This is a genomic window from Blautia sp. HA9023, assembly GCF_056504095.1.
Genome location: NZ_JBWLUR010000008.1, coordinates 488,015 through 545,685, shown reverse-complemented (window position 1 = coordinate 545,685; position 57,671 = coordinate 488,015). Strand labels below are relative to the sequence as shown.

At 45.6% G+C, this 57,671-nt stretch carries 49 protein-coding genes and 2 pseudogenes (2 of these 51 running past the window's edge); 5 read left to right on the top strand and 46 right to left on the bottom strand.

What is annotated here, in order from left to right; all coding sequences use genetic code 11:
- Positions 1–1,321 carry the 3' portion of a sensor histidine kinase gene (locus AC04Q6_RS12490; RefSeq protein ID WP_118070953.1) on the top strand. 503 nt of this gene lie to the left of the window's left edge, so only the last 1,321 of its 1,824 coding nucleotides appear in the window; its start codon lies off the left edge, out of view; its stop codon occupies positions 1,319–1,321.
- A 21-nt stretch (positions 1,322–1,342) separates the two neighbouring features.
- On the top strand, positions 1,343–1,726 hold the full coding sequence (locus AC04Q6_RS12485; RefSeq protein WP_118061943.1) for a DUF3783 domain-containing protein: 384 nt from the start codon (positions 1,343–1,345) through the stop codon (positions 1,724–1,726).
- Between the two features lie 105 nt (positions 1,727–1,831).
- On the opposite strand, the gene AC04Q6_RS12480 is transcribed toward AC04Q6_RS12485, so the two are convergent.
- From AC04Q6_RS12480 to AC04Q6_RS12410, 15 genes are all read right to left on the bottom strand, one after another.
- Complete coding sequence (locus AC04Q6_RS12480; protein WP_118061944.1) at positions 1,832–3,250, bottom strand: arabinose isomerase; 1,419 nt, start codon at positions 3,248–3,250, stop codon at positions 1,832–1,834.
- A 24-nt stretch (positions 3,251–3,274) separates the two neighbouring features.
- A complete protein-coding gene (rhaB, locus tag AC04Q6_RS12475; protein ID WP_015527297.1) occupies positions 3,275–4,678 on the bottom strand; it encodes a rhamnulokinase in 1,404 nt (467 codons plus the stop codon).
- A gap of 271 nt (positions 4,679–4,949) precedes the next feature.
- On the bottom strand, positions 4,950–6,119 hold the full coding sequence (locus AC04Q6_RS12470) for a substrate-binding domain-containing protein (RefSeq protein WP_119247784.1): 1,170 nt from the start codon (positions 6,117–6,119) through the stop codon (positions 4,950–4,952).
- A gap of 147 nt (positions 6,120–6,266) precedes the next feature.
- On the bottom strand, positions 6,267–7,244 hold the full coding sequence (locus tag AC04Q6_RS12465; RefSeq protein ID WP_022427195.1) for an ABC transporter permease: 978 nt from the start codon (positions 7,242–7,244) through the stop codon (positions 6,267–6,269).
- A gap of 11 nt (positions 7,245–7,255) precedes the next feature.
- Entirely contained in the window at positions 7,256–8,767 is a 1,512-nt protein-coding gene (locus AC04Q6_RS12460) for a sugar ABC transporter ATP-binding protein (RefSeq protein ID WP_195274255.1), read from the bottom strand.
- A 21-nt stretch (positions 8,768–8,788) separates the two neighbouring features.
- Positions 8,789–9,763 carry an ABC transporter permease gene (locus AC04Q6_RS12455; protein WP_021652142.1) on the bottom strand — a complete coding sequence of 325 codons (975 nt, stop codon included), beginning with the start codon at positions 9,761–9,763 and terminating at the stop codon, positions 8,789–8,791.
- A gap of 157 nt (positions 9,764–9,920) precedes the next feature.
- Positions 9,921–10,928, bottom strand: a complete 1,008-nt coding sequence (locus AC04Q6_RS12450) for a substrate-binding domain-containing protein (RefSeq protein WP_119247783.1) — start codon at positions 10,926–10,928, stop codon at positions 9,921–9,923.
- Positions 10,925–12,712 carry a cache domain-containing sensor histidine kinase gene (locus AC04Q6_RS12445; protein WP_119247782.1) on the bottom strand — a complete coding sequence of 596 codons (1,788 nt, stop codon included), beginning with the start codon at positions 12,710–12,712 and terminating at the stop codon, positions 10,925–10,927. The genes AC04Q6_RS12450 and AC04Q6_RS12445 overlap by 4 nt, the downstream gene beginning before the upstream one ends.
- Positions 12,709–14,325 carry a response regulator gene (locus tag AC04Q6_RS12440; RefSeq protein ID WP_021977846.1) on the bottom strand — a complete coding sequence of 539 codons (1,617 nt, stop codon included), beginning with the start codon at positions 14,323–14,325 and terminating at the stop codon, positions 12,709–12,711. The genes AC04Q6_RS12445 and AC04Q6_RS12440 overlap by 4 nt, the downstream gene beginning before the upstream one ends.
- 277 nt (positions 14,326–14,602) lie before the next feature.
- Positions 14,603–15,604 carry an aldo/keto reductase gene (locus AC04Q6_RS12435; protein WP_118061951.1) on the bottom strand — a complete coding sequence of 334 codons (1,002 nt, stop codon included), beginning with the start codon at positions 15,602–15,604 and terminating at the stop codon, positions 14,603–14,605.
- Positions 15,605–15,662: 58 nt separating this feature from the next.
- The gene (gene pfkB, locus AC04Q6_RS12430) at positions 15,663–16,592 is read right to left on the bottom strand and encodes a 1-phosphofructokinase (protein ID WP_119247781.1); all 930 of its coding nucleotides are present in this window, start codon (positions 16,590–16,592) and stop codon (positions 15,663–15,665) included.
- Position 16,593: 1 nt separating this feature from the next.
- On the bottom strand, positions 16,594–17,646 hold the full coding sequence (locus AC04Q6_RS12425; protein ID WP_476389707.1) for an alcohol dehydrogenase catalytic domain-containing protein: 1,053 nt from the start codon (positions 17,644–17,646) through the stop codon (positions 16,594–16,596).
- A 2-nt stretch (positions 17,647–17,648) separates the two neighbouring features.
- Positions 17,649–19,166, bottom strand: a complete 1,518-nt coding sequence (gene xylB / locus AC04Q6_RS12420) for a xylulokinase (RefSeq protein WP_119247780.1) — start codon at positions 19,164–19,166, stop codon at positions 17,649–17,651.
- Positions 19,166–20,191, bottom strand: coding sequence for a LacI family DNA-binding transcriptional regulator (locus tag AC04Q6_RS12415; protein ID WP_021977841.1), 1,026 nt, complete (start codon positions 20,189–20,191; stop codon positions 19,166–19,168). Before AC04Q6_RS12415 ends, xylB begins: the two co-directional genes overlap by 1 nt.
- 36 nt (positions 20,192–20,227) lie before the next feature.
- Positions 20,228–21,079, bottom strand: coding sequence for a class II fructose-bisphosphate aldolase (locus AC04Q6_RS12410; RefSeq protein ID WP_118061953.1), 852 nt, complete (start codon positions 21,077–21,079; stop codon positions 20,228–20,230).
- Between the two features lie 345 nt (positions 21,080–21,424).
- Here AC04Q6_RS12410 and AC04Q6_RS12405 point away from each other — a divergent pair, with 345 nt between their 5' ends.
- Positions 21,425–21,871: an RbsD/FucU family protein gene (locus tag AC04Q6_RS12405; RefSeq protein WP_021977839.1), complete on the top strand. Its 447-nt coding sequence runs from the start codon at positions 21,425–21,427 to the stop codon at positions 21,869–21,871.
- A gap of 111 nt (positions 21,872–21,982) precedes the next feature.
- On the opposite strand, the gene AC04Q6_RS12400 is transcribed toward AC04Q6_RS12405, so the two are convergent.
- From AC04Q6_RS12400 to AC04Q6_RS12320, 17 genes and pseudogenes are all read right to left on the bottom strand, one after another.
- Positions 21,983–24,943 carry a C1 family peptidase gene (locus AC04Q6_RS12400; RefSeq protein WP_119247779.1) on the bottom strand — a complete coding sequence of 987 codons (2,961 nt, stop codon included), beginning with the start codon at positions 24,941–24,943 and terminating at the stop codon, positions 21,983–21,985.
- Positions 24,944–24,974: 31 nt separating this feature from the next.
- Positions 24,975–25,712, bottom strand: a complete 738-nt coding sequence (locus AC04Q6_RS12395) for a hypothetical protein (protein WP_021977837.1) — start codon at positions 25,710–25,712, stop codon at positions 24,975–24,977.
- A gap of 139 nt (positions 25,713–25,851) precedes the next feature.
- The gene (gene glf / locus AC04Q6_RS12390) at positions 25,852–26,967 is read right to left on the bottom strand and encodes a UDP-galactopyranose mutase (protein WP_119247778.1); all 1,116 of its coding nucleotides are present in this window, start codon (positions 26,965–26,967) and stop codon (positions 25,852–25,854) included.
- Between the two features lie 83 nt (positions 26,968–27,050).
- Positions 27,051–27,236 carry a hypothetical protein gene (locus tag AC04Q6_RS12385; protein ID WP_021977835.1) on the bottom strand — a complete coding sequence of 62 codons (186 nt, stop codon included), beginning with the start codon at positions 27,234–27,236 and terminating at the stop codon, positions 27,051–27,053.
- A 103-nt stretch (positions 27,237–27,339) separates the two neighbouring features.
- Positions 27,340–27,624: a helix-turn-helix domain-containing protein gene (locus AC04Q6_RS12380; RefSeq protein ID WP_021977834.1), complete on the bottom strand. Its 285-nt coding sequence runs from the start codon at positions 27,622–27,624 to the stop codon at positions 27,340–27,342.
- A 208-nt stretch (positions 27,625–27,832) separates the two neighbouring features.
- Complete coding sequence (locus AC04Q6_RS12375; RefSeq protein ID WP_118061956.1) at positions 27,833–28,180, bottom strand: hypothetical protein; 348 nt, start codon at positions 28,178–28,180, stop codon at positions 27,833–27,835.
- A gap of 252 nt (positions 28,181–28,432) precedes the next feature.
- Positions 28,433–28,549, bottom strand: coding sequence for a transposase (locus tag AC04Q6_RS12370; protein ID WP_244096011.1), 117 nt, complete (start codon positions 28,547–28,549; stop codon positions 28,433–28,435).
- 221 nt (positions 28,550–28,770) lie between these two features.
- Positions 28,771–29,121, bottom strand: a pseudogene (locus AC04Q6_RS12365) (tyrosine-type recombinase/integrase); the annotation flags it as partial.
- A 330-nt stretch (positions 29,122–29,451) separates the two neighbouring features.
- Positions 29,452–30,468: a UDP-glucose 4-epimerase GalE gene (gene galE / locus AC04Q6_RS12360; protein ID WP_118061961.1), complete on the bottom strand. Its 1,017-nt coding sequence runs from the start codon at positions 30,466–30,468 to the stop codon at positions 29,452–29,454.
- Positions 30,469–30,603: 135 nt separating this feature from the next.
- The gene (locus tag AC04Q6_RS12355) at positions 30,604–31,527 is read right to left on the bottom strand and encodes a sugar phosphate nucleotidyltransferase (RefSeq protein WP_118070961.1); all 924 of its coding nucleotides are present in this window, start codon (positions 31,525–31,527) and stop codon (positions 30,604–30,606) included.
- Between the two features lie 144 nt (positions 31,528–31,671).
- The gene (locus tag AC04Q6_RS12350) at positions 31,672–33,027 is read right to left on the bottom strand and encodes a sensor histidine kinase (RefSeq protein WP_118070962.1); all 1,356 of its coding nucleotides are present in this window, start codon (positions 33,025–33,027) and stop codon (positions 31,672–31,674) included.
- Positions 33,024–33,698, bottom strand: a complete 675-nt coding sequence (locus AC04Q6_RS12345) for a winged helix-turn-helix domain-containing protein (protein ID WP_021977828.1) — start codon at positions 33,696–33,698, stop codon at positions 33,024–33,026. Before AC04Q6_RS12345 ends, AC04Q6_RS12350 begins: the two co-directional genes overlap by 4 nt.
- A 178-nt stretch (positions 33,699–33,876) precedes the next feature.
- Entirely contained in the window at positions 33,877–35,697 is a 1,821-nt protein-coding gene (locus AC04Q6_RS12340) for a Na/Pi cotransporter family protein (RefSeq protein WP_118070963.1), read from the bottom strand.
- Positions 35,698–35,949: 252 nt separating this feature from the next.
- Positions 35,950–36,450, bottom strand: coding sequence for a transcription elongation factor GreA (gene greA / locus AC04Q6_RS12335; protein WP_021977826.1), 501 nt, complete (start codon positions 36,448–36,450; stop codon positions 35,950–35,952).
- Positions 36,451–36,586: 136 nt separating this feature from the next.
- On the bottom strand, positions 36,587–37,117 hold the full coding sequence (locus tag AC04Q6_RS12330; protein WP_021977825.1) for a CarD family transcriptional regulator: 531 nt from the start codon (positions 37,115–37,117) through the stop codon (positions 36,587–36,589).
- A 344-nt stretch (positions 37,118–37,461) separates the two neighbouring features.
- Positions 37,462–40,497 (bottom strand): translation factor GTPase family protein, encoded by a 3,036-nt coding sequence (locus AC04Q6_RS12325; RefSeq protein ID WP_118070964.1) that lies wholly within the window; start codon positions 40,495–40,497, stop codon positions 37,462–37,464.
- 35 nt (positions 40,498–40,532) lie between these two features.
- Positions 40,533–42,089, bottom strand: a complete 1,557-nt coding sequence (locus tag AC04Q6_RS12320) for an ABC-F family ATP-binding cassette domain-containing protein (protein WP_021977823.1) — start codon at positions 42,087–42,089, stop codon at positions 40,533–40,535.
- 338 nt (positions 42,090–42,427) lie between these two features.
- On the opposite strand from AC04Q6_RS12320, the gene AC04Q6_RS12315 reads away from it, so the two are divergent.
- Complete coding sequence (locus AC04Q6_RS12315) at positions 42,428–42,769, top strand: VOC family protein (RefSeq protein ID WP_021977822.1); 342 nt, start codon at positions 42,428–42,430, stop codon at positions 42,767–42,769.
- A 145-nt stretch (positions 42,770–42,914) separates the two neighbouring features.
- Here the strand turns inward: AC04Q6_RS12315 and AC04Q6_RS12310 are convergent, their stop codons facing one another.
- The 14 genes and pseudogenes from AC04Q6_RS12310 to AC04Q6_RS12245 form a co-directional block, all read right to left on the bottom strand.
- Positions 42,915–44,303 carry a sodium-dependent transporter gene (locus tag AC04Q6_RS12310; RefSeq protein ID WP_118070965.1) on the bottom strand — a complete coding sequence of 463 codons (1,389 nt, stop codon included), beginning with the start codon at positions 44,301–44,303 and terminating at the stop codon, positions 42,915–42,917.
- Positions 44,304–44,500: 197 nt separating this feature from the next.
- On the bottom strand, positions 44,501–44,893 hold the full coding sequence (rpsI, locus tag AC04Q6_RS12305; RefSeq protein WP_021977820.1) for a 30S ribosomal protein S9: 393 nt from the start codon (positions 44,891–44,893) through the stop codon (positions 44,501–44,503).
- Positions 44,894–44,909: 16 nt separating this feature from the next.
- On the bottom strand, positions 44,910–45,338 hold the full coding sequence (gene rplM / locus AC04Q6_RS12300; protein WP_021650595.1) for a 50S ribosomal protein L13: 429 nt from the start codon (positions 45,336–45,338) through the stop codon (positions 44,910–44,912).
- A 225-nt stretch (positions 45,339–45,563) separates the two neighbouring features.
- Positions 45,564–46,898 (bottom strand): MATE family efflux transporter, encoded by a 1,335-nt coding sequence (locus AC04Q6_RS12295; protein WP_118061980.1) that lies wholly within the window; start codon positions 46,896–46,898, stop codon positions 45,564–45,566.
- Between the two features lie 26 nt (positions 46,899–46,924).
- Positions 46,925–47,662 (bottom strand): tRNA pseudouridine(38-40) synthase TruA, encoded by a 738-nt coding sequence (truA, locus tag AC04Q6_RS12290; protein ID WP_118061981.1) that lies wholly within the window; start codon positions 47,660–47,662, stop codon positions 46,925–46,927.
- Between the two features lie 90 nt (positions 47,663–47,752).
- On the bottom strand, positions 47,753–48,556 hold the full coding sequence (locus AC04Q6_RS12285; protein ID WP_021977817.1) for an energy-coupling factor transporter transmembrane component T family protein: 804 nt from the start codon (positions 48,554–48,556) through the stop codon (positions 47,753–47,755).
- The gene (locus AC04Q6_RS12280; RefSeq protein ID WP_118070967.1) at positions 48,553–49,440 is read right to left on the bottom strand and encodes an energy-coupling factor transporter ATPase; all 888 of its coding nucleotides are present in this window, start codon (positions 49,438–49,440) and stop codon (positions 48,553–48,555) included. The genes AC04Q6_RS12285 and AC04Q6_RS12280 overlap by 4 nt, the downstream gene beginning before the upstream one ends.
- A pseudogene (locus AC04Q6_RS12275) lies at positions 49,425–50,277 on the bottom strand (energy-coupling factor transporter ATPase). The gene AC04Q6_RS12280 and the pseudogene AC04Q6_RS12275 overlap by 16 nt, the downstream one beginning before the upstream one ends.
- Before the next feature lie 13 nt (positions 50,278–50,290).
- A complete protein-coding gene (yihA, locus tag AC04Q6_RS12270; protein WP_021977814.1) occupies positions 50,291–50,902 on the bottom strand; it encodes a ribosome biogenesis GTP-binding protein YihA/YsxC in 612 nt (203 codons plus the stop codon).
- Between the two features lie 69 nt (positions 50,903–50,971).
- Entirely contained in the window at positions 50,972–53,284 is a 2,313-nt protein-coding gene (gene lon / locus AC04Q6_RS12265; RefSeq protein ID WP_118070968.1) for an endopeptidase La, read from the bottom strand.
- Between the two features lie 17 nt (positions 53,285–53,301).
- The gene (gene clpX, locus AC04Q6_RS12260; RefSeq protein WP_118062065.1) at positions 53,302–54,615 is read right to left on the bottom strand and encodes an ATP-dependent Clp protease ATP-binding subunit ClpX; all 1,314 of its coding nucleotides are present in this window, start codon (positions 54,613–54,615) and stop codon (positions 53,302–53,304) included.
- Positions 54,616–54,726: 111 nt separating this feature from the next.
- A complete protein-coding gene (gene clpP / locus AC04Q6_RS12255) occupies positions 54,727–55,308 on the bottom strand; it encodes an ATP-dependent Clp endopeptidase proteolytic subunit ClpP (RefSeq protein ID WP_021977811.1) in 582 nt (193 codons plus the stop codon).
- A 24-nt stretch (positions 55,309–55,332) separates the two neighbouring features.
- Positions 55,333–56,619 carry a trigger factor gene (gene tig / locus AC04Q6_RS12250; RefSeq protein ID WP_021977810.1) on the bottom strand — a complete coding sequence of 429 codons (1,287 nt, stop codon included), beginning with the start codon at positions 56,617–56,619 and terminating at the stop codon, positions 55,333–55,335.
- Positions 56,620–56,860: 241 nt separating this feature from the next.
- The gene (locus AC04Q6_RS12245; RefSeq protein ID WP_118061984.1) at positions 56,861–57,427 is read right to left on the bottom strand and encodes a DJ-1 family glyoxalase III; all 567 of its coding nucleotides are present in this window, start codon (positions 57,425–57,427) and stop codon (positions 56,861–56,863) included.
- A 173-nt stretch (positions 57,428–57,600) separates the two neighbouring features.
- Here AC04Q6_RS12245 and AC04Q6_RS12240 point away from each other — a divergent pair, with 173 nt between their 5' ends.
- Positions 57,601–57,671: the 5' end (the start) of a CYTH domain-containing protein gene (locus AC04Q6_RS12240; RefSeq protein WP_021977808.1), read on the top strand. The gene runs 382 nt beyond the window's last position; the window shows 71 of its 453 coding nt (coding positions 1–71); it begins with the start codon at positions 57,601–57,603; the stop codon falls past the right edge of the window.

The following is a 57,671-nucleotide window of genomic DNA, read 5'->3' as shown; positions in this document are numbered from 1 at the left end:
CCGGGAGCCGCAGGAAATGTTCTGCCCTTCCTTCTATCTCGGTTCTCAGGAAAAACAGAATTACGGAGATATGGCATATATCTGTCCCCTGAGCCTTTACTACCACAGTACCGCCTACAAAGCTTATCTGGCTGTTTACTTTTCCGATGATAAGCTGAACAATATTTTATCCGACAATCTTTCTCTGGAGGGAAGCGTGTCCTATATTGTAAATGAACGTGATGCCATCGTTGCAACTTCTGATCAATCACTGTCCGGAATCTACCGGCTGGATTACGACACCATCAAAGATTCCTTCATGTCATCCAACAACTTTATTGAGCGAAACATTCTGGACACTAAGGTTTATGCCGGCTTTTACAGTATTTCCAATACAGACTGGTTTATGGTTACAATTCTTCCTGCCCCGCCGCTGATCCACGAAAGCAATCATCTGATGCTTCAGATTGCACTGCTCTACGCAGGTTTTCTTGTTCTGGCCCTTATTTTTGCCAATATACTGGCACACTCCATCACCGGAAGACTTTCTTCTGTGATCCGGCAGATGCAGACCGTACGCCACGGACCACCAACTCCCATGGAAAGCCCGGAAGCCCACGATGAGATCGGTGATCTGATTGATACCTACAATTATATGACCCGAAAAATGGATGAACTGATGAAAAAGCAGGCAAAATCTGCAGAAGATCTCCGGATTGCGGAGTTTAATTCCCTCCAGGCACAGATCAATCCCCATTTTCTTTATAATACCATGGATATGATCAACTGGATGGCACTGCAGGGACAGACGGAAGAAATCAGCCATGCGGTACAGAGTCTTTCCCGTTTTTACAAACTGACGTTAAGCCGGAAAAAAGGAATCTCTACCATTGCAAGGGAACTGGAACATGTGACGATTTATGTACAGCTCCAGAATATGCGCTATCATGACAGCATCGAACTGATCACGGATATTCCGGATGAGCTGTCGGAATATCAGATTCCGAAACTGACTCTTCAGCCGGTTGTGGAAAATTCCATTCTCCACGGAATCCTGGAAAAAGAGTCAAAATCCGGAACCATTGTCATTACCGGATGGATGGAAAACAAAGACATCGTTCTTCTGATTTCCGATGACGGTGTGGGGATTTCCCCTGAAATCCTTTCAACAATTCTCTCCGGAAGTGGAAACAGCCAGTCCGGCGGTACCAACATTGCCGTTTACAATACACACCGGCGCCTTCAGATCCTTTATGGAAAAGATTATGGTCTTACCTATTCCAGCAATCCCGGAAAGGGAACGGAAGTTGAAATCCGTTTCCCTGCACACAGAGAAGAGTAATCTACAGGAGGTATATCATTTATGAACACACAATCATCCGTACTTTTATATAATTTCAATGATCCGGACCGGCTCCGGATGATCCGCCGCTATCTGAACCGTCAGAAAGTAAAAGTCCGGATCGTCACCACACCGGAATTTCTGCATCCTCTGGGATATCTTTTTGAACTTCCGGGATTTCAGCCCTGTGCACAGTTTAATCTGGGCAAAAATTTCAGTGAGGAAATGATGGTACTGAACAATTTTTCCAGTGAACAGATGGATGCGTTCCTGGCGTTTTTCCGGGAAGAAGCGATTCCTTCGGTTTCGTTAAAAGCCATGCTCACCCCTGTGACCCAGCACTGGTCTTCCATTCAGCTCCATGACGAACTTACAAAAGAGCATACAATGATGCATAAAAAATAAGAATTTTTCCATCAAAAAAGGAGACCGCATTTGCAGTCTCCTTTTTTCGAATATGTTTTCGGTTGGTTATAAGAAAGAATTTATCGTTTTTTGTGATACTGATAATTATCTTGTTACGATATCTACCGGTACGTTGAAGATTTTTGCAACTTTCAGGATTGTGTCGATGTGTCTTCCTGTAGCAGCTGCCATGTGATGTGTCGGGCCAGCCTCGCTCCAGCGATTTACAAATTCTCTTGCTCCACATGTGAAACGTGTTCTCATGTTTGTATCACCGAAGGAAAGGATCGGTCCTTCCTCGTTTACACCCTCAGCTACAACGAACTTGAAGTTTCCGTCTTTATCCTGAGTGATTGCAAGGTAGGTTACAGGGCCTGTGTATGGATAGAACTGTGTCAGGTATCCGCCGCCTGTTTTGCCGTGGAATACCGGCACGATTTTCATGGTTGGTTTCTTGTCGGAGATGTCAGCGTCACCGCTTCCGGAATGTCCGATGATGCAGATGTCATCGTTGAAATCGATGGAGTACATCTCAGAAAGCTGGCCTGTACCGGAAATTGTCTTTAAGATACTCATTGCCATGGCAACTTTCATATCGCCCTCTACGGCACATGCAGTACCCTGTTTGATCAGCATGGAGAAAGCCGGGATCAGCATACTGTCAAGGACTCCTGCTTTACCCTGTGCAAATCCGTCGTAATGAGAAGCGATCATTCCAAGATGTTCGTCCTTTACCCATTTTTCAAAAGCAACAACGTATTTGGCCATATCCCATACTTTCTCAATGGTGCCGCCGCCCTCGATATCGAAGGTGTCAAGGATATCCTGTGCTTTTGCACGGATTGCTTCCTCGTCTGTGATATCGTCAGCGATTGCCCACATTTTCTCCCAGTCAAACTGTTTGGTGTAGAGGAACATTCTGTTATAGAGGTTGGTCTCATCGATGTAAAGATCCATCATACCCGGGTATGGTCTTCCGATCTGAGCAATGTTAGTTTCACGGAATCTTCTTCTTACCTGAGCAGCTTTGCACCAGTCTTCGATCTCAGCCTGAACTGCAGGATCTCCGCCTTCTACAACGCCTGTGATAACCGCATGTCTCTTGCCTGCTCTCTCAAGGTCAGCAACTGCCTCGCCTACAGCACCGCATGCATAGCCTTCACCCAGCCAGGAGGCAATGTCAGTGTGCTCATAATCCAGCGCTTTGATCTTCTGAACGTTTACAAGAACAACCGGAACATCCAGATCACGGATCGCCGGAAGCATGTTGTAGGATGTTGCGTATGTCAGCATCTGAAGAAATACAAGGTCAACATCTGCTGCACGGAACTTATCTCCTGCCACCATTGCCTGCTCTTTTGTTGTCACCATTCCGCCGTCAACGATCTCTACTGTATCCGGGATCGTTTTCTTGAATGCGTCGTACTGTGCCTCAAATTCCGGCACCAGTGACGGGAACTGCGGAAGATATGCGCCTAAAGCAATTGAAAATACACCAACTTTTGCCTTTGTGTTAACTAACATAATAAAACCTCCAGTTATTTTTATTTATGCTTTGTATACTTTGATACCGAAGGACTCATGGATGGTTGTACGAGCCTCCTCGATCGTTTTAAACTCCTCGGCCTTCAGCATCTGTGCTGTGATATTACCGATTGCAGTAGCCTCACCAGGGCCTGCATGGATTTCTTTCTTTGTAGCTTTTGCAGTCAGCTCATTTAAGTATCCTGCATTGGAACCACCGCCTACGATATGGATACGGCTGTAGGTTCTTCCTGTCATCTCCTCGATTTCTTTTGCGATCTTAGCGTAGCAATCTGCAAGGCTTGTATAGATAACGGTTGCAATCTCGCCAAGAGTTTCCGGAACCTGCTGTCCTGTTCTGCGGCAGTAGTCCTGAACCTCTTTTGTCATGTTCTCAGGAGAAAGGAAGCACTCATCGTTTGCGTTTACTCTTGACGGGAAGTCTTTTGCCTCCTCAGCCATCTCGCAGATCTGTGCAAAGCTGTACGCATCATCAAACTCATGACGTACAGACTGGATCATCCAGAGACCCATGATGTTCTTCAGATAACGGAAACGTCCTGCATATCCACCCTCGTTTGTGAAGTTCATCTCACAGCTCTTCTCAGAGCAGTCTGCTTCTTTTCTCTCGATTCCCATCAGAGACCATGTTCCGGAACTGATATAAATGAAATCGTCATCATTTGCAGGCACAGCCAGAACTGCAGACCCTGTATCATGTGTAGCCGGTGCTACAACCTCAAGATCAAAGCCAACTGCTTCCTTCACTGCGTCTGTTAAATGTCCGATGCTTGTGCTAGGCATGATCAGCTTCTGGAATATCTTTCTTGGATATCCCAGCATATCGATCAGCTCATAATCCCAGTCCTTGGTTGTCGGGCATACAAGCTGTCCTGTGGTTGCCTCTGTGTACTCGCAAGTTTTTTCGCCTGTAAGAAGAAAATGGAAGTAGTCCGGTACATGAAGAAGTGTCTCAGCCTGCTCCAGATACTCAGGATGTTTCTTCTTCACTGCCATCAGCTGATATACTGTATTGTAGATTGCTTTCTGGATACCGGTTCTTGCATACAGATCCTTCAGGGAAATTGTCTTATAAACTTCCTCGTCCATTCCCTCTGTACGATGATCACGGTAGCCTACGGTATTACCAAGAACCTTGTCATCTTTGTCAAGAAGTACGAAATCAACGCCCCAGGTATCTACGCCCATGCTTACCGGAATCTTGCCGATCTCTTTGCATTTCTTAAGGCCGTTTACAATCTCGTTGAAAAGGCGGTCAAACTCCCAGCAGAGCTCTCCATCCTTCTTAACCATGCCGTTCTCAAAACGATAGATTTCTTCCAGGATCATTTTTCCGTTTTCCATATGTCCCAGAATGTGACGTCCACTGGATGCTCCGATATCTACTGCTAAATAATATGTTGCCATTTTTAAATCCTCCTCAATATGTAAGCTTCTGATCACTTTCATATCTGATGTTGTATTTATCATACATCAGGATCCTTCCGGTGATAAGAACCTCTTTTGTCAAAAAAAGTGTCTTTATTTGCCAATAATACAGCGATTATTTATGAACTACTACATTATTTGTTTAAAAAATCCGCTGACTGAATCAGCCAGCGGATCTCTTATTTCATACGTCCGTGAACGCAATCCGCGTTCATTATAACTTCACGATCTTATCAATTATATGATTTGATTAGTCATAAAGGTTAGGTGCGATATTCTCGTCTTCCATATTTGTTGCATCATACCAGTAACCCTCTGTAGGAACATCCTCAAGCTTCTGGCCGTTTGCTGCTGCTGTCAGAGCGTAGATTGCATAGTATCCCATCATAAGAGGAGACTGTGTAACAGCACCAATGAATGTGCCATCTTTAACAGCTGCTTTGATGATAGAACCAGCATCGAAACCAACACCAACTACATCACCGTTTGCCGGGTCAGAACCAAGAACGTTAAGGTTAGCATTTGCTGCAAGAACACCCTCTGCAGAAACCTGGTTGGAACCGAATACTGCGATACAGTTCTCCTGGGAAAGGATTGCCTGAGCCTCTGTGGAGCAAAGCTCTACAGTTGTCTGTGCCGGAACAGCTACCTGGATAACAACGTCTGCGTCTTTAGCATCAGCATCAGCACCCTCTGCTGCGTTAACATAGAACTCGTTACCGCTTACTGCTACAGTCTTGCCATCAGCCTGAAGAAGCTCGATCATCTTGTTGATGAATCCAGTACCACGCTGCTGAATGTTCTGAGCTGTTGCATCCTGGTTAACCTCACCGATGATAACCTGTCCGTCAGCATCTTTAACAACGTCTTTAATGGAGTTGTACATATTCTCAGCTGCTACTGCACCAGCCTGTGCGTTGTCTGTACAAACCTCGCATACTACAGATCCTTCCGGAGCATCAGCGATACCTGTATCGAAAGTTACAACCGGGATACCTTTTTCTGCACATGTCTTAAGAGCATCCTGAACAGAAGATGTATCGCAAGCTGCAAGTCCTAATCCAACAGGATTGGAGCCGATAGCTGTGTTGATCATGTTAACCTGGTCAGCGATATCGGACTCACTGTTCGGTCCCTGTGCTTTATAAGTAACGCCCAGCTCCTCAGATGCTTTCTTCATACCTTCCTGAGCTGCATCCCAGTATGTAGACTGGAAAGATTTAACCATCATCGGGAACTCATAAGCTTCGTTTGCTTTCAGTCCGTCGAACTGTGCGGTAGGATCCTCAGCTGCTGTGGAATCTGCGGATTCCTCTGTTGCTGCATCTTCTTTCTCCTCAGCTGCAAAAGCTGCTGTTGCGCTCATGCTTGTTACCATTGCTGCACAGAGCATTAATGCCATAACCTTTTTTGCTTTCATATAATATTTCCTCCTTAAAATATATTATATAGTTTTTTATGTTCATACGCCGTTGCTACCCCTTGGCGTTTCACATCTTTGATTATCGGGTGCTGTTCACATTTCTCTGTAAACAGCACCCTTACTTATTATACACACTTCTTAATATCAGTGTGCTGCTTTTTTCTCTTTCAGGATATCGATCAGAACGGCTACGATCAGAACGATACCAGTGATGATCTGCTGCCAGTTTGCCTGCAGGCCGATATATGGAAGACCTGTTTTCAGAAGCATGATGACGAAGATACCAACGAATGTACCGATCACGGAACCATATCCACCGGTAGCTGCTACACCACCAACGAATACACCACCGATAGCATCCATCTCAAGTCCGGCACCAGTACCAGGCTGTACAGTAGGTGTTACTGCTGCGTATGCGATTGCTGCAAGACCTGTAAACAGACCGCAGACAACGTATACCATTACGTGATAGAACTTTGTATTGATTCCAGAAAGGGCTGCTGCCTCTTTGTTGGAACCGATTGCAATTGTGTAACGACCGAATTTGGTGTGGTTCAGGATGTACTCCATAAGAAGAACCAGAATGATCATCCACAGGAAACCGAGCGGATAACGTGAAGCACTTCTTCCTGTACCAACGGTTACCTTGAAGATGCTGTGGAACCATCCACCCGGCTGTGTAAGTCCCGGCCAAGGTGTTGCACTGCAAAGAGATCCGGCACCACGGGTAATCATACATGTACAAAGCGTTGCAAGGAATGGCGGCAGGTTCATAACACCAATAAGTACACCGTTTAATGCACCAACTGCGATACCAAGTACGATACAGATGATCATAGCAAGTGCTACCGGGCAGTTGTTGTTTCTGATCAGTGTTCCTGCGATCAGTGCGTAAGCTACCATACCAGTTCCGATTGACAGGTCAACACCACCAGTGATAAGCGGGAATGTAACTCCGATCGCCATAAGAAGATCGTAATATGAGAAATCCAGCATACTCAGGATCGTGGTGTACTGTCTGAATTCTTTACTCAAGCCTGAGAATATCGCACACAGGACAATGATAACGAGCAAAACAATAAATCTCTGATCACTTAAAATACTTTTTTTCTTCTTAGTCATGACTTTCCTCCTTAATCGATATTCCGTGTGGCCTTGTCCATGATGTTTTCCTGGGTTGCCTCGGAGATATCAATACATCCGGTAACTTTACCCTCACACATGATGATGATACGGTCACTCATTCGGAGAACTTCCGTCATCTCAGAAGAAATCATGATAATGGATTTTCCTTCTGCTGCCAGTCTGTTCATTAATTTGTAGATTTCGTTCTTAGCACCAACATCGATACCTCTGGTAGGCTCATCGAAAATAAGGATGTCACTGTCTCGTGTCAGCCATTTTGCGATAACTACCTTCTGCTGGTTACCACCGGAAAGGTTAACTACCAGCTGGTCTGTAGTAGGTGTCTTAGTTGCAAGTTCGTTTACATATTTCTCAGCAACTTTTTTCTCTTTTGCTTTGTTGATAAAGATACCATTGGTAAACTCTTCCATTGTTGCCAGTGTTGTATTCTCTGTTACAGATTTCTGTACAACACAGCCGTATCTTCTTCTGTCCTCTGACAGATAACCGATACCACATTTAACAGCATCCTGCGGGCTGTTGATGGTCACCTCATGAAGCTGACCGTCTTTACCCATAATGGAGATCTTACCACTCTGCTTCGGATCTGCTCCGAACAGTGCTCTGGCTGTCTCGGTACGTCCTGCGCCCATCAGTCCTGAGAAACCAAGGATCTCGCCTTTTCTCAGCTCAAAGCTTACATCCTGAACCATCTTGCCTGCGTTCAGATGCTCAACCTTAAGAACTACCGGTGCATCTGCCGGAACTGCACTCTCCTGCTTCGGATCCTCATAAATAACACGGCCAACCATCATGTTGATGATATCTTCTTTTGTACTGTCTTTTGTGATGAGGGTTCCTACGTAACCACCATCTCGCATGACTGTTACACGGTCTGTGATCGTTTTGATCTCATCCATACGATGTGAGATATACACGATACCGAGATTTTTCTTACGAAGGTCACGGATGATCTCAAACAGATCTGCGATTTCCTTCTCGGTAAGTGCTGCGGAAGGCTCATCGAAGATGATGACCTCAGCTTTATGAGAAATTGCTTTTGCGATCTCACACATCTGCTGTTTTCCGACTGTCAGATTCTTCATCTTTTCCTTCGGATTGATCTCAATGTTCAGATCCTGGAAAAGCTTCTTTGAATCCTCGATCATTTTTTTGTCATCGATACGGAAGCCCTTCTTCGGTTCACGTCCGATGAAGATGTTCTGAGCAACGGTAAGATCACCTACCATGTTCAGCTCCTGATGTACGATTACAACGCCGGCATCCTGTGCCTCACGTGTATTGTGGAATTCTGTTTCCTGTCCTTTGTAAACGATGGAACCTGAATCCTTCTGATAAATACCGGTAAGAACCTTCATCAGTGTTGATTTACCGGCACCGTTTTCTCCCATAAGTGCATGTACTTCGCCGCGTTTTACTTCGAAATTAACGTGATCCAGAGCATGAACTCCAGGAAAGGACTTATCAATGTCCTTCATAGTTAAAATAACTTCACCCATTGTCGCATCCTCCCTCTAAGATCAGTTCTTTCTGCGTCTTGCAGAAACGTCGATATAAACTGCAACGATAACGATGATACCTGTGATGATCATCTGCTGTCCTTTACCAAGGCCAAATGCCATGATGCCCTGCTGAAGAAGAGAGATGATGAATACGCCGATTACAGTACCGCCGATGGAAGCAAGTCCACCAACCATGGATGTACCACCCATAACGCAGCCTGCAATAGCCTCGTTGTTGTACTGATCGCCATAGCCAGGCTGAACAGTTGTGTATGTAGCTACAAAGAAGAGTGCTCCAATACCTACCAGGAATCCGCAGATCACATAAGCAAGCATTTCCCATTTCTTTGTGTTAACACCGGAAAGGCGGACAGCCTCTTTGTTGGAACCAAGGCAGAGGATGTAACGTCCCGGTTTTGTGTTGTAAAGAACGATACCGCAGATAACTGCCATTCCCAGGAAAATAATAATTCCTACAGGGAAGCCGTTTACGGAAACGATATTACGGAACCAGCCGTTTGCATCGCTGGCTGCCGGCCAGCTTACAGACTGTGTTTTTGTGAATACAGAAGCAATACCTTTTGCAATGTTCATGGATGCCATGGAAATAATGAATGGTGGCACTGACATGTAAGAAACCATCCAGCCATTGAAAATACCAAAGCAGAGACCGATCAGAATGCAAAGGATCATGGCAACTGCACAGGGAACCTTGTAAGATGTCATGCAGTAACCGGATACCAGTGCACAGCAGAACATTACAGGTCCGATGGAGAAATCAATTCCTCCTGTAGCGATTACGAATGTAACGCCAAGTGACAAGAAGCCCAGGAAGTACACATAGTTCAAAGTAGACTTGATACTATCAACAGCCGGAAACTTGTTTCCAAGAACTACTTTAAAAACCAGGAACATAAGAATCAGAACACAGACAAGAAGTATTCTGTTCAATCCGAGCTTCTTAACGATTGGATTTTGTTTTAAGTTTTCCAATTTTTACCCTCCTCACGTTTTGCACGTATCTTGTGTTTTCTTGGTTATTATAATACCGTCAAAAATCAATAATTGTAATAGAATATCTTTCAAAAAAAGGTTAAATATTTACTGTATGGTAAATATTTAACCCTTTTCTTTGTGCATTTATGACTATTTACGGTGTAAGATCACCATATGTTTTTAACGTATTAAACGGGAAAAGCAGTTTTTCGATCTCACTGGTATACATATTGTCAGGTGTCACCAGCTGGCACCCGGAATTAATATTCTTCTTATAGTCTTCTCCACGCAGCATCTTAACAGTTTCCCGAACACCCACATACCCCATTTTAAATGCCTTCTGTACAACGATTCCCTGGAAGATTCCGTGTTCCATCAGCTGGACGGCCTCCTGTGAGCTGTCTACTCCCACCACCCTGATCCGATTCTCTGCTTTTGCTGCCTTTACTGCTCTTGCAGCACCTACAGAGGAATATTCATTCATTCCCGCGATCATCTTGAGATCCGGATATTTTTTCATCAGCTCTTTTGTAAGCTCATAGGACTTGTCATACTGAGAATCACAGTATACCACATCTACGATATTATCCTTCAGACTGCCAAGTCCTGTCCGGAAACCTTTTTCTCTTTCAACTGCCGTAGATACACCCTTTACATGTGAAACGATCGCAATCTGATCATCCGTTCCCACAAGATCCTTCGCAAACCTGCCAAGGATCTGTCCCGCTTCCAGATTATCGGTCGCAACGGTAAGATCCTGGACCTCTTCCTGTGTGTAGGAATCAATAAATGCGATATGTATTCCCTGTTCCTTTGCCTTCTTCAAAAGTTGGTCGGATTCAGTGAAGCTGGACGGCGAGATCAGGATCGCGTCCGGTTTTTCTTCTGTTGCCCTTTCGATCAGCTTGTTCTGCCCATCCACATCATTCTCTTCCTCAGGTGCCCATACGCGGATATCTGCATTATATTCCTTTGCAGCCATCTCCGCCCCCTGGATCAGTGATGTCCAGAAATCGTTGGTACCGTCCACAACCTTCGGAATATAGATCAGCGATAGTTTTCTCTCTTCTTCTACCTGTTTATAATAGACTATTCCGGCTACAAGCCCCGCCACAAGGCAGATGACCACTCCTAAAGTCAGGAGTTTTCTATGTTTTTTCATATTGATTCCTCCTGTATTCCCGGAATGGTGATCGTGGCAGTGGTTCCGACATCTTTTTCACTTTCATAGGTGATCCCGTAATTTTCTCCATAATAAAGCTTCAGACGTTTCTGTACATTGTAAACACCCACACCATTGGAATGATAATTCACCTTATGCTTATCATAAATATGTGACAATGTTTCCTCATCCATACCTACACCGTTGTCGATCACCTGAAGAACTGCATTTCCGTCCTTCATAAAGCCTTTTACCTGCAAAAGTCCCTTACTCTCTTTATATTTCAGTCCATGATAGATGGCATTTTCAATGATCGGCTGAAGAACCAGCTTGATCAGAGGGATATTTAATATAGAAGGTTCTACATCGATCTCGAATTCCAGCTTGTCCTTGTAACGCATCTTCTGGATCGTAAGATAACCCTTGGCATACTCCACTTCCCTTGCAAGAGGAACCACTTCATCTTCATTACTGATGCTCTGACGAAGAAGACGCGCCAGGGATGCTGTCATCAAAACAACCTCTTCGTACTTTCTGCCCTCTGCCATCCAGATGATCGAATCCAGGGTATTGTAGAGAAAATGAGGATTGATCTGGGACTGAAGGGCCTTAAGCTCACTTTTTCTCTTTGCTTCCTGTTCCTTCACGTTCTGCTCCATAAGATCCTGTATCCTATGTGTCATCATATTGAAGGATTTCGTCAGACTGCCGATCTCATTCTCCGAATCGATCTCCACATCTGCTCCGTCAAAATGTCCCTCCTGTACCCTGGACATGGAATCCCTGAGACGCTGAAGGGGATAGGTAAGACTCTTTGCCAGAAATCTGGAGAACACCAACGCTACGATCATCAGAAGTGCGGAAACAAGCACATAAATGCTCTGCGCCTGATTACTTTTGCGCAGAAGCTCGCTGACGCTCATACAGCCCACAACGGTCCATCCGGTTTTATTGGATCTGGAAATGGAATACAGCTTTCCTCTGTTTCCCTTTCCGGTACGCACCGTATCTTCTTTTGATTCCACGATCAGGTCGATATTCTCCGTCTGCAATTCATTGTAAAGCTGTTGCTGCTGGGGATGGTAAACGATATTTCCGCTTTCATCCAGAATGAATGCGTATCCTTTTTTTCCAATGGTATTCTGATCACAGAGTTCACTGATGGCACTGTAATTCAGGTCAATAAAAAAGACTCCCTCTTTCTCACCACTGTTGGAAAAATTACGGATCCCCCTGCTTAAAGTGATCACCCACGGACGCTCTCCGCTGATGATGTGCTGTACATGGGAAGATGTAAGAAGAGGACCTTCCGGCTTCTGCAAAGCATCCAGGTACCACTCCTGGGTGGAAAGTTTCAGATCCGGATTCACAGACTGTTTGCCGTCGTTGATCAGTTTCCGCCCATTAATTCCAATGATTCCCAGATTTCGGATATCACTTCGCCCGTCCAGAATTGTCTTGAACTGGTTGATCAGACGTTCTCTTGTGTCATCATCCACATTTTCGCCGAAAAGATATTGCTGCACATCCTCGTTGCTGGAGATCATATAAGCAATATTTTCCATGTAGTCAATATAAGAATCTATATTCTGATTCATCTGCTGCACGATATTCTGGGTGTAGACAGAGGAATTTTCAAAAATAGAATTGCGGGTATATCTCATAGAAACACCGGTTATAACCAGCACCGCACTTAAAAGCAGCACCGTCACCACCGCAAAGATCGCGCTCTGGATACTTTTGAATTTTCCTATGATCTTTGCCGCAAACCGGATATCTCTCATTTACGTTTCTCCCTTGCATATTCTGTCGGGGTGCAGCCTGTCATTTTTTTGAAGGAGATTCCAAAGTAATGCGGGTCTGCAAATCCGACTTTTTCGGCAATTTCATAATTCTTCATGGTTGTATTTTCCAGAAGCTCCTTCGCTTTCTCCATTCGGGTACGTATCAGAACTTCTGTAAATGTTTCTCCTGTAAGATCTTTAAAAATCGTACTAAAATAACTGGTACTGATATTCAGATAGGAGCAGATACTGTTCAGGCTTAAATCCGGGTCCATATAATTCTTCTGAATATAGTCCAGGGCAAGTCTTGCCTGGCGCTGTCCGCTGGAACTGTTGGCATCGGAAAGCGTCTGAAAAATTTCTCCCACATGAGATTTTACCAGTTCAAATGCACTGTCAAAAGAATTCTGCTCTGTGACCTGCTGCAGAAGTGCTTCTCTTTTGGAAAAAAGCTTACTGTCCGGAACCATATCCTCGCAGGTTTCGTCTGCTGCACGGATGATCTGCTGCAGATAAACACAGGCCCTGCTCTTATCCACGCGTGCCGCTTTGATGTCGGATGAAATTTTTTCTAAAATATGATCCGCATTTTCTTTCCTGCCTGTTTTCAGTGCGGTTACCAGAGCCTCTACGACATTCTTTATGGAAAGCGTATTCTCCTCCGGCTGTTCCTCCATATCAATCAGAAGCCTTCCACCAAGAAGATATCTGTATTCGATTCCCTTTTCTGCCAGCTCATGAGACACCAGAAGCTCCTGCTGTGTCCTTGCCCAGCTTCCCACACTGATTGAAACATCCAGAGCCATCAGCTCTTTAAGCTTGGACTGGATCATCTGACAGATTTCCATAATTTTTTCGCCAAATTCTCTGGTCCGGTTTCCCATAAACAATACGCAGACCTTATTGTTTCCTTCCTGATAGGCAACACCTGCCTTCTCCCTGCTTACAATCTCATCACTGACATTAAAAAGGACAAAGGACATCAGTGCACTCTCCTGCCTTTTCTCTGCGGTGATCTGTGTTCCGTCCGAATACAGATCCAGATCAAACGCCGCCACGCGATAGCAGGCAGCTTCCAGACTGATTCCAAGCCCGGAAAGTTCCTCAAGGCTTTCTTCTCTTGTTTTAATGTTTTCCACAAAAGCCTGCAGTGCTCTGGACCGGATCACAATCGCATTCTTCTGATAGTTCTCCGATGTCTGCGTCAGGCGCTCGATTTTCTGTTTTTCTTCTCTTCGCTGATCCACTTTTTTCTTCATTTTTTCGATGACTGCACGGAGTTCCATGGCAGTTACAGGCTTCAGCATGTATTCACTGACGTCATACTGGATCGCCTTCTTGGCATATTCAAACTCACCGAATCCACTGAAGATCACAATTACAATATCCGGATAGTTATCATGGAGAAAATGGCTCAGTTCCATACCATCCATATATGGCATAAGAATATCTGTAAGTACAATGTCTACCGGATGGGTCTGCACAAATTCCGCTGCTGCCTTCCCGTTGTCACAGTCTCCTACCAGCTCGCAGTCCATGGCTTTCCAGTCAATATTCTCCCGGATCGCATCGCGAACAAGTATCTCATCGTCTACCAGTAAAATACGATACATAATTTCTGTCGTCCCCCTCTGTTCAGTTTCTGTTGCTTTTTTGTACATCCCCCTGGCAGATACCTCCCACTATATCTGCCATTTACATTGTTAAAAATTACTGTTTTCTATGTAAACAATAACTGTTAATTCTTTCTACATGGTAACATGTTTGTTGATAATTTACAACGGAGTTTCTTAGTCCACTTTACAGGCAGTACTGTGCAAAAAATCCCATGTCCAATATATTGGACACGGGATTTCATCGTATACAATATTACGCTGGCTGTTCCGCGATTTATTTTACAATAACGCCATCTTCATCCCAGAGGTCATGCCAGTCGTTTGCACCATGCCACAGGAATACCTGTCCTTTTACAAGACGGTTGCCTTTTTCCAGGGTTGCGATGGTTGCCATTTCCTCATCTGTAAGAGGATCCTCGGTGACACATTTCAGGTTGCTTGCATAGTTATGGACAGAGAACGGAATGGAGATCTCACCTCTCTGATGTGCCCATTTCAGAGCGATCAGAGCCGGATGAACACCATGTGCTTTTGCGATTGCCTGCATTTCCGGAACTTCCAGATCCGCAACATCCTCCGGACAGATATCTCTCTCAGGTCTGCGTGGGGAACCGATCGGCATGTAACCTACCGGCTGGATGTTATGTGCTACCAGATAATCATAAAGCTCCTGCTGCTGGAAGCATACATGCAGCTCAAGCTCGCAGGTTGCAGGTTTGATCTTCATAAGTGGAAGAACTGCCTCAAGTTTCGGAATGGTCATGTTGGAAATACCGATGTAACGGATCTTTCCTTTTTCTACCAGAGCCTCGCACTGACGGTATGTATCCATGAACTCCTCAACACTGAACGGCTTGGAATCCGGATTTCTGGAATCTACATCACATCCCGGTGCATGATAGTTCGGGAATGGCCAGTGGATATAATACATATCCACATAGTCACACTGAAGGTCTTTGATGCTCTTGTCACAGGCTTCCTCTACTCTTCTGTGCATGTCGTTCCATACTTTTGTCATGATGAAGAGATCCTTACGCTCTACAACGCCTTCGTCGAACGCATCCTTAAATACCTGGCCGATCTCATGCTCGTTTCCGTAGCATGCGGCACAGTCGAACATACGGTAACCACTGCGGATCGCGCCTGCAACAGCTGCAGATACATCCTCGGCGGATACACGGTCGGAACCGAAGGTTCCCATTCCGACGCATGGAACCTGTTCGCCGGAAGGAAGTGTCACTTTCGGCACGATTGCCGGATTGATAACTTCTGCCATCTTTACATCTCCTTTTTTATGAAAAAATTTTTCTTATTATAAACTTGTTTTACAGCCTCTATAATTTTTTGATTTCAATCTGTGGAAGAAGTTTCTCCATATCTTCCATCACAAAGAAACCGGTCTCCTCACGCATGGCTGCTGCCGCTGAGATCGCGCTGGCCCTGCGCAGGGTCTCTTCCAGGGAAAGTCCCTCGCTTAATCCAAGGGCAAAACCTGCGATCATGGAATCTCCACAGCCTACAGTATTTACTGCATCGATCTTCGGAACTATCGCACGGAAAATCCCCTCCTCGCCAACTGCCAAGGAGCCATCTGCTCCAAGAGAAACCGCTACGATCTCCACGCCACCGGCATGGATGGCTTTTGCCGCTTCGATGATATCGTTGATGTCATCACAGTGCTTTCCCGTAAGCATTCGGATCTCGTCGATATTGGGCTTGATCAGTGTTGGTGCTGCCTTGATTCCCTCTTCCAGAAGCTTTCCGCTGGTATCCAGGATCACCGGTTTTCCTGCGTCTTTGACAATCTTCACAAGACGCTGATAGGCAGTTCCGTCAAGTCCTTTGGGCACGCTGCCGGACATTGCAACAACAGAAGCGTCTTTTACAAGCTCGCGGAATTTTTTCTCAAATCCCTCAAAGTCTGCCTCTGTGAGAGTAAATCCCGGCTCCAGGAATTCGGTCTGCACGTGATTCACTTCATCCCAGATATTGATGCAGGAACGGCTCTCCGAGTCCACATGGTAAAAAGCGCTCTTGATGCCAAAAGGTTTCAGGGCATCTTCAATATAATTGCCTGCGTGGCCGCCCACAAAACCTGTGGCAACCACTTCGGCACCGTAAATGGACGCCGGCTTGGAGACATTCAGTCCCTTTCCGCCGGGAACATAGGTACATTCCCGTACCCGGTTCACTTCGCCCACTTTAAAATCATCTACTACATAACGCTTGTCAATGGCAGCGTTTAACGTTACAGTCAGGATCATATCAGTCTTCCTCATTGGAAAGAAGGATCTTTCCTTTTACAAGGCCCGGGGTCTTGAACAGCTGGAATGCTTCCTGTGCCTGGCTCATCGGGATCTTCTTGTAGATGAAGCCCGGATCAAATTTCAGCTGGCCGGTTGCAAAGTAATGCGCGGTCAGATCCCACTCACGTCCCGGATATGGTGCACTGTAGGACATCCAGGAACCGGTAAGTTTGAACTCTTTACGGTTCATATTCTCCCACTGTTTCGGTGTGAAAGTAAGGTTCTCATGAGGAGTACCGATAAAGCATACATGGGCTTTGTTTGCAGCAAGCTCAAATGCCATGTGCATAGTAGGAACTTGTCCGGCTGTCTCGAATACAAAGCCGTATCCTTTGCCGCCTGTGATGGCCATGGTCTTCTCCATGTAGCCTTCTTCTTTTGTGTTGATGACTTCATCTGCGCCGAGACGTTTTGCAAGGGCAAGTCTCTCATCGCTGATATCAAAAACTACGACTTTCTTGGAGCCGAAGATCTTTGTCCACTGCATGGTAAACATACCAACGGTACCGCCGCCCAGGATTGCCACATACTCACCGCCGTGGTAATCATTCTGGAATACACCGTGGATGGCTACGGTTGCAGGCTCAAACATAGCGCCCTGCTCATATGGAACATTGTCTGCAAACGGTACGGCATTTTTCTCAGGAACTACTACATAGTCCGCATTTGCTCCCTGCTCTCTAGAACCGATGAAGCTGTAATGTTTGCAGAGGGAGTAATTACCTTTCTGGCAGTCGTCACATTTCATACATGGAAGAAGCGGTGCACCGGATACACGGTCGCCGACTTTTACCTTGGTAACGCCTTCTCCGACTTCCACTACATCACCGGAAAACTCATGTCCAAGTACGATCGGATAAAAATGTACGCCGTGGTTTAATACACGAGGGATATCAGATCCACAAATTCCGGAATATCTTACTTTGATCTTTACGTGACCCGGAGTTACCTGTGGTTCTTCCACTTCCTGGTACTGGACATCTTCATTTGCTACTACTACTGCTGCTTTCATGATTATTTTTCCTCCTCATTTCTCATCATAGGTTCAAGAGATTTATAGAGATTTAAATAGGTTTTATAGGTTTTCTCATAAACGGCCCTGTTATCCGGGTTCGGTTCATGTCTTCTTGTTTCTTTTACGGTAAGGCGGATGGCTTCATCATAATCCTGATACATTCCAACGCCAATACCTGCCAGGATGGCTGCGCCAAGGGTTGTGGCTGTATCGGAGGACGGTACTACGATCGGTTTGCCGGTAATATCGGATTTGATCTGGGTCCAGAGAAGAGAGTTGGCGGATCCACCCATTGCGCGGAGAACTTCCACATCTGCTCCTGCCTCTTTTGCCACCTCAAGGTTGTGCTTCAGGGAAAGTGCCACGCCTTCCATGCAGGCACGTACCATATGAGCCTTGGTCTTGGCAAAATCCAGTCCATAGAATACACCTTTTGCGTTCGGGTTCCAGATTGGGGAACGCTCGCCGGACATATATGGAAGAAATACCACACCGTCACTGCCTGGAGCAATTTTTTCCGCGATCTCATTGAGCTGATCCAGGGAAGACCCTTTTTCCTCAGCTACAGAGCGCTCATAATCTGCAAACTCACGTTCAAACCAGCGCATTACACCACCGCCGCCGGTTGTGCCTCCCTGAAGGAGCCACTGTCCCGGAACTACGTGATATCCGAGGATCAGTCTGGGATCTGCCTTGTACTCGTCCATGCAGATACTCATTCCTCCGGCCTGTCCGCCCTGTTCCTGTGTCTCTCCCGGATGGATCACTCCGGCCCCCAGCGTTCCACATGCCGCATCCAGACCGCCGGCAACAACCGGTGTTCCCACAGCAAGGCCGGATTCTTCTGCTGCTTTCTCTGTAACCGTTCCCACAACATGGTCACAGTCGCAGATCTCAGGAAGAAATCCCATGGGGATTCCAAGTTTTTTGCACATTTCCTCATCCCAGGCTGCTTTTCTCATGTCAAAGCAGTGCAGGCCGTATCCCTGTGAAACATCCTGACTCATCACACCGGTCAGTTTGTAGGCAATGTAGCTGTTGGACTGCAGGATCTTGTCGATCTTTGCGTAAACTTCCGGGAGATTTTCTTTGTACCAGAGGATCTTTGCGGTTGTGTAGGATGGCTGAAGAGAATTACCGGATACTTCAAAAATCTTGTCCGCTCCGATTTCTTCGTTCAGTCTGTCGCAGATGGACTGTGCTCTGGTATCCATCCAGATCGGAGTGTTTGTAAGAACATTTCCGTCCTTGTCCATGGCAATGGCGGACCAGCTCTGGCCGTCAATGCCGATACCTGCGATCTCCTCCGGCTGGATTCCGGCTTTTTCGATCACTTTTTTTACTGCCTGACAGACAGCACTCCACCATTCTTCCGGATTCTGCTCTGCCCAGCCTTCTTTCGGATAATATACCGGATAATCACCATTGGCTGCTGCCACTACGGTTCCTGACTTTTCAAAAACCGCAACCTTGCAGGCACTGGTGCCGATATCAATACCAAGTAAATATGGTTTCATTATGAATTCTCCTTCTCCTTTAGCACACGCACGGATTTCCCCATAATAATTTCCGCGCCAAGCTTCTCTGTGATCGGCTCCGTTTCTTCGCTCTCTGCCTCTCCCAGCCGTTTCAGCATAATGCTCGCCACTTCCCTGGCAATGCCCGATGTAGGCTGTGCCACGATGGTAAGCTTGGGGCTGCAGGCTCTGGCAAACTGCAGATTATCAAAACCGATCATGGAAAGCTGTTCCGGAATTTTCAGATCCAGCTCATTCATTCCGATCACCGCCCCCATGGTCATCTCATAGTTGGTAACGAATACGGCTGTCATATCCGGATTGTCCGCCACAAGTTTCTCGATTCCTCTCACGCCACCCTGAATGGTATAGTCGCCGTGATAGATCAGCGATTCCCGTACCGGAAGATTTTCTTTTTCATATGCGCTTCGGTATCCCTGGAGACGTTCCTGCGCCGTGGAAATTTCCTCCGGGCCGCCGATAATCCCGATCTTACGGTGTCCTGCCTTAAAAAAAACTCTCATGGCATCCTCGGCCGCCTTCTCATTGTCCACAAGAACACTGTCGCAGGAAAGCTCCTGTATTCTTCGGTCAATGAGTACAATGGGCTTCCCGGTTTTCTGGAATTTTTTCAGATGATTGCCTTCAGCATCCACCGGCATGCTGATGATCCCATCCACACGTTTCCGGCTTAAAAATTCCACTGCGTCCCGCTCCAGTTTCTTATCGGTACGGCAGTCACAGACAATGGTAGCGTATCCGTGGCTTCGCAGCACATCCTCCATTCCTGTGATGATCTCCGCACAAAAGGTATTATTAAGCTCCGGGATCACTACCCCGATGGTCTTGGTGGCATTGGTCTTCAGGCCTCTTGCCACCTCATTGACCTCATAGTGCAGTTCCTCGATGGCTTCCTCGATCTTTACTCTGTTTTTTTCTCTTACGTTTCCGCCATTAAAATAAGAAGAAATCGTCGCAAGCCCAAGTCCCGTCCGCTTGGCAATATCTTTCATGGTTGCTGCCATACTGATCACTCCGTTTCTGCTTTTTACAGAAATTCCTTATTCTGCCTTTCCATCGCAGCCGCAGACTTTCATACGTGCCTCAACCAGCTCTTTCACTGCCTGGATGGCTTTCTTTCCGTATGCCTTCGGGTCGATGGTGTTCTCATTCTCTGCAAATGTCTCTTTTACTGCTTTGGAGTATGCTGCACGAAGCTCTGTTGCAAAATTTACTTTACAGATACCACGTTTTACACAATCACTGACATCCTCATCGCTGAGTCCGGATGCTCCGTGAAGAACAAGCGGGATATCTACAACTTCGCGGATCTCACTTAAGCGCTCTTTGTCAAGAACCGGTGTTCCTACATAGAAGCCATGTGCGGTTCCGATGGCAACTGCCAGAGAAGTAACACCTGTGCGCTCTACGAATTCTTTTGCTTCCTGCGGATCTGTGTTGGTGTCTGCCTCAGCCTCAAGGTCGTCCTCTTTACCGCCTACCTTACCAAGCTCAGCCTCACATGGAATGTTCAGGGCTGCTGCTACGTCCGCAACTCTCTTGGTCTCTTTGATATTGTCCTCAAAATCCAGTTTGGAACCGTCGATCATCACAGATGTGTAGCCTGCATGCATTGCCTGCATTGCAAGTTCAAAACTGCTGCCGTGGTCAAGATGAAGGCATACCGGAACAGAAGCCTTGGCTGCCTCTGCTGCCACGATTGCTGCGTAAGTCTCAACAGTACCATATTTGATCGTAGATGGTGTTGTCTGGATCATAACCGGTGCTTTCAGCTCCTCAGCTGCCTGGATGATCGCTTTCACCATTTCCATATTCTCTGCGTTGAAAGCTCCTACCGCATATCCGCCCTTCTGTGCTTTTAACAGCATTTCTTTAGATGTAACCAGTGGCATAATCTTTTCCTCCTTGGAATTATTGTGTTTATTTTTTATATTATTTCTTCATTTGATCCAGAAACCGAAACGTTTCTGTTTTAGTTCATCTTAACGCACCGAAACGTTTCTGTCAACTATAAAATTTTCATCATTTACAGGAAAATATTACCTTGAAAAGAAGACAAAATACCGTTAGATTAATAATTAAAAGTAATACAAACCTGTGGCCGGGCAGGTCCGTCTGATACTACCGGCAGCATAACAATTTCAGGAAGCGCTGTATCCCGTTCTGAATACCAGAAACGGATGCAGCATTTTCCGGAAATGTTATAAGTACACAATGATCTTAGGAGGATATGAACAATGTTAAAAGGAATTCCAGAAATCTTATCACCAGAATTACTGAAAGTTTTATGTGAGATGGGACACAGTGACCGTCTTGTAATCGCTGACGGAAACTTCCCGGTAGAATCCATGGGAAAAAATGCCATTACCATCCGCTGTGACGGACATGGTGTTCCGGAGATCCTGGATGCCATCCTGAAACTCTTCCCGCTGGATACCTATGTAGAACATCCGGTAAACCTGATGGAAGTAATGCCTGGTGATGACGTGGAGACACCGATCTGGGATACATATAAAGAGATCGTTTCCAAACATGACGAGCGTGGCGAGAAAGCCATCGGAAATATCGAGCGTTTCGCATTCTATGATGAAGCAAAAACTGCATACTGCATCATCTCCACAAGTGAGAAAGCACTTTATGCCAATGTAATGCTTCAGAAAGGTGTTGTGATCAACAACGACTGATCTTTCTTCTGAACTGCCTGATATATCATATATACACACATATTCAACCAGAAACTCCCGTTTCCATACTCTTTTCAGAGGAATGGAAACGGGAGTTTTGACTTTTTGTTTTTATCTTTTTCCTGATTTTGCAGCGTAACTTCCGCAGAGCGTTTTCCCTTCGGATGTTTTTACACCGGCACGGACCGCATAATAGTAGGTTGTCCCCTTCTTCGCCGTCTTATCCTCATAAGATACTGTAGTACTTCTGCCTGAGACAGTGCCTATTTTTTTCCAGGTGCTGTTTTTGGTCTTCCGGTAAACATCATAGAATGTTGCACGGCTCTGTGCCCTCCAGTAAAGTTTAAGTCCACTGGATGTTTTCTTCACAGCAGAAATTTTCTGGATATCCGGATAGGATAAAACAGCTCTGCTCTCCTTATAACTGCCAAAAACTTTCTTTCCGTCTACGTTACGGTATGCACGTACAGAATACGTATAAGACGTAATTCCCCGGATCTGGGAATCCTGATAGCTGGAAACATTACTTTTCACTTCAGCGATCCTCTCCCAGTCACTGTTCCCTGTTCTGCGATATACACGATAGCCGCTTGCTCCCGGAACTTTCCCCCAGGAAACTGTATTTTTCGGACCAGAAACCGCAGTCGCACTGGCTGCTGCTTTTGCAAGTTTTGTCTTTGCGGACACGGCAGTGGAAGCAGTTCCATAGAGCGTTGTTTTTCCTGTACATACATATGCTGCCCTGACACGGTAACTGTAGGTATTTCCTGTTTTTACAGTCGTATCACTCCAGCTTTGTATACTGGATTTCATACTCGTCAGTTTGCTTTCTTTTCCACCGTTTTCGCTTCGGTAGATCACATAATAGTTGCATCCCGTTACTGCTGACCAGGCCAGGTTGATCTTATTGTAGGCTTTGGAAGTAATCTTCAGCCCGGCAGGCTGTTTTAATTTCACGGTTACTTTACAGGATGCCTTGATTCCTTTCGCGTTATTTCCATAGCAGGAAATCGTCACTGTTCCGGGATGCTTCGCAGTTACCAGACCATTACTGCTGACTGTGGCAATATTCGTATCCGAACTCTCCCAGCTGATTCCGGACGTTGTCATCTCCGTTCTTGTTGCGGAAGCACTCAGAGATTTTTTCTCACCGGCATACATGGACAGAGATGTATTGGAAATCTGCATTTTTGCCGGGCTGTCCAGTGTTTTTGTATGGGCTTTGATCCGATAGGTAATTCCATAAATATCCCTCGTTTTGGTACTTAACACAAGATCCGCACCATCTTCCCATTCTTTCTGCGAATTCAGATAACGGAAACTCTGACCTGACAGAATCGAGGGTTCGAATTCGCACCAGCCATAAGAAACTTCTGCTTCCACATAATACTTAATAGTTGCATTTCCCGCATTCGTTACCACAATAGAGTAAGAACTTCCCTGGCTGATCAGTACCTCCGGGATCTGAAATGTCATAATTCCGGCCATCGGCTGTCTTAAAGTTACCGGTGTGGCATATGCCGGCGTTCCACTTGTGGGATCTTTTGCGTTTTTAAGGTTTGTATACACCTGCACTTTATAGGTATTGTTGGTCGTCAGAGCTGCAAGCGTCACTTCGCCAAGCTTCTCCGCCTTACCGTTTCCTGCAGAAGCACGGAAAACACTGGCAATCTTATCTCCGGCATACATCGCCAGGGCACTCAGCCCGCAGGTTCCGTCATAAAAATAATTATTGGTATACTTTGGCTGATTCGTTGCTGAAGCTGCCACCAGGTTGTTAATGGAACCATCCTGATAAGATAAGTAGAAATATCCATTTTTTCCCCAGTTTTCTCCCCAGCTGTTCTTGACGATCCATGCACCATCTGCAGTTACATTCGACGCTGTCTTAAAATTTTTTGCAGAATAATTGTCATCCCATCCCACTACTGTAACCAGATGGTTGATGCTTTTGGTACTGGACGGATAGGAGTATGCGGCTGTATCCGCATTGTAATATCGATTCTGTGCATTGTACATAAGGGTCACTGCATTATTCGCAAGCACCATTTTTTTCATTGCACTTACTGAATAATCGGAAAAATATGCATTCTTCAGATATGCCACCGCATCGTATTCCTTGGACGCATCCGGGATTACTCCGGTTTTCTTCGTATGTGTCTCATCTGTTGCCATCGGAACATCTTCTTCTGTTGTCATCCCTGACCAGGTGCTCAGAAAAAATGATGCGAGCATGTCATTTCCGGATTCATGATAATCCTGATTTCCATAGTCATCTGTTCCATAATGGTAATTAATATCACCGGCAGTATTTCCAAGAGGATCGTTATTCCGGTTTGCAAAAAAATACGCCAGATGTTCTTCAGAAAGATCATATGTTCCAAGGCCCTGTGAAAGGAGTGAAGTCTCCAGAAGTGATGCCATTCCAAATGCCCAGCACATTCCGTAGGGTTCCTGATTTTTCACAGAAGTTACGTATCCCAGATCCGCTGCATTATAGTAGGACGGATACGCCGCTGCCCGTGCCCCTGGAACATCCTCTGTATCATTTCCGATAGGCTCAACTGTCGTGTAACTGGTAAGGGAATCAAACGGAGCCAGCTGTTCTTTTTCTTCCTCTTCTGTCAGCGGACGCCCTTTGATATATTCTATTTGGGAGTCTTCCCCATCACCGGTTCCATCTCCAAATGTGTTCTCTGTAGAATCAGAAAAAACATTCTCCTCACTATCCGGCGAAGTCCAGTCTGTTCTGTCATCCTGATCCAGCTCCTCCGAAATATTGTCGTCACTTCCCTGCGAGATCTCTTCCGTTTCTGTATCTGAGGTTCCTGCCACAGATACTCCATCCGTATCGTTCTGCGTAGTTCCACCATCTTCAGCCCCTGCTTCAGATGATTCCCCGGTTTGACCCTGATTTCGTATGCTCTGACTTCTCTCTGTCTCATCCGCATCCGCTGACACGACTGCCGTATCACCGAAATCCGCAGCCATAACCGGCACCTGACTACCCGCGACAGCCACACTCAGAAATAATGGAAGCAATTTTTTCCTGAACAGTTTTGATCTTTTCACATGATTCTCCTCTTTTGCTTTAACTGTATGATTATCCTCTTTTTTTCAAATGATAACCGAAAATCCCGATCACTGCAAGCGCTGTCGCTGTCCCGATCCAGATAAAAGGATTCCTGTACCATACTTTTGTTTCTTTGAAGGATTTCGCAACGGAACCATTGACCGGTTTCGCATCTGTCTCTTCCTGTTCTTCTGTGGAAACCGGAGATATCTGTACTGCCGGACCATATACTTCCCCAGTTCCGCCGGAAGATACTTCTTTCTCTGTTCCGGAGACATCCGTACTGTCATCTGATTCCCGTGGCGTTCCTGATACGGCAATACCGTCATTCGGTTCCTGCCGGGTTTCGGATGATCCCGTCTGGTCATTCAGACCCTGTTCAATTCCGGTTCCTGCTGAATCTGCACCGGTTCCTTTCGTTATTCCGGCTGCTGCCAGCTCTTCATCCTTCGATGGTCGGAGTTCATCAAGAGGCACATATCCATGTCTTCCCTGATACTCGGTATAACCCCAGTTCTCGCCGTCTTTCTCCGTTTCCCCTTCAATATGCAGAACTGTTCCGTCTTTAATTTCAGTTCCGTTAAATTTTCCACTTTTTTTATCTGTTGACGGATAAATATCCACTCCGTCCTCACCGGAATCCACGGTCATATAATAATCCGTGCTGCTCTGCGGAAGTTCCACTTTCTCTGATCTGTCCGCATAAACCGGCATACTTACCGTCACTGTCAGCAAAGCCGCCAGCAGCACACCTTTTATTCTTTTCATTCTGTCTCCTCCATCCGTACCCGCATCTTCGTTTCCCGTATACGCAAAATCCTCTTATATTTCTCTTCTGCTCCGAAATATAAGAGGATCTTATCATTAGTAGTGGTACTGCCAGCGTTTCCTGTCTGGTGTATATGTTTTATGCCAGTTCTCTCTCGCACATATCCAGTGCAGACGCGATTACCGCATCCATATCATAATACTTGTACTCGCCAAGACGTCCGCCAAAGATTACCTTGGATTCCTTCTGTGCAAGTTCTTTATACTGTGCGTAAAGCTGTCCGTTCTTCTCATCATTAACCGGATAATATGGCTCATCGCCCGGTTTCCACTCAGAACTGTACTCACGGCTGATCACAGTCTTCGGAAGATCGTTGCCTTTCTCATCCTTGCCGAACTCAAACCATTTATGCTCAATGATACGTGTCCACGGTGTCTCAACATCTGTGTAGTTCACAGCTGCATTACCCTGGAAATTCGGCTTATCAAGAGTCTCATTCTCAAAACGGACAGAACGATACTCCAGTGTTCCAAGCTTATAATCAAAGTATGCGTCAATGGCACCTGTGTAGATAACCTTCTCAGCCATAGCATCATACTCAGCCTTCTTCTCAAGGTAATCCTCATTCAGACGAACCTCAATGCCGTCCAGGAGGTTCGCTACCATCTTCGTATATCCGCCAACCGGGATTCCCTGATAAAGAGCATTGAAATAGTTGTTATCAAAAGTCAGACGGACCGGAAGTCTCTTGATGATAAAGGAAGGAAGCTCTGTGCATGGACGTCCCCACTGCTTCTCTGTATAACCCTTGATCAGCTTCTCATAGATATCTGTACCAACCAGGCTGATTGCCTGCTCCTCAAGGTTCTTCGGTTCTGTGATACCAGCTGCCTTACGCTGCTCCTCGATTTTCTCAGCAGCCTCCTCCGGAGTCACAACCCCCCACATCTTATTGAAGGTATACATATTAAACGGAAGGCTGTACAGCTCACCATGATAATTGGCAACCGGGCTGTTTGTAAAACGGTTGAACTCCGCAAACTGTGTAATATAATTCCAGACCTTCTTATTATTGGTATGGAAAATATGTGCACCATACTTATGAACATTGATTCCCTCAATCTTCTCTGTGTACACGTTTCCTGCAATATTCGGGCGTTTGTCAATCACGAGAACAGATTTGCCCGCCTTCTTCGCCTCATGAGCAAAGACAGCACCGTAAAGACCGGCGCCTACGATAAGATAATCGTACATTCGTTTTTCTCCTTGTTGTTTGATGTGATTATTTTAACACCTGTGCTGCGGGTATGGCAAGTGTTCTTTTTTACCGACATATGTTATTTTCTTTTTGCATAAATGACTATTACATCACCATTGTATTCGTGTTCGGCGATCTTTTCATAGCCAAATCCAACCATTTCGTTCAACACATGTTTCATATCTCCTGATGCTTCTTTCTTATCAACGGCTATATAATATTTATTATTTTCTGAAATCAGTTCTTTTGCATTGTCATTATCCATAATAAGCTCCTTTCTTGCGGTTGTATGTCAAGCGGATATTCGCAATCCGCATTCGCTACGCAGTTCTACACCGAATAACTGCTTCGCAGATTCGGTTAAAACATTATTTGCAGTAATTTAATAACACCTCCAATAAATTAATTCCTATTCCATTACAATATTTCACAAAAGATTCTATTGATGGATTTCCATTATATGATTCAATTTTCGAAATCATCTGTTGTGTTAAACCTGTTCTCTGTGCAACATCTTTTTGCGTTAACTTTTTTTCTTTCCGGATTCTTTTCAGACATATAGCAATATTATAAATTTCCGTTTCTATCTCATATTGCTTTTTAAGTATCAAATCAGATGCTACTTCTTTTTTCAGCTCTTCTAATGCACCCATATTGCTATTTCCTTTTACAATAAACTAAATCAAAGACATCTTTATCCATTTTTATAACATTGAATATTTAAATATAATTTTGGATCTAGCATAACACTCATCACTCCTTTCTTTCATAAATTATATTTTTTCGAAACTATATAAACACTCTTAGGACTTCTGCCTGAGAGATCAATTCTCTCAGGCACTAATGCTCCAGTGGTATTTTCTATATATGTTCTCTGTGAATAAGCGGATTTTTTAACATTCGTTTTTCCCTGTCAACAGCGGTTTTCTTATCTGTCTTTTCCGTCTTATTTTTCTGTTTATGCTCCGTTATATATACAATATTTATAGTATTATCCAAACCCCTGTAATAAAATATACGCACATCTTTCTTCTTAATTTCGTAAAGTGTTGGCGTAATCTTTTTATCAATCGGTCTCGTAGTAAAGTTCTCTAGTCCATCCTTTAGTATTCCCTCCAGCACAGTTAATACTATCGGCTTTACTTCGTTTGAAAGATTACTTAAAATATTTTTACCACCGGAGGTCCTATACACGAAAATCTGTTCCATATAGTTCCTCCACAACAACTGTTGGTTGTATTTTTCTGTAGTTTATACCATATGTTCAAAATTGTCAAGCCTGTTGACAATAAAATCTATAAGCGCAAAATCCCGCATAGTGACATACTCCCACCACTTAAATCTTATAGATTTTGATGTGGGGGTTCCTGCTCAATTGCCCTTCAGAGCAAAGATAAAACAGGCTATCCCCGCGTGTCCCGCGGTTTTTATAAGTACGGATGCGAACTTTTTATTGTGTTATCATGCACATTCTATAAGGATCCGTTTTCCTTCGTTCATGATATTGAATGCCGCATTCACATCACGATCCATTCTGTTTCCACATTCACAGTAATAAATTCTTTCAGATAAAGACAAAATCTGGATGTGTCTGTACAAAGAACAGAAATTAATTTTGTGAGATTTTCCTGAGATATGATATTAAAAGAATGTTCTATTATTTTAGGATAACGAAATTCCAGCTGAGAAAGATGATTGATATATCCCTGCTTTTCTCCATATTGAAGGATACTGTGGAATAAAATAAGAATGTTTTTTATGGTGCGGGAAGAAAGCCCTTCTTTTTTCAGTTTTTCGGAAAATCTGTATATAGAATCTGATGAGATATATTTTACAGGAATGTCCCCAAATTCAGGAATAATATGTATGCTGATCAAAGTTTCATAACAGGTATAAGTACTGATCTTTACAGTGTATCGAACAGATGCCAGCCATTCCTGATTAAGGTTCCGAAAGAGGATTTTTCTTCCGATATTTGTCTGTGGCCTGTTTTTACATAAAATTGCCAGCTTTTTCTTTTTTACAGAATCATAAGTGTGAGCATATACATAGCCATACTGAATCCGGCCATTTTGGTCACGGGATTTTTCATAGCGCGCTTCCCATCTTCCATCTTTTCTCTTTCTGATATTTTCCCCTTTTCTAGGCATAATTGCAGTCTCCTTTTTCATTCATTATAGCAAAAGCCTGACCATTTTTGTGACCACGAATCGGCGAAAAAAGGAAGCCAGGTGGCGTATTTAGGAATATCTCACACCCAAAAAGAGCATAACCTGCTAAATATAGTGCATTTTTCGTAGCTTGACAACACATATTGCCGATGCTATCATTGTTTATGATTCGGAAACTATGTATAATTGAGAAAAACAGGTGTCGCTTATGGAAATGATAAGCGACATTTTTACCCCCAAAAAACAGGCAGGCCTCTCTTATAAAAAGAAGCCTGCCTGTTTTTATTTATGATATGTATTTACCGTTTCTTAATCCTCGTATCCATTCGGATTCTGGCTCTGCCATTTCCAGGAGTCTGCACACATCTCGCGGATTCCGTTCTCTGCTTTCCAGCCAAGTTCTCTCTCAGCTTTGGATGCATCGGAGTAGCAGGTTGCGATGTCTCCAGGGCGGCGTGCTTTGATCACGTATGGGATCTTAACACCTGTAGCTGCCTCGAAGTTCTTAACGATGTCGAGAACGCTGTAGCCTTTACCTGTTCCAAGGTTGTAAATGCTTAATCCGGATTTATCTTCCAGTTTCTTGAGGGCTTTTACATGGCCTTTGGCAAGATCTACTACGTGGATGTAGTCACGGACACCTGTTCCGTCCGGTGTATCGTAATCGTTTCCGAATACGCCGAGTTCTTTCAGTTTACCTACTGCAACCTGTGTGATGTATGGCATCAGGTTGTTCGGGATACCGTTCGGGTTCTCACCGATGGTTCCGCTCTTATGAGCACCGATCGGGTTGAAGTAACGAAGAAGAACTACATTCCACTCCGGATCTGCCTTCTGGATATCTGTAAGGATCTGCTCCAGCATGGATTTCGTCCAGCCATATGGGTTGGTGCACTGTCCCTTCGGGCACTCCTCTGTGATCGGGATGATTGCCGGATCTCCGTATACGGTCGCTGAGGAAGAGAAAATAATATTCTTGACATTATGCTTTCTCATCACATCCACAAGTGTCAGGGTTCCTGCGATATTGTTCTCATAATATTCCCATGGTTTGGCAACGGATTCACCTACTGCTTTCAGTCCTGCGAAATGAATACAGGAGTCGATCTCTTCTTTGTCAAAAACTTCATTCATTGCGTCACGGTCCAGAATATCTGCTTTATAGAATTTCACCGGTTTTCCTGTGATCTTGGATACTCTGTCCAGAGCCTTCTCACTGGAATTACATAAATTGTCAACTACTACAACATCATATCCTGCGTTCTGCAGTTCTACAACGGTATGACTTCCAATGTATCCTGCTCCACCTGTTACTAAAATTGCCATAGTTTTTCTCCTCCTCTACTGGATCTAACTGTTCCTGTTTATTTTAGCACTGTTCCACTGTTTCCACAATAGCTGAAACCCAGGTTTACTACCTGACTTTTCCCATATCTTTGGAAGTTTCTCAGAAATTTCCGGTTAATCCCAAAGTCCCTGCGGATAAAGTCCCTGATCTTTCAGTTTCTGGATTGCCGCAACCACTACCGGTTTGTCTTCTTTATAAGTGACTCCGTACCATTTATCCTGTGTGGTAAGGACTTTGACGGTCGCTTTCTTTTCTTTTAAAAGTTCATCCACTACAAACGGAAGGAAATATTCACATTTCAGAGGATTCTCCGGAATATTCTTCTGGAGAAATACAGGAAAACGGTTTACCAGCTCTTTCATAAAACCGCCGGTAAAGCCCCACATGTTCATGGATACCGGTGTGTCTCCCGGAAGGCTGATCCATGTTTTTCCATCGTCTTCTGTGTAGGCTGCTCCGCCATCACGTTTCTCGATGTGGGTTCTCTCATTGATGTCCGCAAGATACCCATCTGCATCTGTCTCGCAGACACCACGGGATACATAACCGTTGTCTGTCAGTGTATTCTCCAGACGATAACCCACCATCATATACTGGGCAGGAACGGCATCCTCCTGCGCCTGAGCCAGAAAATCATATGCCATCTTAAAAGCATGTGTTCCATAATAATCATCTGCATTGATCACCACAAACGGGCCGTCAATAACTTCAGCACAGCTTAATACGGCATGTCCCGTTCCCCACGGTTTCACACGTCCTTCCGGAACCTGAAAGCCTTCCGGAATATTATTCAGATCCTGATGGACATACACGATTTCCACCTTATCGCTTAAACGGTCACCGATGGCATCGCGGAAATCCTGCTCGTTTTCTTTTTTTATGATAAATATTACTTTTTTAAAGCCTGCACGTACTGCATCATAAATGGAAAAGTCCATGATGATATGACCTTCCTGATCTACAGGATCGATCTGCTTCAGTCCGCCGTAGCGGCTTCCCATTCCTGCTGCCATTACTACCAGAACCGGCTCTTTCATAATCTTGTTCCTCCTGCTATTTTAGAGATTCGGGGATTTTTCCCCTTACATAGTTCGGGCCGGTCAGATTCTCATCCGGCCGGCCTTTGAACCTCGTTTTATTATACTACACTTCCCCTGGAAATCCTACTGCTTCTTTCCATTTTATCCCCGGGCCTGATCTTTTCCAGGAAAAACAATCTCCATTCTGGTTCCCTCACCCTGCTCACTTTCCACATGGATCTGTGCATGATGAAGGGTTGCTCCATGTTTTACAATGGAAAGGCCAAGCCCTGTTCCGCCAGTCTGCCTGGAATGGCTTTTGTCCACCCTGTAAAAACGCTCAAAGATCCTGCCCTGTTCACTTTTCGGAATGCCGATTCCATCGTCTACCACACAGTAAAACGGATTTCCCTTACGGTTTCCGACCATGATACGCACATGACCATTCTGTTCTGTATAGCGCACCGCATTATCCGCAATGTTAAAAAACATCTCATACAGCACATGACGGACACCCTGGATCTTCTCGGAACTTCCTGTAAGCTCCAGGGATATATTTTTCTTTTCCGCTGGATGACGGAGATTGTTCTGTACATCTTCCGCAAGCTCATAAAGGTCCACTTCCTCAAAAGGAACTTCACTGTTGCTTTCATCCAGTCTGGACAGCTGTATGATATCTGCTACCAGATTGGAAAGACGTACCGCCTCATGATAAATCCTTCCGGAAAATTCCTGGACATGATCTGCCGGAACCATTCCGTTCATCATCAGCTCCGCATATCCGGAAATGGACATCAGCGGTGTTTTCAGCTCATGGGATACATTGGCCGAAAATTCTTTCCGGATTTCTTCGGCCTCTTTCAGCTCTTTTACCTGCTGCCGGATCTGACGGTTCTGCTCATCCACCCGCACAAGAAGGGGGCGTAATTCTTCGTAGCACACATTGTTCAGCGGATGCTCCAGGTCCAGATCATTGATCGGTTTGATCAGCTCCCTGGTCTGCCTCTCGACAAACGCAAACTCCAGGATCAGGACCAGTACCATCAGGATTCCAAGAACCGCAAGGCTTGAAATCCAGGTAGAATATACAGAATCTACCGTCTTTCCTACCCTTAAGACATTCCCGTTATCCAGCCGCACCGCATAATAAAAAGTCTTTTTGGCAAATGTCTCGGAATAACGGATACTTTCACTTTTTCCGTCTTTTTCCGCTTCCATAAACTCCGGACGGTTGCTGTGATTTTCCAGTTTTTCCGGGGATGTCTGGGAATCAAAAAGTACGGTTCCGTCTTTTTGGATCAGTGTTACACGGCTGGAGGATACTGCCCGCAGTCTTTTTGAGAGAAACGTATCTCCATATTCTTCCATGCCAAGGCAGATGTACCTGGCCTCCTCGCGGACCCCATTTTGCATGTAAGTGTTGAATTTACTGTAAGTGACCACACTTGCTGCCAGAAAGGTGATCAGGACAGCAAGGACGATCATAATACTTGTATGATTCAGGATCTTTTTTTTCATAAGTGATCTCCGATCCGGTATCCGACTCCGCGCACAGTCTCGATCAGATTTCCTGCCTCACCCAGTTTCTGCCGGAGGGTTCGCACATGTACATCCACCGTTCTTGTCTCACCGTCAAAATCATATCCCCAGACATGACACAAGATCTGATTTCTGGACATAACCAGGCCTTTATTCTCAAGAAGATACTCCAGCAGTTCAAATTCCTTTCTGGTAAGCTCTTTCAATTCGCCCTGATAGCTGACTTCATGACGGGCTACATTAACCCGGAGGTCTTTGCAGTGCAGTTCCCGCTCCTCGTTCTGTCTTGCGCAGCGCCTGAGAACTGCTTTTACCCTGGCTACAAATTCCATCATTCCAAAAGGCTTCGTGATATAATCATCCGCACCGCCCTCCAGACCTTTCACCTTATCAAATTCCGCTTCTTTGGCAGTGACCATGATCACCGGGATATCCCTGGTCCTGGTATCGCTTTTCAGCCGTTTCAGAATATTATATCCATCTTCTCCCGGGAGCATAATGTCCAGAAGGATCAGTTCCGGCAGGCTTTTTTTCATCGCTGCGTCAAACTCCACTCCTGTCTCAAACCCCTCCGCCTCGAATCCGGTTGTCTCCAGGGTATAGACAAGAAGCTCCCGGATGTTTCGTTCATCTTCCACACAGTAGATCATTCCACATCCCTCTCCGTTCGTTACACCGGCTGTTTTTTTGTCAGCCGTATTTTTATTTTTTCTGTTTTCAGTATAACTATTTTCTTTTTACTGCACAAGCCCTGGTTCTCCACACTTTTGCGGATAGCCAGGGCATATGAAAGCCGACATTTCTATCAGCCTTTTATGATTCTGTTTTTTATGCACCAGCGGTTACTGTTTTATCCTTTGCTATTTCTTCGGATAATGTTGGAAGCTGATACTGTCTGCGGATCAGCTCCAGTTCCCGGTAGAATGTTTCATCCGGGCTGTGCTTGATCTGTTTCAGGTGCTGATGCGTATCAAAGGAATCTTCATGAACCTGGGTTACACAGACGCCGATGTTGGAACAGTGGTCTGCCACCCTCTCCAGGCTGGTAGTCACATCAGAAAGGATAAATCCCATTTCAATGGTACATTCTCCTGCGCGAAGTCGCTGGATATGACGGTATTTCAGCTCCTTGCTCAGCTCATCGATCACTTCTTCCAGAGGTTCGATCTCACGGGCCAGCTGTACATCCTGATTTTCGTAAACCTTATAGGCGATATCCACGATATCCTCCACCGCATGTTCCATGACACGAAGTTCCTCCAGAGCTTTTTCGGAGAACTTCAGTCCTTTTTCATGAAGCTCCTGGGCAGATTCCATAATATTCACGCCGTGATCGGAAATTCTCTCAAAATCACCGATACAGTGAAGCATAATGGAAATGCTGTGGCTGTCATGCACAGAAAGATCTTTCTGGTTCAGTTTTACAAGATAGGTTCCAAGCTCATCCTCGTAACGGTCCACCTTTTTTTCCGATTCTTCAACTGCCTTCTTTCCGTCTGCACTGTAATGCTTCAGGAGATCCAGAGCTGTAAACAGAGTTCTGTGGGAATCCTCTGCCATTTTTTTTGCGGCATTTCGGCTCTGCTCAACTGCAAATGAAGGCTTTTCCAGAAAACGGCTCTCCAGGATCATGAAATCCGGATCTGCTGCCACAGCTGTCTCGGTTTCTTCTTTTTTGTCCCGGATGGTAAGACAGGCAAGTTTCTCCAGCCATTTTCCAAAAGGAAGCAGAACCAGTGTTGCTGTAACATTAAAGGCACTGTGCAGGATCGCGATTCCCGCCGGTGTTGCAGCCTGTGGCATAAATGAAAAATGCACTGCCGCATTTACCGTATAGAATACTGCCATAAAAAGCACAGTTCCGATCAGGTTAAAATACAGATGGATCATTGCCGCACGTTTGGCATTTACATTCGCACCAATGGCAGAAAGAATAGCTGTGATACAGGTTCCGATATTCTGTCCCATGATGATCGGAAGCGCTGCACTGAACGGTACCATTCCGGTAAGGCAAAGTGCCTGCAGGATACCGACAGATGCGGAAGATGACTGAATGATCGCAGTAAGCACCGCACCGGCCACAACTCCCAGCAGAGGATTTGAAAATTTCACAAGCATTCCGGTAAATTCCGGTACATCTGCCAGCGGTTCAACAGCTCCGCTCATGGCACTCATTCCATACATCAGAATTGCAAATCCCACAAAAATGGTTCCCACATCTTTTTTCTTCTGGCTCTTTGTAAACATGATCAGAATTACGCCAACCAGAGCAAGAATCGGTGAAAATGATGTCGGTTTAAAAAGCCGGATAATAAAGTTATCACTCTGGATTCCGGTAAGACTTAAGATCCAGGATGTTACTGTGGTACCGATATTTGCACCCATGATAATTCCCACTACCTGGGAAAGTTTCATGATTCCCGAGTTTACAAAACCTACAACCATAACCGTGGTTGCTGATGAAGACTGGATCACAGCGGTTACACCCATTCCTAGAAGAACCGCTCTGATCGGGCTCGATGTAAGGGTTTCCAGAATACGTTCCAGTTTTCCACCTGCGACTTTCGCAAGTCCGTCTCCCATTAAGTTCATTCCATAAAGGAAAATAGCAAGGCCGCCAAGCAATGCCAGTACGCTGAAAAAGTCCATAATACTCTCCTTCACTTTCTCTTTTAGATATGTTTGATTTCCTTTTTTCTCATTTCAACGTTTTTCATGATAGCGGCCCTTTGTAAAGTTTTCCCCACCGGAATGTAAAATCTATGTAAAAAAATAAGACAAAAGACCTGATTGCAGGTCTTCTGCCTTAGATTCTTTTTCGTGATAATTCTCCGGTAATCCGGATTTTCAGAGAAGTGTCCTATATATCGGACACCGGTTTTCTGTAATTGAAAGCTTCAATCAGAATCCGCGGATCTCCTCATCCTCGGAACCTGTTTTATCGATAGACTTGATCACAAGGTAATAACTGTAATCATCATTGACCTTCACTTCGACCCGGTCACCGACGCGATGTCCCCGAAGTGCTTTTCCAATAGGGGATTCAATGCTGACACGGTTCTCCATGGAATTTCCACGGATGGAAGTGACTAGCTTGTACTTTTCCACTTCATTGTCTTCTTCAAAAAGCACTTCTACGATATCATCCATCCCCACTTCATCATCTCTGGAATCATCGGATACAATGGATGCCGTCTTCAGCATTCTCTCCAGATAACGGATACGGCTCTCGTTCTGGTTCTTATGTTTCTTGGCTGCATAGTACTCAAAGTTCTCACTTAAATCTCCCTGGGCACGTGCTTCCTTAACTGCCTCAATGGCTTCCTTACGGACTACCAGTTTACGGTGTTCGATCTCCTGCTCTATTTTTTCAACATCCTTGCGGGTAAGCTGTTCTCTCATTCTTCTGGCATCTCCTTTTCTTTACAGCATTCAGGCTGATCCTGCATCTGTTCTACACTTCCTGCAGTCCTGTGTCACGGATACAGAATTTCCCGAAAGGTTACCGGAAATACCATAGCAGATACGCCTCACTTTGTCAAACAGCGCAGGCCTGTTCTTCTTCTCTGTGCTGATGCACCCGCTGTTCAATATAACCTGCCATATGTTCCTTGGGAATATCCAGTAGCATGGAAAATTCAGAATAGAGATGATCCTCTGCCAGTTTCAGATACCGTTCATCTGTAGCGGTTGTTTTTTTGCCATGAGATAATCTGGCCTGTTTGCGAATATAGATTGTCTTGATGATCCGGAGAAGATCTCTGCATTCGCAGGTGCGGATACATTTTTTGTAGCTGTCTTCCCTGAATTTTTCGTTCTCAATACTCAGTGTCTCTATGGAAGGAATTTCGTCGATCAGTTTCTCAGCTTCTTCTTTTGTAATGATTCCACGAAGCACCTGTTTCCCGCCTTCCACCGGTGTAAAAATCTTTCCTTCCGTCTCCCCTCCCGGCCTTAATATATAATAAAGTCTCTCCGAGGAGGAACCGTCCATCTTCATTGTAGTAACTCCCGTCACCTGGCAGATTCCGGTACGGCCATACACAACATATTCGCCTGTTTCAAACATTTTTCCACATCCTTTCATTTTTTGCTTTTTCTTCTGTTATCGTGGCGTCTTATTGTGCTCTGTGAGCATTTCAATGTCCTTGAATTGCTCTAATGAAAACTCCCTGCCAGGGTATATATCCGGACAGGGAGCTTCTCACTGAGGATTCTATCCTTATTTTACTACTTTTCCCATTTATTTGCAAAAGAATTCAAAAAGTTTTTTTATTTTTGTGAAATATGCTCATAATAGAGAGTTTATACTTTTTGTGCAGTTTTTACAGCCTGTAGCCGGTATTTTTCCGAAAATAAAAGACTGTACACCTTTTTATTTCCCGGTGTACAGTCCGTTCTTTCTGGTATCTGTTATAATTCTTCTTTTTTCTTTCTTCCCAGACGGATATCTTCCATATGAGACTTTAATTCCGGGGTCATGCTGTCAAAGAGATATGTTTTGCTACTGTCTCGGCGTTCCTGCCATTCTTCCCTCATCTGCTGCTTTGCGGAGGCAATCTCCTCTTTAAAACCGCGGGCTGAGATTCTGGCAGCTCCCTGGCCCATGATGATGATCTGTTCCAGGCCATCGGATGTGGCAACTGTCACATTATGTTTCCGTCCGATTTTATGGACAGTACGCTCAATATACTGGTCTGCGGTCTCTGCTTCTCTGGTATAAACCACATGGATGTTATGGTACTGGAAGGTTTCCTCCGGATGGCCTTCCACACGGTAAGCGTCAAATACCAGGATCAGGATACAGCCTTTGATGCCCTGATAATCACTTAATATGTCCATTAAACGGGTCTGGGCCGCATGAAAATCAGCCTGGGCAAGATCTCTTAAATCTTCCCATGCAAAAATAATGTTGCATCCATCTACCAGAAGATAGTCGTCTCTGTGGATGGCAGGATTGCTGTTTCTCCAGGCACCCTGACTGGTTTTCCCCGGAAGTTCTGAGGTCTGAGACCGTTTTCCACTGTTTCCGAAAAAACTGCTGCCGCTTTCCAGATTTCCGAAGCTTCTGCTGTTGCTGTTATATTTCTTCGATTTCACAGGGCCGAAGGTTTTCTCAAAGATTGCCTTCAGCTCTTTCTCCTCTTCGTAGCTTCCATACATCGAAGTATATTTCCCACAGGAGTTGTTTCCTGTCCCATAACTGGTACTGTACGTATCTTTTCCCTGCCCGGAATATCCTCTTCCGGAAGCTTCCGCAGTTCCCGTACTGCTGTCACCGGAATCATCATACGCATCGTCCCAGTCCTGGATCTCTGCACCGTCCAGATGCATATATTCCTCTACCTCATACCACGGAACCACAAAACCTGCTCCGTGAGCACAGAATACAGATCCCGTAGGATTCTCAAGATCTCTCTCGGAATCATAGCCGATCTCCTGGACGATCTGCTCCTGATCCTGGCATGGTTCATAGCCTTTCAGCGTACAGGTGAGATGGCCTTTTCCTCTTGTGTAGGAAATTACCTGGCTCTGATAATCCCGCATTTTTGCAACCGGTGCACTGCCTGTGATCACAGCCAGTTCTCCCTCTGTCTCCGGTCCCTGGAAGTTTCCCTGCATCCGCTGGATATCGGTCATGGCACGGCCTACATTTTCGGCCGGAAGTTCCAGACGGAAGCTGTAGTATGGTTCCAGAAGAATGGTTTTCGCTTTTTTGAGGCCCTGACGCACTGCACGGTAAGTTGCCTGACGGAAGTCTCCGCCTTCCGTGTGTTTCTGATGTGCCCGTCCGGTAAGAAGAGTGATCTGCATATCGGTGATCGGTGATCCTGTAAGTACACCAAGATGCTCTTTTTCTTCCAGATGGGTGAGGATCAGGCGCTGCCAGTTCCGATCCAGCTGGTCTTCACTTGCCGCTGTAAAAAACTGCAATCCGCTTCCTCTCTCCCCCGGTTCCAGAAGAAGATGCACTTCCGCATAATGACGCAATGGTTCAAAATGTCCTACGCCTTCCACCGGTGCGGCAATGGTTTCCTTATATACAATATTTCCGGTTCCGAACTCCACAGCCACATGGAAGCGTTCCCAGATGAGATGTTTCAGAATCTCAATCTGCACCTCCCCCATCAGCATGGCATGGATTTCCCCCAACTGCTCATCCCACATAATGTGAAGCTGCGGTTCTTCCTCTTCCAGCTCTTTCAGGCTTTTCAGCATCTTGTGGGCATCGCAGCCCTCCGGAAGGATGATCTGATAATTCAGCACCGGCTCCAGAACCGGCATGACAGACTCCCGCTCAACACCCAGGCCCTCTCCCGGATAGGTTTCGGTAAGGCCTGTTACCGCACAGACGGTTCCTGCCTCCGCTTCTTTGAGCATCTCAAACTTCGCACCGGAATAAATGCGGATCTGATCCACTTTTTCCTCCCAGATCTCTTCTTCCGGAATTCCTTTTCTCCCTGCATTGGTAAGCGTTTCTTTTACTTTCAGGCTGCCGCCTGTGATCTTCATGTAAGTCAAGCGGTTACCCTGATCATCCCTGGCGATCTTGAAAATTTTTGCACCGAATTCAGATGGGCAAACAGGCGCTGCCATATAGGTTTCCATACCGTGAATGAATGCATCTACGCCTTCCATTTTCAGAGCTGAGCCAAAGAAACAGGGGAAAAGCTTCCGCTCCAGGATCAGCTTTACCACAGCTTTCTTTTTGATAATCCCTGTTTCAAGAAAGTTTTCCAGAAGATTTTCATCACATACGGCGATATTTTCCAGAAAATCATCGGTTCCGTTGATATAGTCGCTTTTTTTGCTGTCTGCAAAACGTCCATCATGATCCATCTGCTTTTCCACTCCGGATTCATTTTCAGGCTCACCGGAAGTTTTCCCGAAGTTATCCACCTGCTGCATGGCTTTCCCGGATTCTTCTGCACCGTGGCACTCCAGTTCTCCACCAAAATCCACACAGTTTCCACTTAATTTCTTCTTCAGCTCCTGAAGAAGCCCCTCTCTGTCTGTTCCGTCCTGATCCATTTTGTTCACAAAAAGAAATGTGGGGATCTTATACTGTTCAAGAAGTCTCCACAGTGTCTGGGTATGGCCCTGCACACCATCCGCTCCGTTGATCACCAGAATCGCATAATCCAACACCTGCAGTGTGCGCTCCATTTCCGCAGAAAAATCCACATGCCCTGGAGTATCCAGAAGCGTCACATTAAACGCTCCCATAGAAAAAACTGCCTGCTTGGAAAAAATGGTAATGCCTCGTTCCCGTTCCAGTTCATACGTATCCAGATATGCGTCTTTATGATCCACACGTCCGATCTTCCGGATCCTTCCGCATTTAAAAAGCAGGCCTTCCGATAAAGTTGTCTTTCCTGCATCTACGTGAGCCAGCACACCCAGGCTTATTTGTTTCTGTTCTTGTATCTTCTGAGGTTTTTCACCCATGAAATACCCCTTTCTTTTCTATCGTAATTACATCATCAGAAAATCTTTGTCGTCCACTTGCTCATATCCCATACTTCATTTACCACATCCTGATAAAATTCCGGCTCATGGCAGATGAGAAGGATACTTCCGCGGTATTCACGGAGAGCTTTTTTCAGCTCGTCTTTTGCATCCACATCCAGATGGTTGGTGGGCTCATCCAGAAGCAGGATATTGGTATCACGGTTCACCAGTTTGCAGAGACGGACCTTTGCCTGCTCACCACCGCTTAAGACACGGACCTGGCTTTCGATGTGTTTGGTTGTAAGGCCGCATTTTGCCAGTGCGGAACGTACCTCATACTGGGAAAATGACGGGAATTCCTGCCACAGTTCTTCGATACAGGTGGTCTTGTTCTCGCCTTTTACTTCCTGCTCAAAATATCCAATTTCGAGATTTTCTCCCTGCTCCACACTTCCGGAGATCGGTTTGTTCAGGCCAAGAAGGCTTCGTAACAGTGTCGTTTTACCGATACCATTGGTTCCTACCAGGGCAATCTTCTGTCCACGCTCCATGGTAAAATTCAGCGGTTTGGAAAGTGGTTCATCATATCCGATGACCAGATCATGTGTTTCAAAAAGCATCTTGCCCGGTGTGCGTCCATAGCGGAAGTTAAACTCCGGCTTCGGCTTCTCTGCTGCCAGCTCGATCACATCCATCTTGTCCAGTTTCTTCTGGCGGGACATGGCCATATTTCTTGTAGAAACACGTGCCTTGTTTCTTGCTACGAAGTCTTTCAGCTCACTGATCTCCTGCTGCTGTTTTCGGTAGGCAGCCTCCAGCTGTGCCTTCTTAACCACATAGACTTCCTGGAAATGGTCGTAGTCTCCTACGTAACGGTTCAGTTCCTGATTTTCCATGTGATAGATGATATTAACTACAGAATTCAGGAACGGAATATCGTGTGAAATGAGGATAAAGGCGTTTTCATAATCCAGAAGATATCTTTTCAGCCATGCAATGTGTTCCTCATCCAGATAGTTGGTTGGCTCATCCAGAAGCAGGATGTCCGGCTTCTCAAGAAGCAGTTTGGCAAGGAGTACCTTAGTTCTCTGGCCTCCGCTTAAGTCTGTAACATCACGGTCCAGTCCCAGATCCAGAAGTCCCAGTGCCCGGGCAACTTCCTCTACTTTTGCATCAATGGCGTAAAAATCATGAAGTGTCAGTTCGTCCTGGATGGTTCCGAGTTCTTCCATCAGTGCATCCATCTCGTCAGGATCTGCAGTTCCCAGTTTGTCGCAGATCTCGTTCATGCGCTCTTCTTTTTTCAGAAGGGGATCAAAAGCAGATTTCAGCACCTGGCCAATGGTCATGCCTTTTTCCAGCACTGCATGCTGATCCAGATAGCCTGCGTGGACATTTTTTGCCCATTCTACTTTTCCTTCATCTGGCATCAGCTTTCCGGTTACGATGCTCATAAATGTGGACTTTCCTTCGCCGTTGGCGCCTACAAGTCCAATGTGTTCTCCCTTCAGAAGACGGAAAGACACGTCTTCAAAAATCGCTCTGTCTCCAAATCCGTGAGTCAGGTGTTCTACATTTAAAATACTCATTTGTTATATTCCTTTATTGTTGTGATTTTTGTATTATATTTGTTTTCCTTTATGCTGCCATCCCGATGGGATCCCTGTTTGCAGGATTCCTTTTTGATGGAGCGGATTTTTCGATGCTATAGTATTATACTTGATATTCTTCTCTGCTGTAAAGCCAAATCTCCGCATCCTCTGTGTTCTCTGGTCTGTCTGTACCTTTTCTCATGAAAATCCCTCACTGACCAGAAAACTCCCCCTGTATAATAATCTTTTTTCCTTGCCAGTTATCACAAAATCGCTTATTCTTATGACAGATAAAAAATCTCATATACATCATATACAAAGGAGGAACGATTTTTATGGCAAAGATCGATCATGCAGCGATCCGTACTTCTTCTTATGAAGATGCACAGAAATTTTTTGAAGATGTTTTTGACATGCATATGTGGCGGGAGATCGGGGAAAAACCAGAGCGCAAATGCTGGTTCCGGGAAGGTATCCAGCTCTGTGAAGTTTCTGCCATCAACACAGATGCAGAGAACGGATATGACCACATTTCCATTGCCGTTGATTCTGTGGAAAAAACAATGGAAAAGATCAAAGCTTATCCGGTAAAGCCGATCAATGACCACTGGTTTTCTCTTCCGGATGGAACAAGGATCGAGCTGAAACTGCTGGCTAACTGGAAGGTTAACGACTGATATAGCACGTTAAATCAATATATGGGAGCACTGAAACCAGCTTTCCTTGCCTACAGCGTAACTATCTATGGCATAAAAAAAGATCAGATGAGAATGATTTCATTCAACATTCATTCTCACCTGATCTTTTTTATAACTTTATTTTTTACATACTGATGATTCCAAGCACGTTTGCAATGGAACTTAACAGTACAATGATCAGGCAGACAGGTGCCAGATACTTAATAAAAAACTTGTACAGCCCTTTTCTGCGGAATTTCGAAGACTGCTCGATCTCCGCTGCAATCCTGTCATATCCCACAACACGTGTTACCAGGAAACAGGTGGCAAGTGCTGCCAGCGGCATCATCACGGAGTTTGTCATAAAGTCAAAGAAATCCAGGAAATTCATTCCGAAAATCTTCAGGAAATCCAGCACTCCATATCCCATGGAAGATGCAGTACCGATCACAAGCATGATCACAGCCATCAGGATACAGCATTTCGCCCGGCCCCAGTGAAGCTCATCCATAAAGGTAGATACACTTGTCTCCATCAGAGAAACCGCACTGGTAAGTGCCGCAAGAAGGACCAGCACGAAAAAGAGGATTCCTGCGCCGGTTCCTACTCCCATGGTTGCAAAAACCTTCGGCAGTGTGATAAACATCAGCGATGGCCCCGCCTGCAGAGTCTCCGGATTTCCGCCGGAAAAAGCAAACACAGCCGGAATGATCATAAGTCCTGCAAGGATGGCAATCCCTGTGTCAAAGATTTCCACCTGTGTGGTAGACTGTTCCATATCCAGTTTCTTATGCATATAGGAACCATAGGTATATAAGATACCCATTGCAATAGAAAGCGAATAAAACATCTGACCCATGGCTGTCACAACTGTCATCCAGGAAAAATTCTTAAAGTTCGGAATCAGGAAATATTTTACTCCTTCCATAGCTCCTGGCCGTGTCATTGAATAAATGGCAACAATCACAGCCAGAACTACCAGAACCGGCATCATGATCTTTGACATAAGTTCTACGCCATTTTTTACGCCGCCAAGGATGATGGCAAATACCAGCACTGCAAACACCAGAAACCAGGCTTCCACCTGCCAGGAATCCGCAATAAAACTTCCAAAATAACCATCTTCGGAAACCTTCTGCACATTTCCTCTTAAATACTCCACCAGATACTTGATAACCCATCCACCGATGGTGCTGTAATACGGCACGATCAGCATCGGGATCACGGCGTTCAGCCATCCACCGATCTTAAACGGTGCGCTCTTTCCAAAATGTTCAAATGCTCCGACCGGACTCTTACGCGTCATTCTTCCCAGCGCTGTCTCCGACATGATCAGCACATATCCAAATGACACGGTCAGCAGGATATAAACCAGCAGGAACATTCCTCCGCCGTACTTCGCCGCCAGGTAAGGAAAACGCCAGATATTTCCCAAACCTACCGCAGATCCGGCAACAGCCAGCACATAACCGATCTTCCCGGAAAAACGTCCCCGCTGATGATGGCTGTGACCGGATTTTTTCACTTCACTCATCCATAAAACCCTCCTTAAATTCCTGTGTAAAAAAAACTCCCACAGGATCGCGCCTATGGGAAGTCCGTATGATAATATAGTATCAAAAAATGGGGGAAATGTCAAAAGAAAGGATAATGTCCTTTTCTTACATAAAAAGCCCCAGGAACCATAGGTTCCCAGGGTCTGATGTTCTGATATTCGATATGTCGGTCTGATTATCGTTTGGAGAACTGCGGAGCTCTACGAGCAGCTTTGAGACCGTATTTCTTACGCTCTTTCATACGTGGATCACGTGTAAGGAATCCAGCAGCTTTAAGAGCTGGTCTGTAGTCGTTGTCTGCCTCGAGAAGGGCTCTGGAAAGGCCATGACGGATTGCTCCAGCCTGTCCTGTGTATCCACCGCCGCGAACGTTAACGATCACGTCGAATTTACCCTCTGTCTCTGTTAAAGCCAGTGGCTGACGAACGATAACTTTCAGAGTCTCAAGTCCGAAGTACTCATCGATGTCTCTTTTATTGATAGTGATTTTACCTGTTCCAGGTACCAGGTAAACTCTTGCGATTGATTTCTTTCTTCTTCCTGTTCCGTAGAATTTTGCGCTAGCCAATGTTTTCTACCTCCTATTAAAATGTTAAAACTTCAGGCTTCTGAGCCTCATGTTTGTGCTCTGGTCCTGCGTATACGAAAAGTTTCTTGTTCATAGCTCTTCCAAGAGGTCCTTTCGGAAGCATTCCCTTAACTGCGAGCTCGATAACCTTCTCAGGTTTCTTTGCTAACATTTCTTTTAATGTGGTTTCTTTCATTCCACCAACATAGTCGGAGTGGTTATAATAAATCTTCTGCTCAAGCTTCTTGCCTGTAACTTTGATCTTATCAGCGTTTACAACGATTACATAATCTCCTGTGTCAACGTGCGGTGTAAACTGAGGTTTGTTCTTTCCTCTTAAAACACTTGCAACACCGGATGCCAGACGTCCCAGAGTGCAACCCTCTGCGTCAACTACATACCATTTTCTTTCGATTTTATCCGGATTAGCCATATAAGTCTGCATGGTCCTACCTCCTGTTATTTATCAACGATAATGTTTCTCAAACCGCGGTACTTCCGCGAAAAAAAGTAAATGGAAACGCGGGTGCAAAATAAATCGCGGAAATGTCCGAAACCGCTGATAAAATGCCGTCGCCGGGGCTATTGGCTCTAGCATCTTCGCACTACGTCACATTGAGTTATTATATTATAAGGTACCTTGGCTGTCAACTGTTTTTTCTTGTAATTTTCAACAAAATTCCTGTTTTCTCACCTTCCGGTAAACTACGATCTGATACAGCACAACGCTGATCCAGCCGATCCCTGTGGCAAAGGCGACAGCCTCAAGCCCCATCCTGCCGATCAGAAGATAGGACAGAACCACACGGATGGAAATATGCAGTGTGCTTCCGATCACCGGAACGGAAATCTTTCCGATTCCACGGAAGAATCCCACCCCTGCGTTTCCGATGAAATTCAGGATGTAAAAGACAGATACCACATTCATATACAGAACTGCATTTTTCATTACAGTTTCTGACGGATTTCCCATAAGAAGCTGTACTGCTCCTCTTGTCAGAGCTGCCTGCAGTGCCGACAAAATGATGACAAATACGATCATCAGCCCAAGCCCCTGATGAAATCCTTTCAGCGCTCTCTTTTTATCTCCTGCGCCACGGTTCTGGGCCACAAATACAGAGATGGCTGTGGAACCGCTGTCTCCGAAGGAATTGGAAAATCCTTCGATCCTGGTGGTCGCCGTATATGCGGAAATGATCTCTGTTCCGCCGGAGTTTACCGCTCCCTGGACCAGCATCTTTCCAATGTAAATGCTGGACTGGTGAAGTGCCGACACAGCACCGAAATTGGCTGTTCTCTTCAGAAGCGGCAGATCCATCCCCATATCTTTCCGGCTGAAGAAGAAAATGGGATGTTTTTTCCTCATGATCCACAGACATACGCCTGCGGAAAAAAGCTGGGCGATCACAGTTGCCAGAGCGGTTCCGGCAGTTCCCATATGCAGTCCCGGTACAAAAGCAACATCCAGTGCCAGATTCATGCACATGGCAATAAAAAGAGTCCACAGCGGCGTTTCCGTATCTCCGGCAGCCCGGAGCACTGCAGAGCACCAGTTATAAAGGAAGGTGGCAGGAAGTCCGATAAAAATGATCTGAAGATAAGCCACAACATAAGGCTCTACCTCCGGCGGTGTCTGGATCAGGCCCAGCACCGGATACAGAACCAGAAGGCTTACAATACTCAAAACAATGGTAAAGCCCCCTCCCGCGCTCAGCGAAAGGAAGCTTTCTTTTCGAAGTTTTTCATAATTTTTCTGCCCGTAGAGTTCTGCAAAAATAATGGACATTCCATTACATCCACCATTGAGGATAAAGATAAACAGGTTCATGATACTGCCTGCAACGCCAATGCCTGCAAAGGCTTCTGTTCCCACATATCTTCCCACAATAAAAGAATCTATGGTGTTGTAAAACTGCTGCAGGATATTTCCCAGTACCAGAGGAATGGTCAGTGCGATCAGTTCACTCTTAATATTTCCATGCAGCAGATCCTGCGTATTTTTCATTTCAGTGCCTCTTTTTCGTACCTTTTTCAGAAAAACTCGATTCCCATCAGGGTCAGTCCCTGAGCCGGAGCTGTTGGACCTGCCGCAGCCCGGTCACAGGCTTTGAGGATCTTATCCATCCGTTCCGGAGGATACTGTCCGTTTCCAATCTCGATCAGGGTTCCGGAAATGATACGCACCATATTGTAAAGGAATCCGGTTCCGGAAACACGGATGGTCACCATATCCCCGTCTCTCCACACGTCCATGGAAGTAATCGTTCGGATAGTTGTCTTCACCTGGGCACCGGAACCACAGAAACTGGCAAAATCATGGCGCCCGATCAGATAGGAGGTTGCCTCCTTCATCTTATCCACATCCAGCTTGTAATGATAGAAATACGAATACAGTCTTTCTGTGGGAACCGGGAATTTCCGGTTCAGGATACGGTACTCATATGTTTTTTCACTGTCACAGTAACGGGGATGAAAATCCGGTTCCACCTCTTCAGAAAGCTGGATACGGATATCTTCCGGAAGTCTCTGGTTCAGTGCATAGGAAAATTTTTCCCCGGGGATCCTGGACTCGGTATCAAAAACCGCCACATTTCCAAGAGCATGTACCCCTGCATCTGTACGGCTGGCACCGATGGTCTCAATCTTTTCTCCAAGCAGCTCACTTAAGGTATCGTTTAAGACACCCTGAATGGTCGTTCCGTTTGGCTGTGTCTGCCAGCCGGAATAATGCGTTCCATCGTAAGCCACTACAAGTCCTACTCGTTTCATAAAATAATATACCTCCTGATGCAGGCATCTTCTGACACTGCTTATCCATAGCTGAATACTCACAGTCTCACAGGAATCCGCCTGGCTCGGTTACAGTCCCACTACACGGAACGCCACTCCAACTGCAAGATATGCCACAAGGATCACAAATGCAATGTAATCTCTCTTTTCATAATGCAGCGGTTTCATCTGCGTTCTGTGATCACCGCCGTGGTAACATCTGGCTTCCATAGCCATGGCAAGGTCATTGGCACGGCGGAACGCAGAAATAAACAGCGGTACAAGAAGTGGTACCATGTTTTTTGCCTTCTGGATCAGGTTTCCGTTTTCAAAATCCGCACCTCTGGCGATCTGTGCCTTCATGATCTTATCAGTCTCCTCCAGAAGGATCGGAATAAACCGAAGGGCAATGGACATCATCATTGCAATCTCATGAACCGGCACATGGATCTTATTCAGCGGGCGGAGAAGTCTCTCAAGACCGTCTGTCAGATGATTCGGTGTGGTAGTCAGTGTCATAATGGATGAGCCGATCACAAGGTAAACAAGACGGATCGCCATTCTTCCAGCAAGAACAAGACCTTCCTTCGTAACCTTGATGATTCCAAAACGCCACAGTACTTCACCTGGCGTCAGGATAATATTGAACACAACGGTGATCAGAAGGATCATCACAATGGCCTTCAGACCTTTGAACATGAATTTCACAGGAACTTTTGAAATTGCGATCATGGCCACCAGAAATACCGTTGCCACCGCATATCCAAGAAACGTATGGAACAGGAACACGGAAATCAGAAATCCCAGAGTTCCCAGGAATTTGGTCCGGGGATCCAGTCTGTGAAGAACGGATTTTGCCGGATAATACTGGCCAATGGTAATATCTCTGATCATTTTTCCGCTCCTCCTTCTTTCAACAGCGGAGAATCTGAAGCTTTCAACGCAGCAAGAATGCTGTCTCTGGCCTCTTCCACTGTTGTGGCATCTGCATCCACATTCAGTCCATGCCCCTTCAAAGCATGCATGATATAAGTGATCTGCGGTGCTGCAAGTCCCATGGTTTCCAGTTCTTTATAATGGGAAAAAACTTTCTTGGGAGTATCATCAAATACCGCTTCTCCGTGGTTCATAACAATAAGCCGTTCCACATATTTCGCAATGTCTTCCATGCTGTGGGACACCAGAACAATGGTGATTCCTCTCACTTTATGAAGTTCCGCGATCTGATCCAGGATATCATCCCTGCCCTTCGGGTCAAGACCTGCTGTAGGCTCATCCAGGATCAGGATCTTCGGATTCATGGCGAGCACGCCTGCAATGGCCACTCGTTTCTTCTGGCCTCCGGAAAGTTCAAAAGGAGATTTTTTGAAATTGGATTCTTTTACTCCAACATGTGTCAGTGCCTGCTTCGCTTCCTTCTCCGCTTCCTCTCTGGAAAGTCCCTGATTCATAGGTCCAAAACACACATCGGAAATCACATCATTCTCAAAAAGCTGATGCTCCGGATACTGGAACACCAGGCCAACTTCGCTGCGTAGCTGCTTCCGGTCGTATTTTTCCGCCCACACATCTTCTCCGTTATACAGAACCTGTCCGGATGTAGGCTGTACCAGTGCATTCAGATGCTGGATCAGCGTGGATTTTCCGCTTCCTGTGTGTCCGATGATCCCGATAAACTGGCCGTCCGGGATCACCAGGCTGACATCTTTCAGCGCATGGCTCTCATAGGCTGTCCCGGGGCTGTAGGTATAGGTTACATTTTTTAATTCGATTGACATAATGCGCTCACCAGCTCCTCTGTAGTCAGTATTCCATCCGGAACATCCACACCGGATTTCTTCAGTTCATATGCAAGAAGTGTTACCTGCGGTACATCCAGGCCGTATTTTTTGAGGGTATCCACCTGGGAAAAGATCTCTTTTGGATTTCCCTGCATCACAACATTTCCACTGTCCATGACATAGACACGGTCTGCATGGATCACTTCCTCCATGTAATGCGTGATCAGGATAACGGTTACTTTTTCCTTACGGTTCAGTTCCCTCACAGCCTCCAGAACTTCTTTCCGTCCGTTGGGGTCCAGCATGGCGGTTGGCTCATCCAGAATGATACATCGCGGACGCATGGCCATCACACCGGCAATGGCTACACGCTGTTTCTGGCCTCCGGAAAGTTTGTTTGGTGACTGATAGCGATAAGCTGTCATGCCAACTTTTTCCAGGCTGTCATTCACCCGTTTCCAGATATCATCCGTAGGGATTCCCATATTTTCCGGGCCAAACCCCACATTCTTCTTCCACAACAGTTCCTATGATCTGGTTGTCCGGATTCTGAAATACCATTCCAGCCTTCTGGCGTACTTTCCAGAGTTTGGTCTCTCTGGCAGTATCAATCCCGTCCACCAGCATGGTTCCCTCTGTTGGGATCAGAAGCGCATTCATATGCTTTGCCAGTGTGGATTTTCCAGAGCCATTATGTCCCAGAACTGCCACAAATTCTCCTGCTTCAATGTCCAGGTTTACATCATTGACTGCACGCTGCATGTCTACTACATTGCCATCGTCATCATATCTCTGATAGTCAAATCCCAGCTTGAGCGCCTTGATAATTCCCATCTTTTTGTTCTCCTTAATCCTCTGTAGCTGCCGGTTCAGCAAGTCCGGTCAACTCGTCGATCAGTGCCCATATCTCGTCTCTTCCCTGCTTGGTTTCTGCAGAAAAAGGAAGGATTTTTCCTTCTTTCGGAAGGCCCAGTCCAATACGGATCTCCTTGAGGCTTTTTGCCACCTGGCTGCGTTTCAGTTTATCAAGTTTGGTTGCGATGATCACCGGCTCATATCCATTGTGGCAGATCCAGTCATACATCTGCTTGTCATTGGCAGAAGGTTTGTGGCGGATATCCACCAGAAGAAAAACTGCACGGAGCTCTTTGGAATTGTGAAGATAGCCCTCGATCATTTTTCCCCATTTTTCCTTCTCTGCCGCGGAAACCTTGGCATAGCCGTAGCCTGGCAGGTCTACGAGATACATTGCTTCATTGATATTATAAAAATTGATGGTCTGTGTTTTTCCAGGCTGTGCACTGGTTCTTGCCAGGGCCTTGCGGTTCATCAGACCATTGATCAGGGAGGATTTCCCTACATTTGATTTTCCCGCAAAAGCTACCTCCGGCCTTCCTGTGTCCGGGATCTTGCTTGTGATTCCGCAGACAATATCCAGTGATACGTTTTTGATTACCATTCGTTGTTCCTCCCTTTTCTCGGAAAAGCCCTGTCCTGAAAAACAGGGCAGGGTTTTTTCTGTTTTTGTCTATGCAAGAGCTTCACCAAGAACTTCTTTCATATTGTCCACAAACTGGATATTCAGCCCCTGGATGATCTCTTTATCCATCTCCTCAATATCCGGACGGTTTTTCTCCGGAACAAGGACTTCTTTTATCTTTGCGTATTTGGCTGCAAGCAGCTTCTCTTTCAGTCCACCGATTGGAAGCACGCGGCCTCTTAAGGTGATCTCACCGGTCATGGCAAGATCCGCACGCACCGGTTTTTCGATAATTGCGGACAGCATGGCAGTTGCCATGGTTATACCTGCGGACGGGCCGTCTTTTGGAACAGCACCTTCCGGGATATGTACATGCATATCATGTTTCTGGAAAAATTCCGGATCGATCTTATACTGATCTGCTACAGAACGGATATAGCTGATGCCTGCCTGTGCAGATTCTTTCATCACATCGCCCAACTGTCCGGTGAGAAGCAGTTCTCCTTTTCCAGGCATGATGTTGACCTCGATCTGAAGGGTATCGCCGCCTACCTGTGTCCAGGCAAGGCCACGGGCAATTCCGATCTCATCCTTCTCATTGGCCATCAGATAGTTATATCGTTCTTTGCCAAGGAATTTGGAGATATTTCTGGATGTGACCACAACTTTATCCTTGCCTTCTTCCATAAGCGCACGTGCGGTCTTCCGGCAGATGCGTCCGATATTTCTCTCCAGGGAACGGACTCCGGCTTCCTTGGTATAGTTGTTGATCAACTTACCGAGAGCTGCCGGCTGGATCACCAGTTTTCCTTCCGGAATCCCGTTGATCTCCATCTGTTTCGGAATCAGATGTTCCCTTGCAATATGTTCCTTCTCATTCTCCGTATAGCCTGGAATTTCCATCAGTTCCATACGGTCAAGAAGAGGTCTCGGGATTCCCTGTACGTCATTGGCCGTTGCAATAAACAGTACTTCGGAAAGATCCTGAGGGATCTCCACATAGTGATCGTTGAACTTACTGTTCTGCTCCGGATCAAGGACTTCCAGAAGTGCCGCAGAAGTGTCTCCCTTATAGTCACTGCTGGTCTTGTCGATCTCGTCAAGAAGCATCAGCGGATTGCTGACTCCGGCTTCTTTCAATGCAACCGTGATCCTTCCGGGCATGGCGCCGACGTAGGTCTTTCTGTGTCCACGGATCTCCGCTTCATCACGGACACCGCCGAGACAGATGCGGACGTATTTTTTGTTCATGGCCTCCGCCACAGAACGGGCAATGGAAGTTTTTCCGGTTCCGGGAGGTCCCACCAGGCAGAGGATCGGGCTCTTTCCCTTGTGGGTCAGTTTCCGGACCGCAAGAAATTCCATGATACGCTCTTTAACATCTTTCAGTCCATAGTGGCCTTCTTCCAGTACTTTCCATGCATTCTCAAGATCCTCGGAATCCTCGGATTTCTTATTCCACGGAAGTGCAAGAACAGTCTCCAGATAGCCTCTCTGTACCGTTGCCTCCGCTGCACTGGCTGCCATTCCTTTAAAACGGCTGATCTCCTTGGAAATCTTCTCTTTTACTTCATCGGATGCATCCAGCTCTTTCAGCTGTTTCTTAAACTCCTCGATATCATCTGCAGTATTATCCTCACCCAGTTCTTCACGGATAGTTTTGAGCTGTTCACGGAGGATATACTCTCTCTGATTCTTATCAATATGGGATTTCACCTTGCGCTGGAGATCTTTGGTGATATGGATCACTTCGATCTCGCTGCCAAGAAGTGCTCCCAGGATCTCATAACGGTCATTCAGAGACACTGCTTCCAGAAGCTTCTGCTTGTTCTGATAGGACATCGGAAGGTTCACCGCAATCTGGTCGATGGTCTCCTTAACATCCTCAATGGTCATGATCTGTGTTACCAGATCTTTGCTTATCTTTCCGCTCTCTCTGCAATATCTCTGGAAAAGTTCCCGGATGCTGCGAAGCATGGCATCTTTCACCGGTTCCGGATACTCCTCTTCCTGGGCGGTAACGATCTCACATTCCGCTTTCAGGTAGGGTCCTTCCTGCTCCAGGCTCAGTATTTCAGCTCTGTCCAGTCCTTCTACCAGAACCCGGTAAAGATCCTGCGGAAGTTTCACCACCTGCTTGATGTATGCAATGGTTCCTACCCGATACAGATCATCAAGTTCCGGTGTTTCCACTTCCGGGTCCTTCTGTGTCAGCAGAAAGACCTTCTGGTCATGGAGCATGGCTGCTTCCACGGCACGGATGGATTTCTCTCTGCTCACATCAAAGTGTACGATCATCTCCGGAAGGACCGTAGTCCCACGTAGAGCAATCATTGGCATTATATTGACCTGATTTGTCATTTATGTCATTCCCTTCATCAAGCTGTTTCCGGCTTGCCTTTCTTTCTCGAACGGGATGTTTTGTGTCCTGCTTTCTTGGCAGGAGACTTGGCCTCCCCGTGGATGATCTCCGGCTCTCCGGTTCCCTCCACTGCCTCTTTTGTGACGATACATTTACGGATGGTATCGTCAGAAGGTGTCTTGTACATCAGATCCATCAGGGTATGCTCCATGATGGCACGAAGTCCTCTGGCACCTGTTTTTCTCTCAAGAGATTTCCGGGCAACTGTCTCAAGTGCCTCATCCTGGAACTCAAGTTCCACACCGTCCAGCTCAAAAAGCTTGTCATACTGCTTGGTGAGGGAGTTCTTAGGCTCTTTTAAGATTCGGATCAGTGCTTCTTCATCCAGGGAATCCAGTGTCACAACAACCGGAACTCGTCCGATAAACTCCGGGATCAGACCGAATTTGATAAAGTCTTCCGGCATAACTTCTTTCAGGACTTCGCCTACATTGCGGTCTTCCTTCTCAGAAACCTCTGCTCCAAAACCAATGGACTTGGTATCCTGTCTTGCCTCGATGATCTTCTCCAGTCCGTCAAAAGCACCACCGCAGATGAACAGGATGTTTGTCGTATCGATCTGGATAAACTCCTGATGCGGATGCTTTCTTCCGCCCTGCGGCGGAACACTTGCAACGGTTCCTTCCAGGATCTTCAGAAGTGCCTGCTGTACGCCCTCACCGGACACATCTCTGGTAATGGAAGTGTTCTCGGATTTTCTTGTGATCTTGTCGATCTCATCAATATAGATGATTCCGTACTGCGCACGTTCAATATCGTAATCTGCTGCCTGAATGATCTTCAGAAGAATATTCTCAACATCCTCGCCAACATAGCCTGCCTCTGTGAGAGTAGTGGCATCTGCGATGGCAAAAGGAACATTCAGAAGTCTCGCCAGTGTCTGTGCAAGAAGTGTCTTACCGGAACCTGTAGGACCAAGCATCAGGATATTACTCTTCTGCAGCTCAACGTCCAGATTTCTGGAAGCAAGAATTCTCTTGTAATGATTGTAAACAGCCACAGAAAGTGCCTTCTTGGCATCGTCCTGACCAATGACATATTCATCCAGGATACTGTGGATCTCTTCCGGTTTCAGAAGGTTGATCCCTGTTTCGTAATCTGCTTCATGATCATACATATTGAATTCTTCTTCCATGATCTCGGAACAGATACCGATACATTCATCACAAATATACGCTCCATCCGGACCTGCGATCAGTTTCCGTACCTGGTCTTCGGTCTTATGGCAAAAGGAGCATCTTACCTTTCCTTCTCTTACTTTATCTGCCATATCTTTTTGTTTCCTTTCTAAACGTAAATGTCCGTCTCCCGCAGACATTTAAAATTCCTTTTTAAAGCAAGATAAGACTCCTGTGTCTTTACAGGAGTCTTTTCTTACGCATTATTTGTGGACTACAACACCATCGATCAGACCATATGCCTTCGCTTCTTCTGCTGTCATATAGTTATCACGGTCAGTATCTTTCTCCACAATCTCAAGAGGCTGTCCGGTATTCGCGGAAAGAATTTCGTTCAGCTTCTTTTTGGTTTTTGCGATCTGGTCAGCTACGATCTGGATCTCTGTAGCCTGCCCCTGTGCACCGCCTGATGGCTGGTGGATCATGATCGTTGAATTCGGCAGTGCGTATCTCTTGCCTTTGGCACCGGAAGACAGGAGGAAAGCTCCCATGCTGGCTGCCATTCCAAGGCAGATTGTAGATACATCACACTTGATATACTGCATCGTATCATAGATCGCCATTCCGGCAGTTACAGAACCACCCGGGCTGTTGATATAAAGCTGGATATCCTTGGAAGGATCTTCTGCTTCCAGGAAGAGAAGCTGTGCAACGATCAGGTTCGCACTGACATCGTTAACCTCTTCTCCAAGGAAAATGATTCGGTCCTTAAGAAGTCTTGAATAGATATCGTAACTTCTTTCTCCTCTGCTGGTCTGCTCAATGACGTAAGGTACTAAACTCATTTTGCCCTCCATTTCCGAGGTTTATTACGCCTCTACAGCTGCATCGGCAACTAATGTAACAGCTTTCTGAACAGCCATATCTTTCTTCATCTGCTCCATCTCGTTCTCACCGATGAGATCTTTTAATTTGTCTGCTTCCATCTTGTACATCTCTGCCATCTTGGAGATCTCTTCGTTAACCTCTTCCTCTGTTGGCTGGATGTTCTCTACCTCAGCGATCTTCTCAAGAACCAGTCTTGTCTGGATTCTCTTAAGAGCCTGTGGCTTCATGTCTTCCATCATCTTCTCAACGCTCTGACCTGTAAACTGGAAGTACTGCTCCATGGAAAGACCCTGGGACTGCATTCTTCTTGCGAAGTCGTCAAGCATCTGACGTGTCTGAGTCTCGATCATTGCCTCCGGAATATCCATCTGGGCATTCTCGATCACTTTATCTACTGCTGCGTCCTCTTTTGCACGACGAGCATCTTCTGCTTTTTTCTCTGTCAGGTTCTTCTTAACGTCTTCTTTGTACTCAGCAAGTGTATCAAACTCAGATACATCTTTAGCGAAGTCATCGTCAAGCTCCGGAAGCTCTTTCGCTTCGATCTTCTTAACGTCGCACTGGAATACTGCTTCCTTACCAGCGAGCTCTTTTGCCTGATACTCCTCAGGGAATGTTACTTTAACTTCTACATGGTCACCAGTCTTGGCACCGACAAGCTGCTCCTCAAATCCCGGGATGAATGTGTTGGAACCAAGTGTCAGCGGATAATCTGTTCCTTTACCGCCCTCGAATGCCTCTCCGTCTACGAAGCCCTCGAAATCGATAGTTGCTGTGTCGCCATTCTCGGCTGCGCGATCCTCAACTGTGATCGTTCTGGAGTTCTTCTCCTGCTCTTTCTTAAGCTCTGCCTCAACTTCCTCGTCTGTTACTTCTGTCTCAGACTTCGGAACCTCAAGTCCTTTATAGTCGCCAAGAGTTACCTCTGGTTTGGTAGCTACTTCTGCTGTAAAGATAAATGGTTTGCCAGGCTCAACCTGTGTTACATCGATCTTAGGCTGGGAAACGATCTCAAGATCACACTCAGCAAGTGCTTTGCTGTAATGCTCTGGGATCAGAGCGTTAGCAGCATCCTCAAGGAATACTCCCTTACCGTACATCTGCTCGATCATTTTTCTAGGAGCTTTTCCTTTACGGAATCCCGGAATGGAAATTCTGCCTTTTGCTTTCTGATATGCGTTCTGCATTGCTTTGTCAAGATCCTCGGCGGAAACCTCGATTGTAAGTTTCGCCATGTTTTTCTCCATTTTCTCAACCTGTAAACTCATGTTTCTTGTTCCTCCTTAATTATATCGAGTAAATACCTTATTATATAAATAGTTAACACTCGCATTTTATATATTTACAGTCATTTCTGTAGTATAGCATAATCACTGTAAAAACGCCAGTATTTTTTTCGCCATATATGGCTCTTATACCGCTGTAAATCCCCTGTTTTCCGTAAAAATCCCGTTCAGAAGCAGTGCAGCTCTTCTGGTTTTCCTTCTTAACCGCAAAAACAGCTCTTCTTTAGTAAAAAATCTCTGTTGAATATACTACAGACTCTGCGATTTCCTCGGCTTTTGCTCTTCCCTCCAGCTGACGGATCAGAGAAAGACTGAAATCAATGGCTGTTCCAAGACCTCTGCTGGTAGTCACATTTCCGTCCACTACTACCGGCTCCAGGGAAGTTCTGGCGCTTGTAAGCTGCTCCATTACAGATGGATAAGATGTGGCATTTCTGCCTTTGAGGAAGCCAAGTCTCTCGAATACACCCGGAGCTGCACAGATAGCTGCCACCTTGCCGCCTTTCTGGTAAAATGATGTGAGAAGCCCGGTCAGCGGTTTGTATTCCTCCAGATATTTTGTTCCTGGCATTCCTCCCGGGATCACAAGCATGTCCGCATCAGAGAAATCACACTCTGAAAATGTGCAGTCTGTAAGAATATTGATTCCGTGAGAGGTTCTGATCTCTCTGGTCTCTTTAATAGATACTGTCTGGATGTCGATTCCTGCTCTCCGCATCAGATCTACCACAGTCAGTCCCTCGATATCTTCAAATCCGTCTGCGAAAAAAATATATACTTTGCTCATAATGTTTTCCGTCCTTTCTTTTTATATTATTCCGGTGCTGTCCGGAGGTTTTTCCATTCCCTTTCATAATGCTTTTTTCCATAAAAAATGTCAAGAAAATTTGCAGGGTAAGTCCGTTGCAAATTATATTTTTTTCATGTAAACTGAGGGCAGTATATTTACAGGAGGAATCGGTTATGGAAATTGAGCGTAAATTTCTTATTAAAAAAGAAAATCTGCCGGAAAACCTGGCTTCTTATCCCTGCCA

Bases quoted from the DNA above. Each gene is read 5' to 3' on its own strand.
- AC04Q6_RS12345 (WP_021977828.1), bottom strand. From the start codon at position 33,698: ATGATCTACTGTGTGGAAGATGAACGAAACATCCGGGAGCTTCTTGTC.
- AC04Q6_RS12465 (WP_022427195.1), bottom strand. From the start codon at position 7,244: ATGACTAAGAAGAAAAAAAGTATTTTAAGTGATCAGAGATTTATTGTT.
- AC04Q6_RS12485 (WP_118061943.1), top strand. From the start codon at position 1,343: ATGAACACACAATCATCCGTACTTTTATATAATTTCAATGATCCGGAC.
- AC04Q6_RS12295 (WP_118061980.1), bottom strand. From the start codon at position 46,898: ATGAAAAATACGCAGGATCTGCTGCATGGAAATATTAAGAGTGAACTG.
- AC04Q6_RS12395 (WP_021977837.1), bottom strand. From the start codon at position 25,712: ATGAAAAGAATAAAAGGTGTGCTGCTGGCGGCTTTGCTGACAGTGACG.
- AC04Q6_RS12375 (WP_118061956.1), bottom strand. From the start codon at position 28,180: ATGGAACAGATTTTCGTGTATAGGACCTCCGGTGGTAAAAATATTTTA.
- AC04Q6_RS12470 (WP_119247784.1), bottom strand. From the start codon at position 6,119: ATGAAAGCAAAAAAGGTTATGGCATTAATGCTCTGTGCAGCAATGGTA.
- AC04Q6_RS12310 (WP_118070965.1), bottom strand. From the start codon at position 44,303: ATGAGTGAAGTGAAAAAATCCGGTCACAGCCATCATCAGCGGGGACGT.
- AC04Q6_RS12325 (WP_118070964.1), bottom strand. From the start codon at position 40,497: ATGGGTGAAAAACCTCAGAAGATACAAGAACAGAAACAAATAAGCCTG.
- galE (WP_118061961.1), bottom strand. From the start codon at position 30,468: ATGGCAATTTTAGTAACAGGTGGAGCAGGATACATTGGAAGTCATACC.
- pfkB (WP_119247781.1), bottom strand. From the start codon at position 16,592: ATGATCCTGACTGTAACGTTAAACGCTGCCATTGACAAGCGTTATGTA.
- AC04Q6_RS12350 (WP_118070962.1), bottom strand. From the start codon at position 33,027: ATGAAAAAAAAGATCCTGAATCATACAAGTATTATGATCGTCCTTGCT.
- AC04Q6_RS12425 (WP_476389707.1), bottom strand. From the start codon at position 17,646: ATGAAAGCAGCAGTAGTAGTAGCAAATGAAGATGTCCAGTACCAGGAA.
- xylB (WP_119247780.1), bottom strand. From the start codon at position 19,166: ATGAAACCATATTTACTTGGTATTGATATCGGCACCAGTGCCTGCAAG.
- AC04Q6_RS12440 (WP_021977846.1), bottom strand. From the start codon at position 14,325: ATGTATCGTATTTTACTGGTAGACGATGAGATACTTGTTCGCGATGCG.
- glf (WP_119247778.1), bottom strand. From the start codon at position 26,967: ATGTACGATTATCTTATCGTAGGCGCCGGTCTTTACGGTGCTGTCTTT.
- clpX (WP_118062065.1), bottom strand. From the start codon at position 54,615: ATGGCAGATAAAGTAAGAGAAGGAAAGGTAAGATGCTCCTTTTGCCAT.
- clpP (WP_021977811.1), bottom strand. From the start codon at position 55,308: ATGAGTTTAGTACCTTACGTCATTGAGCAGACCAGCAGAGGAGAAAGA.
- AC04Q6_RS12435 (WP_118061951.1), bottom strand. From the start codon at position 15,604: ATGGCAGAAGTTATCAATCCGGCAATCGTGCCGAAAGTGACACTTCCT.
- AC04Q6_RS12445 (WP_119247782.1), bottom strand. From the start codon at position 12,712: ATGAGAGATATCCGGTTTGCGGCAAAGATCATAGGAAAATTCAAAAGT.
- AC04Q6_RS12285 (WP_021977817.1), bottom strand. From the start codon at position 48,556: ATGATCAGAGATATTACCATTGGCCAGTATTATCCGGCAAAATCCGTT.
- AC04Q6_RS12315 (WP_021977822.1), top strand. From the start codon at position 42,428: ATGGCAAAGATCGATCATGCAGCGATCCGTACTTCTTCTTATGAAGAT.
- AC04Q6_RS12415 (WP_021977841.1), bottom strand. From the start codon at position 20,191: ATGGCAGCAACCATGAAAGATATTGCCAAGCGGACGGGACTTGGGCTT.
- AC04Q6_RS12410 (WP_118061953.1), bottom strand. From the start codon at position 21,079: ATGCCACTGGTTACATCTAAAGAAATGCTGTTAAAAGCACAGAAGGGC.
- AC04Q6_RS12450 (WP_119247783.1), bottom strand. From the start codon at position 10,928: ATGAAAAAACATAGAAAACTCCTGACTTTAGGAGTGGTCATCTGCCTT.
- rhaB (WP_015527297.1), bottom strand. From the start codon at position 4,678: ATGGCAACATATTATTTAGCAGTAGATATCGGAGCATCCAGTGGACGT.
- AC04Q6_RS12385 (WP_021977835.1), bottom strand. From the start codon at position 27,236: ATGGATAATGACAATGCAAAAGAACTGATTTCAGAAAATAATAAATAT.
- yihA (WP_021977814.1), bottom strand. From the start codon at position 50,902: ATGGTAATCAAAAACGTATCACTGGATATTGTCTGCGGAATCACAAGC.
- AC04Q6_RS12280 (WP_118070967.1), bottom strand. From the start codon at position 49,440: ATGTCAATCGAATTAAAAAATGTAACCTATACCTACAGCCCCGGGACA.
- AC04Q6_RS12320 (WP_021977823.1), bottom strand. From the start codon at position 42,089: ATGAGTATTTTAAATGTAGAACACCTGACTCACGGATTTGGAGACAGA.
- truA (WP_118061981.1), bottom strand. From the start codon at position 47,662: ATGAAACGAGTAGGACTTGTAGTGGCTTACGATGGAACGCATTATTCC.
- AC04Q6_RS12340 (WP_118070963.1), bottom strand. From the start codon at position 35,697: ATGGACTTTTTCAGCGTACTGGCATTGCTTGGCGGCCTTGCTATTTTC.
- greA (WP_021977826.1), bottom strand. From the start codon at position 36,450: ATGAGAGAACAGCTTACCCGCAAGGATGTTGAAAAAATAGAGCAGGAG.
- rplM (WP_021650595.1), bottom strand. From the start codon at position 45,338: ATGCAGACTTATATGGCTAATCCGGATAAAATCGAAAGAAAATGGTAT.
- tig (WP_021977810.1), bottom strand. From the start codon at position 56,619: ATGAGTTTACAGGTTGAGAAAATGGAGAAAAACATGGCGAAACTTACA.
- AC04Q6_RS12460 (WP_195274255.1), bottom strand. From the start codon at position 8,767: ATGGGTGAAGTTATTTTAACTATGAAGGACATTGATAAGTCCTTTCCT.
- AC04Q6_RS12405 (WP_021977839.1), top strand. From the start codon at position 21,425: ATGTTAAAAGGAATTCCAGAAATCTTATCACCAGAATTACTGAAAGTT.
- AC04Q6_RS12480 (WP_118061944.1), bottom strand. From the start codon at position 3,250: ATGTTAGTTAACACAAAGGCAAAAGTTGGTGTATTTTCAATTGCTTTA.
- AC04Q6_RS12355 (WP_118070961.1), bottom strand. From the start codon at position 31,527: ATGAAAGAGCCGGTTCTGGTAGTAATGGCAGCAGGAATGGGAAGCCGC.
- AC04Q6_RS12380 (WP_021977834.1), bottom strand. From the start codon at position 27,624: ATGGGTGCATTAGAAGAGCTGAAAAAAGAAGTAGCATCTGATTTGATA.
- AC04Q6_RS12330 (WP_021977825.1), bottom strand. From the start codon at position 37,117: ATGTTTGAAACAGGCGAATATGTTGTGTATGGCCGTACCGGAATCTGC.
- lon (WP_118070968.1), bottom strand. From the start codon at position 53,284: ATGACAAATCAGGTCAATATAATGCCAATGATTGCTCTACGTGGGACT.